This is a genomic window from Pseudomonas sp. GM60, assembly GCF_000282415.1.
In the GTDB taxonomy this organism is placed as follows: domain Bacteria; phylum Pseudomonadota; class Gammaproteobacteria; order Pseudomonadales; family Pseudomonadaceae; genus Aquipseudomonas; species Aquipseudomonas migulae.
This window is the reverse complement of the sequence record NZ_AKJI01000070.1, coordinates 114,418-168,628: the sequence shown is the minus strand read 5'-3', so window position 1 is coordinate 168,628 and position 54,211 is coordinate 114,418. Positions and strand designations below refer to the sequence as shown.

The 54,211-nt window shown below is 59.9% G+C and carries 46 protein-coding genes (1 of these 46 cut by a window edge); 22 read left to right on the top strand and 24 right to left on the bottom strand.

Annotated elements, in window-relative coordinates:
• Window positions 1–180 precede the first annotated feature (180 nt).
• Entirely contained in the window at window positions 181–390 is a 210-nt protein-coding gene (locus PMI32_RS29885) for a PA3496 family putative envelope integrity protein (protein WP_008030742.1), read from the top strand.
• Here the strand turns inward: PMI32_RS29885 and PMI32_RS11495 are convergent.
• Window positions 332–1,294 carry a LysR family transcriptional regulator gene (locus PMI32_RS11495; protein WP_008030740.1) on the bottom strand — a complete coding sequence of 321 codons (963 nt, stop codon included), beginning with the start codon at window positions 1,292–1,294 and terminating at the stop codon, window positions 332–334. The two genes, PMI32_RS29885 and PMI32_RS11495, sit on opposite strands and share 59 nt — an antisense overlap.
• 190 nt (window positions 1,295–1,484) lie before the next feature.
• Here PMI32_RS11495 and PMI32_RS11500 point away from each other — a divergent pair, with 190 nt between their 5' ends.
• Both PMI32_RS11500 and oadA read left to right on the top strand, forming a co-directional pair.
• A complete protein-coding gene (locus PMI32_RS11500) occupies window positions 1,485–2,900 on the top strand; it encodes an acetyl-CoA carboxylase biotin carboxylase subunit (protein WP_008030739.1) in 1,416 nt (471 codons plus the stop codon).
• 11 nt (window positions 2,901–2,911) lie between these two features.
• Window positions 2,912–4,720: a sodium-extruding oxaloacetate decarboxylase subunit alpha gene (oadA, locus tag PMI32_RS11505; protein WP_008030738.1), complete on the top strand. Its 1,809-nt coding sequence runs from the start codon at window positions 2,912–2,914 to the stop codon at window positions 4,718–4,720.
• Window positions 4,721–4,910: 190 nt separating this feature from the next.
• Here the strand turns inward: oadA and PMI32_RS11510 are convergent, their stop codons facing one another.
• From PMI32_RS11510 to PMI32_RS11520, 3 genes are all read right to left on the bottom strand, one after another.
• The gene (locus tag PMI32_RS11510; RefSeq protein ID WP_008030737.1) at window positions 4,911–6,968 is read right to left on the bottom strand and encodes an autotransporter outer membrane beta-barrel domain-containing protein; all 2,058 of its coding nucleotides are present in this window, start codon (window positions 6,966–6,968) and stop codon (window positions 4,911–4,913) included.
• 233 nt (window positions 6,969–7,201) lie between these two features.
• On the bottom strand, window positions 7,202–8,038 hold the full coding sequence (locus tag PMI32_RS11515) for an amino acid ABC transporter permease (RefSeq protein WP_008030736.1): 837 nt from the start codon (window positions 8,036–8,038) through the stop codon (window positions 7,202–7,204).
• Window positions 8,035–8,856, bottom strand: coding sequence for an ABC transporter substrate-binding protein (locus PMI32_RS11520; RefSeq protein ID WP_008030731.1), 822 nt, complete (start codon window positions 8,854–8,856; stop codon window positions 8,035–8,037). Before PMI32_RS11520 ends, PMI32_RS11515 begins: the two co-directional genes overlap by 4 nt.
• A gap of 112 nt (window positions 8,857–8,968) precedes the next feature.
• Here PMI32_RS11520 and PMI32_RS11525 point away from each other — a divergent pair, with 112 nt between their 5' ends.
• A complete protein-coding gene (locus PMI32_RS11525) occupies window positions 8,969–9,868 on the top strand; it encodes a homocysteine S-methyltransferase family protein (protein ID WP_008030729.1) in 900 nt (299 codons plus the stop codon).
• Between the two features lie 119 nt (window positions 9,869–9,987).
• Here PMI32_RS11525 and PMI32_RS11530 read toward each other — a convergent pair whose 3' ends face one another.
• The 3 genes from PMI32_RS11530 to PMI32_RS11540 are packed head-to-tail and all read right to left on the bottom strand — an operon-like array spanning window position 9,988 to window position 11,756.
• Complete coding sequence (locus PMI32_RS11530; protein WP_008030727.1) at window positions 9,988–10,659, bottom strand: GNAT family N-acetyltransferase; 672 nt, start codon at window positions 10,657–10,659, stop codon at window positions 9,988–9,990.
• Between the two features lie 17 nt (window positions 10,660–10,676).
• On the bottom strand, window positions 10,677–11,123 hold the full coding sequence (locus PMI32_RS11535) for a GNAT family N-acetyltransferase (RefSeq protein WP_008030725.1): 447 nt from the start codon (window positions 11,121–11,123) through the stop codon (window positions 10,677–10,679).
• A 9-nt stretch (window positions 11,124–11,132) separates the two neighbouring features.
• A complete protein-coding gene (locus PMI32_RS11540; RefSeq protein WP_008030723.1) occupies window positions 11,133–11,756 on the bottom strand; it encodes an FMN-binding negative transcriptional regulator in 624 nt (207 codons plus the stop codon).
• 90 nt (window positions 11,757–11,846) lie between these two features.
• On the opposite strand from PMI32_RS11540, the gene pdxR reads away from it, so the two are divergent.
• A complete protein-coding gene (gene pdxR, locus PMI32_RS11545; RefSeq protein ID WP_008030722.1) occupies window positions 11,847–13,397 on the top strand; it encodes a MocR-like pyridoxine biosynthesis transcription factor PdxR in 1,551 nt (516 codons plus the stop codon).
• 28 nt (window positions 13,398–13,425) lie between these two features.
• On the opposite strand, the gene PMI32_RS11550 is transcribed toward pdxR, so the two are convergent.
• From PMI32_RS11550 to aspA, 7 genes are all read right to left on the bottom strand, one after another.
• Window positions 13,426–18,012: a DUF4200 domain-containing protein gene (locus tag PMI32_RS11550; RefSeq protein ID WP_008030721.1), complete on the bottom strand. Its 4,587-nt coding sequence runs from the start codon at window positions 18,010–18,012 to the stop codon at window positions 13,426–13,428.
• A gap of 152 nt (window positions 18,013–18,164) precedes the next feature.
• Window positions 18,165–19,265, bottom strand: coding sequence for a polyamine ABC transporter substrate-binding protein (locus PMI32_RS11555; RefSeq protein WP_008030720.1), 1,101 nt, complete (start codon window positions 19,263–19,265; stop codon window positions 18,165–18,167).
• 5 nt (window positions 19,266–19,270) lie between these two features.
• Window positions 19,271–20,308: a histone deacetylase family protein gene (locus PMI32_RS11560; protein ID WP_008030719.1), complete on the bottom strand. Its 1,038-nt coding sequence runs from the start codon at window positions 20,306–20,308 to the stop codon at window positions 19,271–19,273.
• 250 nt (window positions 20,309–20,558) lie between these two features.
• Window positions 20,559–21,551 (bottom strand): AraC family transcriptional regulator, encoded by a 993-nt coding sequence (locus tag PMI32_RS11565; RefSeq protein ID WP_008030718.1) that lies wholly within the window; start codon window positions 21,549–21,551, stop codon window positions 20,559–20,561.
• A gap of 145 nt (window positions 21,552–21,696) precedes the next feature.
• Window positions 21,697–22,701, bottom strand: coding sequence for an asparaginase (locus PMI32_RS11570; RefSeq protein WP_008030717.1), 1,005 nt, complete (start codon window positions 22,699–22,701; stop codon window positions 21,697–21,699).
• Between the two features lie 141 nt (window positions 22,702–22,842).
• On the bottom strand, window positions 22,843–24,294 hold the full coding sequence (locus PMI32_RS11575) for an alanine/glycine:cation symporter family protein (RefSeq protein ID WP_008030716.1): 1,452 nt from the start codon (window positions 24,292–24,294) through the stop codon (window positions 22,843–22,845).
• Between the two features lie 513 nt (window positions 24,295–24,807).
• Window positions 24,808–26,232 carry an aspartate ammonia-lyase gene (aspA, locus tag PMI32_RS11580; RefSeq protein ID WP_008030715.1) on the bottom strand — a complete coding sequence of 475 codons (1,425 nt, stop codon included), beginning with the start codon at window positions 26,230–26,232 and terminating at the stop codon, window positions 24,808–24,810.
• Between the two features lie 180 nt (window positions 26,233–26,412).
• Between aspA and PMI32_RS11585 the strand changes: the two genes are divergently transcribed.
• The 5 genes from PMI32_RS11585 to PMI32_RS11605 all read left to right on the top strand — a co-directional run bounded on the left by PMI32_RS11585 (window position 26,413) and on the right by PMI32_RS11605 (window position 30,194).
• A complete protein-coding gene (locus tag PMI32_RS11585; RefSeq protein ID WP_008030714.1) occupies window positions 26,413–27,330 on the top strand; it encodes a LysR substrate-binding domain-containing protein in 918 nt (305 codons plus the stop codon).
• A 298-nt stretch (window positions 27,331–27,628) separates the two neighbouring features.
• Window positions 27,629–28,120 carry a 5-(carboxyamino)imidazole ribonucleotide mutase gene (gene purE / locus PMI32_RS11590; RefSeq protein ID WP_008030713.1) on the top strand — a complete coding sequence of 164 codons (492 nt, stop codon included), beginning with the start codon at window positions 27,629–27,631 and terminating at the stop codon, window positions 28,118–28,120.
• Between the two features lie 11 nt (window positions 28,121–28,131).
• Window positions 28,132–29,214: a 5-(carboxyamino)imidazole ribonucleotide synthase gene (locus PMI32_RS11595; protein ID WP_008030711.1), complete on the top strand. Its 1,083-nt coding sequence runs from the start codon at window positions 28,132–28,134 to the stop codon at window positions 29,212–29,214.
• A 110-nt stretch (window positions 29,215–29,324) separates the two neighbouring features.
• On the top strand, window positions 29,325–29,570 hold the full coding sequence (locus PMI32_RS11600; protein ID WP_008030708.1) for a GlsB/YeaQ/YmgE family stress response membrane protein: 246 nt from the start codon (window positions 29,325–29,327) through the stop codon (window positions 29,568–29,570).
• Window positions 29,571–29,657: 87 nt separating this feature from the next.
• Window positions 29,658–30,194, top strand: coding sequence for a DUF3299 domain-containing protein (locus tag PMI32_RS11605; protein WP_008030706.1), 537 nt, complete (start codon window positions 29,658–29,660; stop codon window positions 30,192–30,194).
• Between the two features lie 120 nt (window positions 30,195–30,314).
• On the opposite strand, the gene PMI32_RS11610 is transcribed toward PMI32_RS11605, so the two are convergent.
• Together PMI32_RS11610 and PMI32_RS11615 are read right to left on the bottom strand one after the other, a co-directional pair.
• The gene (locus PMI32_RS11610) at window positions 30,315–31,214 is read right to left on the bottom strand and encodes a D-hexose-6-phosphate mutarotase (RefSeq protein ID WP_008030704.1); all 900 of its coding nucleotides are present in this window, start codon (window positions 31,212–31,214) and stop codon (window positions 30,315–30,317) included.
• A gap of 57 nt (window positions 31,215–31,271) precedes the next feature.
• Window positions 31,272–31,676, bottom strand: a complete 405-nt coding sequence (locus tag PMI32_RS11615) for an acyl-CoA thioesterase (RefSeq protein ID WP_007896491.1) — start codon at window positions 31,674–31,676, stop codon at window positions 31,272–31,274.
• Between the two features lie 361 nt (window positions 31,677–32,037).
• On the opposite strand from PMI32_RS11615, the gene PMI32_RS11620 reads away from it, so the two are divergent.
• The 8 genes from PMI32_RS11620 to PMI32_RS11655 all read left to right on the top strand — a co-directional run bounded on the left by PMI32_RS11620 (window position 32,038) and on the right by PMI32_RS11655 (window position 42,836).
• Window positions 32,038–33,336 carry an MFS transporter gene (locus PMI32_RS11620; protein WP_008030702.1) on the top strand — a complete coding sequence of 433 codons (1,299 nt, stop codon included), beginning with the start codon at window positions 32,038–32,040 and terminating at the stop codon, window positions 33,334–33,336.
• 220 nt (window positions 33,337–33,556) lie between these two features.
• Window positions 33,557–34,558, top strand: a complete 1,002-nt coding sequence (locus PMI32_RS11625) for a phosphate ABC transporter substrate-binding protein PstS (protein ID WP_008030701.1) — start codon at window positions 33,557–33,559, stop codon at window positions 34,556–34,558.
• 252 nt (window positions 34,559–34,810) lie between these two features.
• Window positions 34,811–37,093, top strand: a complete 2,283-nt coding sequence (locus PMI32_RS11630; RefSeq protein ID WP_008030700.1) for an ABC transporter permease family protein — start codon at window positions 34,811–34,813, stop codon at window positions 37,091–37,093.
• Window positions 37,094–37,108: 15 nt separating this feature from the next.
• Entirely contained in the window at window positions 37,109–38,779 is a 1,671-nt protein-coding gene (pstA, locus tag PMI32_RS11635; protein WP_008030699.1) for a phosphate ABC transporter permease PstA, read from the top strand.
• Window positions 38,780–38,939: 160 nt separating this feature from the next.
• Window positions 38,940–39,773, top strand: coding sequence for a phosphate ABC transporter ATP-binding protein PstB (gene pstB, locus PMI32_RS11640; protein ID WP_008030698.1), 834 nt, complete (start codon window positions 38,940–38,942; stop codon window positions 39,771–39,773).
• A 71-nt stretch (window positions 39,774–39,844) separates the two neighbouring features.
• On the top strand, window positions 39,845–40,606 hold the full coding sequence (gene phoU / locus PMI32_RS11645; protein WP_008030696.1) for a phosphate signaling complex protein PhoU: 762 nt from the start codon (window positions 39,845–39,847) through the stop codon (window positions 40,604–40,606).
• A 168-nt stretch (window positions 40,607–40,774) separates the two neighbouring features.
• On the top strand, window positions 40,775–41,731 hold the full coding sequence (locus PMI32_RS11650) for a response regulator (protein WP_008030695.1): 957 nt from the start codon (window positions 40,775–40,777) through the stop codon (window positions 41,729–41,731).
• A gap of 208 nt (window positions 41,732–41,939) precedes the next feature.
• Entirely contained in the window at window positions 41,940–42,836 is an 897-nt protein-coding gene (locus tag PMI32_RS11655; protein WP_008030694.1) for a peptidoglycan DD-metalloendopeptidase family protein, read from the top strand.
• 113 nt (window positions 42,837–42,949) lie between these two features.
• Here PMI32_RS11655 and PMI32_RS11660 read toward each other — a convergent pair whose 3' ends face one another.
• From PMI32_RS11660 to phoB, 3 genes are all read right to left on the bottom strand, one after another.
• A complete protein-coding gene (locus tag PMI32_RS11660; protein WP_008030693.1) occupies window positions 42,950–44,290 on the bottom strand; it encodes a hemolysin family protein in 1,341 nt (446 codons plus the stop codon).
• A 123-nt stretch (window positions 44,291–44,413) separates the two neighbouring features.
• Complete coding sequence (phoR, locus tag PMI32_RS11665) at window positions 44,414–45,700, bottom strand: phosphate regulon sensor histidine kinase PhoR (protein ID WP_230427582.1); 1,287 nt, start codon at window positions 45,698–45,700, stop codon at window positions 44,414–44,416.
• 81 nt (window positions 45,701–45,781) lie between these two features.
• Window positions 45,782–46,471 (bottom strand): phosphate regulon transcriptional regulator PhoB, encoded by a 690-nt coding sequence (gene phoB, locus PMI32_RS11670; RefSeq protein ID WP_007896474.1) that lies wholly within the window; start codon window positions 46,469–46,471, stop codon window positions 45,782–45,784.
• Between the two features lie 152 nt (window positions 46,472–46,623).
• Here phoB and PMI32_RS11675 point away from each other — a divergent pair, with 152 nt between their 5' ends.
• Window positions 46,624–47,019, top strand: coding sequence for a COG4315 family predicted lipoprotein (locus tag PMI32_RS11675; RefSeq protein WP_008030691.1), 396 nt, complete (start codon window positions 46,624–46,626; stop codon window positions 47,017–47,019).
• A gap of 122 nt (window positions 47,020–47,141) precedes the next feature.
• Here the strand turns inward: PMI32_RS11675 and ubiA are convergent, their stop codons facing one another.
• Both ubiA and PMI32_RS11685 read right to left on the bottom strand, forming a co-directional pair.
• Window positions 47,142–48,032, bottom strand: a complete 891-nt coding sequence (gene ubiA, locus PMI32_RS11680) for a 4-hydroxybenzoate octaprenyltransferase (RefSeq protein ID WP_008030688.1) — start codon at window positions 48,030–48,032, stop codon at window positions 47,142–47,144.
• A complete protein-coding gene (locus tag PMI32_RS11685) occupies window positions 48,032–48,583 on the bottom strand; it encodes a chorismate--pyruvate lyase family protein (RefSeq protein WP_008030685.1) in 552 nt (183 codons plus the stop codon). Before PMI32_RS11685 ends, ubiA begins: the two co-directional genes overlap by 1 nt.
• A 201-nt stretch (window positions 48,584–48,784) precedes the next feature.
• Here PMI32_RS11685 and PMI32_RS11690 point away from each other — a divergent pair, with 201 nt between their 5' ends.
• From PMI32_RS11690 to PMI32_RS11700, 3 genes are all read left to right on the top strand, one after another.
• Window positions 48,785–48,952 (top strand): rubredoxin, encoded by a 168-nt coding sequence (locus PMI32_RS11690; RefSeq protein WP_007954349.1) that lies wholly within the window; start codon window positions 48,785–48,787, stop codon window positions 48,950–48,952.
• Window positions 48,953–48,972: 20 nt separating this feature from the next.
• Window positions 48,973–50,121, top strand: coding sequence for an NAD(P)/FAD-dependent oxidoreductase (locus tag PMI32_RS11695; protein ID WP_008030684.1), 1,149 nt, complete (start codon window positions 48,973–48,975; stop codon window positions 50,119–50,121).
• A gap of 192 nt (window positions 50,122–50,313) precedes the next feature.
• Window positions 50,314–50,589 (top strand): HU family DNA-binding protein, encoded by a 276-nt coding sequence (locus PMI32_RS11700; RefSeq protein ID WP_003213368.1) that lies wholly within the window; start codon window positions 50,314–50,316, stop codon window positions 50,587–50,589.
• A gap of 381 nt (window positions 50,590–50,970) precedes the next feature.
• On the opposite strand, the gene PMI32_RS11705 is transcribed toward PMI32_RS11700, so the two are convergent.
• From PMI32_RS11705 to tssI, 3 genes are all read right to left on the bottom strand, one after another.
• Window positions 50,971–51,366 (bottom strand): DUF6124 family protein, encoded by a 396-nt coding sequence (locus PMI32_RS11705; RefSeq protein WP_008030683.1) that lies wholly within the window; start codon window positions 51,364–51,366, stop codon window positions 50,971–50,973.
• A gap of 382 nt (window positions 51,367–51,748) precedes the next feature.
• On the bottom strand, window positions 51,749–52,435 hold the full coding sequence (locus PMI32_RS11710) for a DUF2931 family protein (protein WP_008030682.1): 687 nt from the start codon (window positions 52,433–52,435) through the stop codon (window positions 51,749–51,751).
• Window positions 52,428–54,211, bottom strand: the 3' portion of a protein-coding gene (gene tssI / locus PMI32_RS11715) for a type VI secretion system tip protein TssI/VgrG (RefSeq protein ID WP_008030681.1). It continues 1,636 nt past the right edge of the window; the window shows 1,784 of its 3,420 coding nt (coding positions 1,637–3,420); the start codon falls outside the window, past its right edge; the stop codon is at window positions 52,428–52,430. The genes PMI32_RS11710 and tssI overlap by 8 nt, the downstream gene beginning before the upstream one ends.

Genomic DNA, 54,211 nt, shown 5'->3' with positions numbered 1-54,211 from the left:
CCTGCCGTCTTCGCGGGAAAGCCTCGCTCCTACGGGTATGTGTAATTTGTAGGAGCGAGGCTTGCCCGCGAAGGCGTCCTCAAACATGACAACTTTCATCTGCCTGTAACGCGCAAGCCGCCAAACCGTCATCCCTCGCGCCCATCCTGTAACTCCCGTAATCGCCTTGGGAGACTCGAAATGGCCCAGCCCTACGAAGAACGCAACAGCGCCGTCAAAACCCGTCGTCAGCAAGAAGACCAGCGCCGCATGGAATTTCGTCGCGCTATCGAAGATCGCTGCGAGCGCCGTCAGTTGCTGGCCGAGATCGGTGATTTTCCCGAGCTGGAACTCAACTACTGGCAGGCAGCTCCCGCAACTTCCCGTCGAAACGCTCAACCAGGGCGCTGATCTGCACCCGTTCGCTGCGGATAAACGCAAGGAATGCGTGGGCCACCGGCGACAGCCGTTTGGCCTTGGCCTGCACCAGGCACCAGCTGCGAAACAGTGGCAGTTCTTCGACCGGTAACTCGATCAGTCCGCCGGTCGCCAACTCCAGGTTCAGGGCGTGGCGCGTCAACAGCGCGACGCCCAGACCCGCCAGCACACATTCACGCTGGGCTTCAGCCGATGAGACCTCTTGGGTCTGGTTGAAATGCACGCGCTTCTCTTTGAAATACTCTTCGCACGCCAGTCGCGTACCCGAGCCGGGCTCGCGCAATAGCAGCGTGTAGGGTTCGAGGTCCTGCAAGCGCAACGGTCCCATATGGCACAGCGGATGATTCGGCGGCGCCACGGCCACGATTGGATTGTTGAGGAACGGCAGGAACTCCAGCCCCATGTCCTGCGGCACCATGGACATGATCACCAGGTCGTCGCGGTTGTCGGAGAGACGGCGGATCACTTGCCCACGGTTGACCACCGTCAGTTGCAGGTTCACTTCCGGATGCTGGCGCTTGAACGCGGCGAACAGGTGCGGCACGAAATACTTGGCGCTGGATTCCACCGCCAGTTTCAGTTGCCCCTGCAGTGATCCCTGCATGTCCGACAGTTGCATGTCGAGGTTTTCCAGGCGCCCGAAAATATCCCGGCTGGCCCGCTGAAGCGCTTCAGCCGCTTCGGTCATGTAGAGTTTTTTGCCGACGTAATCGAACAAAGGCTGACCAATCAGCTCCTCAAGTTGACGAATCTGCAGGCTCACGGCAGGTTGTGTGAGCGACATTTCGTCCGCCGCACGGCTGTAAGACCGTAAATCACAGACCTCATTGAAGATCTGCAATTGACGCAATGTCATACGCATCAATGACTTACGCATTATCTGAAAGCTCCTGCCGCAGGCTGATGCATCAACTATAAGTCTTTACTTATGCCTGACCCAATAATTAATCATTTTTGTTAATCCCTTGCGGGGGCTAGTGTGGACCTGCGACTGAATTGAAACATTTGGTCACGCGTCGACCTGGTCTAGCAGGTCGTGGGTACCACCGGCTCAAGGGAAACTCCAAGTGATAACAAAGATCCTGATCGCCAACCGTGGTGAGATTGCCGTACGAATCGTGCGAGCCTGCGCCGAGATGGGCATTCGCTCGGTTGCGATCTATTCCGACGCCGACCGCCATGCCTTGCATGTGAAGCGTGCGGATGAAGCCCACAGCATCGGTGCCGAGCCACTGGCCGGTTACCTGAATGCGCGCAAGCTGGTGAATCTGGCGGTAGAAACCGGTTGTGATGCGTTGCATCCCGGCTACGGTTTTCTCTCGGAAAACGCTGAGCTGGCAGATATCTGCGCAGAACGCGGCATCAAGTTCATCGGTCCATCGGCTGAAGTGATTCGCCGCATGGGCGACAAGACTGAAGCCCGTCGCAGCATGATCAAGGCTGGCGTACCCGTCACCCCGGGTACCGAGGGCAACGTCGCGGACATCGCCGAAGCCTTGGTCGAAGGCGACCGCATCGGATATCCGGTGATGCTCAAGGCGACTTCCGGTGGTGGTGGCCGTGGTATCCGCCGCTGCGACAGCCGAGAAGAGCTTGAACAAGCATTCCCTCGGGTCATTTCCGAAGCCACCAAGGCCTTTGGTTCGGCGGAAGTGTTCCTGGAAAAATGCATCGTCAACCCGAAACACATCGAAGCGCAGATCCTCGGCGACAGCTTTGGCAATGTGGTGCACCTGTTCGAGCGTGACTGCTCGATCCAGCGCCGCAACCAGAAGCTCATCGAGATCGCCCCGAGCCCGCAACTGACCCCGGAACAGCGCGCCTACATCGGCGACCTGTCGGTGCGCGCAGCCAAGGCAGTGGGTTACGAGAACGCCGGCACCGTGGAGTTCCTGCTCGCCGAGGGCGAGGTGTACTTCATGGAGATGAACACCCGGGTGCAGGTGGAACACACCATCACCGAAGAAATCACCGGCATCGACATCGTGCGTGAGCAGATCCGCATCGCGTCCGGCCTGCCGCTTTCGGTGAAACAGGAAGACATCCAGCACCGCGGTTTCGCGCTGCAATTCCGGATCAACGCCGAAGACCCGAAAAACAACTTCCTGCCGAGCTTCGGCAAGATCACCCGTTACTACGCACCCGGCGGTCCTGGCGTGCGTACCGATACGGCGATCTACACCGGCTACACCATTCCGCCGTTCTACGACTCCATGTGTCTGAAACTGGTGGTGTGGGCGCTGACCTGGGAAGAGGCAATGGACCGTGGCTTGCGCGCCCTCGACGACATGCGTCTGCAAGGGGTCAAGACCACCGCCGCGTACTACCAGGAAATCCTGCGTAACCCGGAATTCCGTAGCGGCCAGTTCAATACCAGCTTCGTTGAAAGCCACCCTGAACTGACCAATTACTCGATCAAGCGCAAACCCGAAGAGCTGGCCCTGGCCATCGCCGCCGCCATCGCCGCCCACGCAGGCCTGTGAGGAATAGAACAATGAGCAAGCAAATCCACGTTACCGACACAATCCTGCGCGACGCCCACCAATCGCTGCTCGCCACCCGCATGCGCACCGAAGACATGCTGCCGATCTGCGACAAGCTCGACAAAGTCGGCTACTGGTCGCTGGAGTGCTGGGGCGGCGCGACGTTCGACGCCTGCGTACGCTTCCTCAAAGAAGACCCGTGGGAGCGTCTGCGCCAATTGCGCGCGGCGTTGCCTAACACCCGTTTGCAAATGCTCCTGCGTGGCCAGAACCTGCTGGGCTACCGCCATTACAGCGACGACGTGGTCAAGGCCTTCGTCGCCAAGGCGGCGGTCAACGGCATCGACGTGTTCCGCATCTTCGACGCCATGAACGACGTGCGTAACCTGCGCGTGGCCATCGAAGCGGTGAAAGCTGCCGGCAAACACGCCCAAGGCACCATCGCCTACACCACCAGCCCGGTGCACACCATCGAGGCATTCGTGAACCAGGCCAAGCAAATGGAAGCCATGGGTTGCGATTCGGTGGCAATCAAGGACATGGCCGGCCTGCTGACGCCGTACGCGACTGGCGAACTGGTCAAGGCACTGAAAGCCGAGCAGTCGCTGCCAGTGTTCATTCACTCGCACGACACCGCTGGCCTGGCTGCGATGTGCCAGATGAAGGCCATCGAAAACGGTGCCGACCACATCGACACCGCGATCTCCAGCTTCGCCTGGGGCACCAGCCACCCTGGCACCGAGTCGATGGTCGCCGCCCTTAAAGGCAGCGAATTCGACACCGGCCTGAACCTGGAATTGCTGCAAGAGATCGGCCTGTACTTCTACGCCGTGCGCAAGAAGTACCACCAGTTCGAAAGCGAATTCACCGCCGTCGACACCCGCGTGCAAGTCAACCAGGTACCGGGCGGCATGATCTCCAACCTGGCCAACCAGCTCAAAGAGCAGGGCGCGCTGAACCGCATGAGTGAAGTGCTGGCCGAAATCCCGCGCGTTCGTGAAGACCTCGGCTTCCCGCCGCTGGTAACCCCGACCTCGCAGATCGTTGGCACCCAGGCGTTCTTCAACGTGCTGGCCGGTGAGCGCTACAAGACCATCACCAACGAAGTGAAGCTCTACCTGCAAGGCGGCTACGGCAAGGCACCAGGCACCGTAAACGAAAAACTGCGTCGCCAGGCCATCGGCAGCGAAGAAGTGATCGACGTTCGTCCGGCTGACCTGCTCAAGCCGGAAATGACCAAGCTGCGTGCCGAAATCGGCGCCGTGGCCAAGTCTGAAGAAGACGTGCTGACCTACGCGATGTTCCCGGACATCGGCCGCAAATTCCTCGAGGAACGCGCTGCCGGCACCCTCACTCCGGAAGTGCTGTTGCCGATTCCGGAAGCGGGCGGCGTAGCCTCTGTCGGCGGCGAAGGCGTGCCTACCGAGTTCGTCATCGACGTCCACGGCGAAACCTACCGCGTCGACATCACCGGTGTCGGCGTCAAGGCTGAAGGCAAGCGTCACTTCTACCTGTCCATCGACGGCATGCCGGAAGAAGTGGTGTTCGAACCACTCAACGAATTCGTCAGCGGTGGCAGCAGCAAGCGCAAGCAAGCCACTGCGCCGGGCCACGTCAGCACCACCATGCCGGGCAACATCGTCGACGTGCTGGTCAAGGAAGGCGACGTTGTGAAAGCCGGCCAGGCCGTACTGATCACCGAAGCGATGAAGATGGAAACCGAAGTGCAGGCGGCCATCGCCGGCAAAGTCACCGCCATCCACGTGGCCAAGGGCGACCGGGTCAACCCGGGCGAAATCCTGATCGAGATCGAAGGCTGAGTTAACAGCCTCGATACAACGCTTTAAACCTCGGGGGGGCATGTGCTCCCCTTTTTTTTCGCCAGTTATTCAAGGCACCACATGACCCATGTGGGAGCGAGCCTGCTCGCGATTACGGTGTGACATTCAGCCTCTTCATTGGCAGATCCTCCGCTAGCGCGAGCAGGTATGGTGATGTGTCAGTGGTTGATCAGAACGCCATCCGCCACTGACCCATTACGCCATGAGTGCGGCTATCGCTGCCCATTTCACCCGAGAGCCCCACTCCAATCGTGTTACGTGCGGAAAGCCTGAGGTCCACACCCGCATCGACCATCAGTTTGTCCCGATCCTGTGGCGCACTGTAGACGCTGTAGTCGTTGCCACCGGTGACAAGGCGTTGCCTGGTTTCTGTGTAGACCTTGCCATACGTGTGTTTCCAGCCTGCGCTGAAACGCGGCGTTAGTTGCATTCCGTTATCCAGCGTATTGAGCTTCGCCAGACGCAGGCCGAATGTGCTGCTGAAGTTTTCCTCGGATTGATCGTGGACTTTCAGCGAAGCATCGCCTCCTTTCTCAGTGAAACTGTCGCGTTGATAGCGCTGGTACCCAAGACTGGCAAACGGTTCGATGATGACGCTGGCGCGTCCAAGGTTGAAACCCACCTCTGCGAAGGCTTGTTGGGTATTGGCCTCGTAACGGCCCTTGGGTCGATCCTTGAAACCGTAAAATTCGACCCGGCGCGTGCTGCTGCCATCATGGTTGTTGTAAGTCGCGCCCAAGCGCAGGGACATTGGCCCGTTCTGGCGAAGTGCGTAAGCCCCCAAGTGCCAGCTGTCCAGATTGCCGTCCAACTCGCGGCTCTTCTGGCGAGTGCGGGATTGACCGCCCATCAGACCTAGACGCCATTGCTCATCAATTTGCCAGTCGGCACCTATCACCAATCCGTGGGTGGAATGCTGCAGCGGGTCATCGTCGCGATCCAGTTTCCCACTGTGTCCCAGCGCCTGGAGCCAGACTCGGCCATTGGCATCGCTGCCGGCTGCCAGTCGAGGCGCACCATTCTGATTATTGGAAACACTGTTGCTATCGAGCTGGCGCATGGCCGAGAGCAGGGTGGCGCTTATCGGGCCGTCACTGTTCAAGGTCGCCTTGGCGAGGTTGGCGTTGCTGTCGCCGGCCAGAATTTCGAGGGCGTGGGCAGCGGTAGCTCGATCGGATCCGAGCAGGGCGGTGACGGCGGCATTGGTCGTGCTGGAGGTTTTTTGTTCGGTCTGGGTGGCCGTTGGCTCTTCAATGCTGGCACCGAACTGCTTGCCACTTTCCGTATCCGCGATGCTCTCGAAAGATACATCGTTACGTGCGTAGGTCAGGCTGACAATTCTCGGGTCGTCGTAATTCAGTTCAGGTGTCATGAAAACAAGGTTGTTTTCGATGTCGCCGAAACGCCCCACGACGTTGGTCGCCTCAATGAGGGTGTACTGGCTGGTTTGCGGGAAATCACCAGTTGCGGCAATTTTCAGGGTTGCATCGCCAAGGCTCGCCGTGCCATCGACTTTGATCGTCTCGCCTCGGCCATCGGCATTTACTTCATAGGTCAGAACTGCGGTCCTGGACAGTTTCATGTCGCCCGCTACGACAGGTGCGCCGAGTTGTCGATTGACGACAAGCCCGCCGCTTACGTCCAGCCCTCCTACACGGCCCTTGCCACTGAAGGTTCCCGACTCATACACCTCGACGTTTCCGCCGATGCTGCCGTTGTTCACCAATGTGCCTTGAGCGACTGCGCGCCCTTCGATATGTCCGTTATTGGTGAGCGTCGCCTGAGGACGCACTAAGGCACCGATCTGGAAGTCTCCGGAGTCCTTGCCGCCATTCAGGGTCCACGTACCCTGTTTGATATCCAGGCCAGCGAAATCCCGGGTTTCGCCCAATGTGCCCCCTTTGGTGTGATCGAGTCTGATGACGTTGATGCCACCATCGCCGTCCAGTCGCTTGGTCATGCCCCCTCCGGAAAGGACGCTGACCAGATCGTTACGCTCATCCAACTGCAGATTTCGCCACTCCGCGATTTTGTTGATCAAGAGGGGTTGGGTATCGGCAGCTCCGATGAACGCATCGAGTTCCATAATCAAGTCTTCGGACGTTTCGAAAGGTGCGGAAGTTTGATCGGTACTGGTTTGTTGGGCCGCCGCGAATTCAGCGCAGCCCACGGCAAGTGCTATCGAAAATGCGAGGTGTCTGGGTCGGTATTTGTGTTGAACGGGCATCGAGTTCGGCCTCTTTTGACAGGAGGCCAAACTCTAAAAGGGAGGCTATATGTGCCGATGTCAGCTGCGTCCGGCAGCGATGCAGGCGGCGTCGGATGGTTGCGTGGAAAAAGAACAGCCAAATGGGGATGGCCGTATTTATCGGTTTTGCCAAGGCGCTTTTTCTTACAGGAATTCTCAAAGAATGTTAGAGAAGTCAGAAGTGCCCATACCCGAAGACGGTGATTTTTTGCCTAACTACGACTCAAATACGCCTTCCCATAATGCCGCTCCATCCGCGCCTGAATCAGCTCCAACCCAATCGACATCACCCAGTAAATCACCGCGGCCGTCGTCAGCATCTCGATGTAGCGATAGCTCGAGCGCCCATACGACTGCGCCAGAAACATCACCTCCCAAACACCCATCACCGAGATCAGTGACGAGTCTTTGAGCATCGAGATGAATTGATTGGTGGTCGGCGGGATGATGGTGCGCATGGCTTGCGGCAGGGTGACGCGCCAGAAGATCACGGTTTCGCGCATGCCCAGTGCCAGCGAGGCTTCACGCTGGCCGTGGGGGACGCCGAGGATGCCGGCGCGGAAGATTTCGCTGAGGTAGGCGCCGTAGTTCAGCGACAGGGCGATGATCCCGGCGACGACGGCGCCCGGCACGATGCCGAGTTGCGGCAGGCCGAGGTAGATCAGCAGGATCTGGATCAGCAGCGGAGTGCCGCGAAAGAACGAGGCATAGAAACTTGCAATGCCGAAGGCCACGGCGCTTTTCGACAGCCGTGCGAGGGCGGTGATGAAGCCCAGCAGCGACGACGCGACGATTGAGCACAGGCACAAAAACAGGGTCAGCGCCGCGCCTTGCAGAAAGCCGTTCGGCGCCAGGTGCAGGCCGATCAGGTTGGGCAGCTTGTCGAGGATGATCGAGAACTTCAGGTCGAAGCTCAGGAAGAAACTGGCGAACAGACCCAGCATTGCCGCCCAGGTCAGGTACAGCCGCGTGCGAAAACCGAAGATCCGTTGCAGCCGGGACTCAGCCACCGGTTGTGGCGGCTGAGGTGGGTTGGGAAAGGAAGTCATTTGCTGATGTCGGCGCCGATCCATTTTTGCGAGAGTGTGCTCAGGGTGCCGTCCTGTTTCAGTTGCGCGAAGACGTCACGCACCTTGGCGTCCCACTGTGCATCGCCTTTTTCGATGGCCACCGAGTTCGGCTCCGAGTACAGCGGTTCGCCGGCAAGCTTGAAGCGTTTGTCTTCGGTCAGGCGCGGCTGCGCGGTGACCAGGTTGGTGAGGACCGCATCCAGTCGCACGCCAGCGCCCAGTCCCAAGTCCTGGAACGCCACGTTGTCGGTGTCGTACGGGGCGATCTGCACGTTTTCAAACGGGTACTGCAACTGCGTGTCTTCGGCGCCTTCGATCACCAGGTTTTTGTTCAGGTAGCTTTCGTAGCTGGAAGCACTGGTGAGGCCGACTTTCTTGCCGCTCAGGTCCTTGGCGCTGTGGATGCTGTCGTCCTTGGCGTTGACCACGATCACCGCGGGTGAGGCGTAGTACTCGACCGGGAAATCAAAGACTTCGGCGCGGGCCTTGCTCGGGGTCATGGAGCAGATGCAAATGTCGTAGCGTCCGCTCCAGCGGCCGGCAGCGATCACGTCCCAGGAAGGTGTTTCGAGGCGCAATTTGACCCCGAGTTTATTGGCCACGGCTTTGGCCACATCAACGTCGAAACCGTCGAGCTGGTTCTGGTCATTGAGGAACGAGAAGGGCGGATAGCTTTCCATCAGCACGCCGACCAGTTCTTTCTTTTGCTCGATGCGGTCCAGCGTGGCGCCGCCGAAGGCTTGGGTGGAGGCAGCCAGAATCGTCAGGCCCAGGGCCAGTAGTGGTTGAAGTTTCACAGTCGACCCCTAATAAAAAAATGGTTGTTATTAACCGGATGGTGCGTATTAAATAGTTATAAGAACGACTCTGGTAGTGAGTTATTTTCATAAGCATATGAGTAAAAAGCATATGAGCGCAGCAAGCACAGTGATTCTGGATGGCGGCATGGGTCGTGAGTTGCAACGCCGGGGTGCGCCATTCAGACAGCCTGAATGGTCGGCGCTGGCCTTGAGCGAAGCGCCGCAGGCCGTGGAGGCGGTGCATGCGGCTTATATCGAAAGCGGCGCGAACGTGATCACCAGCAACAGCTATGCGGTGGTGCCTTTTCACATTGGCGAAGAACGTTTTGCGGCTGAGGGTCGAGCCCTCGCGGCGTTGGCCGGGGAGTTGGCCAGGCGTGCGGTGGACGCTGCGGGCAAACCGGTGCGTGTGGCGGGTTCATTGCCGCCGTTGTTCGGTTCCTATCGTCCGGATTTGTTCGATGCAGCTCGGGTGACGGAATTGCTCGCGCCGCTGGTCGAGGGGCTGGCCCCGCATGTCGACCTGTGGCTGGCGGAAACCCAAAGCTCGATTGTGGAAGCGCGAGCGATTCACGCGGGTCTGCCGAAGGACGGCAAGCCGTTCTGGCTGTCGTTTACCTTGAAGGATGAGGACACGGACGAAGTCCCGCGTTTGCGTTCCGGCGAACCTGTGGCCGAAGCCGCTGCGGTGGCTGTGGAGCTGGGCGTCGAGACGTTGCTGTTCAACTGCAGCCAGCCGGAAGTGATCGGTGCGGCGATTGATGCGGCGCGGGAAACTTTCGAGCGTCTGGGGGTGAAGATTCACATCGGCGCGTACGCCAATGCCTTCCCACCGCAACCGAAAGAGGCGACGGCCAATGACGGTCTGGACCCGTTGCGCGACGATCTGGACCCGCCGGGCTACCTGCATTGGGCGGCGGACTGGAAAGAGCGCGGTGCCAGCCATTTGGGTGGGTGCTGCGGGATTGGGCCGGAGCATATTGCGGTGCTTGCCCAGAAATTGGCGTGATGCCCATCGCTAGCAAGCCAGCTCCTACAAGATTTCGGTGGATCACGATGTTGTGATCAACGCATAACCCCTGTAGGAGCTGGCTTGCTAGCGATGGCGTCCGTCCAGGCGCCGCTGATTTACCCGCGACACTCCGCTAACGTTTTCACCTGCCCCGACCCCGTCTGATTCTCATCACTCAACCACCGCTCAAACCCCGCCCCAACCACCGGCCATTCCGAATCCAGAATCGAATACCAGGCCGTATCCCGGTTCTGCCCCTTCACCACCATGTGCTGGCGGAACACCCCTTCAAAACTGAACCCCAACCGCTCCGCCGCGTACTTGGAACGCGCGTTGCCGTTATTGCATTTCCACTCCAGACGCCGGTAACCAAGGGCGAACGACTCTTTCGCCAGCAGATACACCGCCTCGGTACTTTTCGGCGAACGCTGCATCGGCGCACCGAAGGTGACGTGGCCGATTTCAATACGGCCCTGAGACGGAACGATCGACATCAAACTGAGAATGCCTTGCACATCGCCGCTGGCACGGTCGATCACGCTGAAGAAATACGGGTCGCTGTTGGCCGCGTGATTGTTCAGCCAGTCGTTGAAAACGCTGCGCTCCGGGAAAGGACCGTAAGGCAAGTAATCCCAGAGTTTCGGGTCGGCGCCCGGGCCTTGCAGGGCTTTGAACAAACCGTCGCCATGGCGCGCCGGGTCGAGTTTTTCCAGGCGGATGAAGCGCCCTTCGATGGTTTGCACCGTTGGCGCCGGGACGCCTTTCCAGTCTGCGAGTGAAGTCGTCATGTCGTTCTCCTTGAACCTTAAAGGGCTTTGCGGAACTGGATGAAACCAGGGCGCTCGGCGATGCGCTCGTAGAGCTGGATCGCGGTGGCGTTGGTTTCGTGGGTCAACCAGTGGACCTTGCAGCAACCGTCCGCTTTGGCGGTCGCGTAGACAAATTCGATCAGTTTGCGGCCGACGCCGGTGCCGCGGGTTTCGGGTGTTACCAACAGGTCTTGCAGGTAGCAGGAGTTTTCGATGCTCCAGTTCGACCGATGGTAGATGAAGTTCACCATGCCGACCGCTTTGCCGTCGCTCCACGCCAATGCCGAATGAGTCGGTTCATTCGAGTCGAGCAGGCGTTGCCATGTGCTGTCCGTGACCGCCTCAGGCAGTTCGGTGTTGTAGAAGCGCAGGTAGGCTTGCCACAACGGCAGCCACGCAGCGTGATCATCGGCGGTGACCTGGCGGATTTCAATCTGACTCATGTTCAATCCTTAGCGCATCAAGTGGGCGAGGGCCTGGTCGTGCACGTCGGGGCTGGCGGCGAGCCCCTCGCGCACACCGGCGATGTCTGCGGTGCTGCGGTTCTGGCTGAGTTTGCGTTTGCCTTCCAGGCGCTGGATCGGCAGGGCAAACCCGACGATGGCCTTGAGCATGCCGTCGATGTAGTCGGCGGGTGCATCGGCAACCTTCCATGGTTGGGCGCGACCGGCTTCATGGCGATCGGTCAACGTACTGACCAGGTTGAGCAGGCGGTCGGCGTCGGTGAAAACCTCTGCGGTGCCGTAAGCGTGTACGGCGACGTAGTTCCAGGTCGGTACGACTTTGCCGTGCTCGGCTTTGCTCGGATAAAAGCCCGGGCTGATGTACGCGTCGGCACCGGCGAAAATGACCAGCGCTTCGGCACCGTTTTGCAGTGCCTTCCATTGCGGATTGGCCCGGGCGAAGTGACCGTACAGGGTGCCATTCGGACCTTGCTCAGGGCTGAACAACAACGGCAGGTGACTGGCTTGCAAGCCTTGCTCGTCGTGGGTGATCACCACGGCCAGGCGCGTGTCGAGTATCTGCTGCTGCAGTTTATGCAAATCTTTGATGGCAAAGCCGCTGGGGTTGTACATGGAAAAATTCCTTGGCGAATGCGTCCATCCTAGGCAGGCTATTGGTCTGTTGTAAGAGCCATTAACGACCAATTTCATAGGTCCATTGTCATGAGCGAAGCGCCGCTTTCCCTGTCGTTCAACCCCGCCGGTATCGAACTTGACCGCCGTCAGGGGCTTAGTCGTCAGCTCTATCAGGCCTTGCGCCTGCGGGTGCTCGACGGGCGATTGGCCAGCGGCACTCGATTGCCGGCCAGCCGGGACTTGGCGGCGGCGTTGGCAATTTCCCGCAACAGCGTGGTTCGCGCCTACGATCAGCTCTACGCAGAGGGCTTTATCGAGGGGCGTGTCGGGGACGGGACTTACGTCGCGCAATTGCCTCAAGCGCCGTTGCCCACGAAAAAACTATCCACAAAAGTATCCACAGGGTTGCCAACAGGGTTACCCACAGCCTTATCCACAAATTGGCTGGATTTACCTGTGGTTTCATCCAGTAAAGTTATCCACAGCGGAGCGCTGGGACGCGTTGAAAAGAACCATTTGGCCACGCCGCCCAGCGGTCCGCCTCGGGCTTTTCGGGTGGGCGTGCCGGCGTTTGACCTGTTTCCCTTCGAGGTGTGGGCCAAGCTGAATGCGGCTTTCTGGCGTAAACCGGATTTGCAGCAGCTGTGTTATGGCGATCCGGCGGGCGATGCGCGCTTACGCGGCCTGATCGCCGCTTATTTGCGCAGTTCGCGGGGGATGCAGTGCACGGCTGAGCAAATAGTGATCACCAGCGGCGCACAGCAGGGGATTAGCCTTTGTGCACAGCTGCTGGTGGAGCCGGGCGACGGCGTGGCGATTGAAAATCCGGGGTATCGGGCGGCAGGTCATGCGTTCGCCGTGGCCGGGGCGAAATTGCATGGGGTGGCGGTGGACGGCGAGGGCATCGACTGCACCGAACTGGCCCGGCTCAGCGATTGTCGACTGGCCTATGTCACGCCTTCGCATCAATACCCGACCGGCGTGGTAATGAGCCTGGCGCGGCGTCTTGAATTACTCGCTTGGGCGGAGCGCAACCAAGGCTGGATCGTCGAGGACGACTACGATGGCGAATACCGTTACAGCGGCGCACCCCTGGCGCCGTTGGCGGCACTCGATCGGCAGGGCCGGGTCTTGTACGTCGGGACTTTTGGCAAAGTCGCATTCCCGGCGTTGCGCCTGGGTTATCTGGTGTTGCCGCCGGCACTGGTGCAGGCGTTTTCTCAACGTCGAGCGGTGGACGTCCGGCATTCCGAAGTCAGCACCCAGGCGGTGATGGCCGAGTTCATGGCCGCCGGGCATTTCCAGCGCCACATCCGCCGCATGCGCCGTGCTGCCCTGAGTCGTCGCAATACGTTGCTGGCGGGCTGGCCGCAGAACATCCCCGGCATCGGCAGCCTGCCAAGTGTCGCGGCAGGGTTGCATCTGACGGTGGCGGTCGACTCACAGGCGCGCGAGTACGAGCTGATAGAAAAAGCCGCCAGCGTCGATGTCGAGATCAATGCGCTGAGCAGCTATTGGTTGCCGGACTCGCAGAAACCGGTGGACCAGCGTGCCGGGCTGGTCCTGGGTTTCGCGGCCGTGCCCGAGGCGGCCATCAGCACCGCACTCGGGCGGCTGGAAAAGGTCTGGCGGCGTTAAGCAGTCACGGCTCACCCCGACGCAAGACTTACGATTTTGAGGCCGATGGCAGTACCTTCGCGAAAAACAGTGCAGTCGCCAGTTGCGGGCTGATTTCGCTGCGATAGATCGCAATCGCGTGGAGATCGTCATTTGCACTGCGCGCTTCGGATGCGCCGCCCAGCAGCCGTTGCTGCACGGTTTTCAGATGCGCCGCCGTGAACGTCTGGACAGGCGACGCGGGCTGCGCGTAGTGAAAGTGTGCATACCACAGAACGTTTTTGCTGGTGTGGTCACGGACTTCATATTCCTCGAGGTAGTCTTTTTTTCGGCTTTTGAGCAAGCGTCGGCCGGGGTTCCTGACGATGTCGACCTGACCTTCGCTTTGCAGCCACTGGACCCGCTCTGCCGTCGGCGGCTGTAGTTTTGTCATGCTGATTCGCGTTGTGCGTCCCTGACTGTAGAGGCGGGTTGCTCCGTCATTCAGCTGCTTGACCAGTGTCACGGCAGACCCCGGACCGTCATCGGTGGCGTTGCTGGAAATCAGTGCTTCGTCGATTGCCTTGGCGACCTCCTGCAGCCGATGGGCTTGTTGATGGAACATTTCCTCTATTTCCACGGGAATTCGCCGCGCTCCCTTCGAATGGGCGTCTGTTCGGCGGATGAACGCCTCCTGCCCGTCCAGCATTGCCTGACCTTGAACAATGCTTGTACCCAAATCAGGTTGGACGACGGCAGGGGAAACCGGTTTCGCGGCCACTCGTTCAACCCACACTCCTGGGGTTTTCTCATGAAAGGTCGAGATGACTTTGCCTGTCAGTGTCGAGGTTACGTCGACCAGTTCTGATCCGTCCGCCACGGCATCGGCGCGTATTTGGCCGACCACCGTGCCGTTGTAACGGGTCTTGATGATGCGTTTGACAGGAGCGGTCGGCAGACGGGAAGGGCCAGGTTGCGGTTCGAGCGCCTGGCGCTCGCGCAGCAGGCTCGCCAGGTGCTTCACGGTGCGCTGTTGAAACGCGTCGATACGTTGGCGCATCAGGTCGAGCGCGGGTTGCAGGAACTGACCGGGGAACTCGCCGGGCAGATCGATGATGCGCTGATCGGTGACCGTGAGTTGCTCCACCAGATCACTGAGTCCTTCGATTCGCTCCGGCAAGCGCAACACGTCTTCGTCAGCGGCCAGATCCAGTGAAGCCTGAATGGCGAGCGCTGCGTTTTCGACAACGCTCTCCAGCGCCGGGCGTGCTTCATGCGTGAGCGCAACCGAGGGGGCGAGGCACAACTCCTGGGCCAGTGTGATCTGGAACAGTTTGAGGTCCTGTAAATCGAACGTCGGCATGTTGGCCTTGACGTCGCGGATCACTTCCACGGCTTCTTTGCCGAGCAGGTTCAGTTGCTCGAAGCGCGATTGCGCGAATTCGATTTTGTTGATGTAGCCCTCGGTCAGATCGCTCATGTGTTGAAAGGTCTGTCGGGCGGCCTGCGTGTTTTCCGTTGGTTGTGTGTCGAGAAGATTGAGGGAGAGCCGCATTTGATTGTCGAAAACAGGACGCTGGTGGTCGAACCATTTCTCCAGCAGCGATAGTTGGAAATCCAGGCGGCTGATCATCGCTTTTCGGAAATTGGGAATGGCTTCGCGAGCATTGAACGCTTTCATCTGTTCAATGTTGGCGCTGATGAATGACATCTGCGCGTCGAGCATTTCAAGGTACAAGCGGCGATGGGTGGCGGTGGCGCTCGGAGCCTTCGCGTTTTTTTCAGCGTCCTTGAGTTCTGTTTCCCGGCTTTTGACCTGGCTTTCGAACGCGATCATTTGCTGTTTCAGTTCAGCCTGGCGCTGCTTGTTTTGCTGTTCCAGCCGTTGCTTTTCCTTGCCCCCGCCCCGCAGTCTCAGCCGTGTATCGATAAACCATTCGCCGCTGGCGTTCTTGATCAGCAACGGCCCGGTGCGCGGGGGGGACTGGCGTGAGTCAATGATCTGCACGTCGTTATTGTCGTTGAGGGTGACTTCGAACCATCGCTGGCCGACCTTCGCATACCATTTTCCGTTAAGTGAATTGAGGTGTTGGTGAGGGCCGGCCGCGCTGGAGGCGACGGCCATTCCCTTGGGTTCGGCAATGGCCAGCTCATCCAGCAAGGTGCCCAACGCTACAGGCGGCAGCGTGGCGACGGCGTGCAAAGACGTCTCATGGTCGCGAGGCAGTTGATTAAGGTCGGGCAGGCGAGTGACCGTGATTTTCTGCGCAGGCTTGAGGGGCGGTGTGACCGGTGACGGCTCGAGTTTCTCGGCCAACCGCGAGACCGGTTTATGGCGAGCCGCAGCCCGATGAGCCAGTACCATGCCGAGCGTCAACAGCAAATCGGTCACGGCAGACCAGGCGAGCTGACTGTCTTCGCTTTCTGCGGCATCGGTGATTCCCTGCAAGTCGTCCATGATCTGCCAGATCCACGCGGCAACCCCGGCAGTGCGCCCGAGGAAGGGCAAGGCAACGTTGAATAGCATCCATGCACCGTGCTTGAGCGTTTCCCAGCGAGCTTGCGCATTGGACACCGATTGGCGGTCAGCCAAGGTGATCATGGCGTTGGCATTGGCTTTGAACAGCGGCGCCAGTGAATCATCATCAAGGGCTGCCGCACTGAGCGACACCGCGCCCATCTTGCCCAGCGCCGAGGTGGGATCGACCAGCAGTTGGGTCAGGGTCCAGACCGAAGGCAACTCACCGGAAAACACGTACTGGGAATAGTTGAAGCGTACGTCGTCGGCCAGCCACGCGAGGACCGATTGGCGAAGGGGTTTTTCGTGCTTGATCGCGTACAGCAGATTGGCTTCGTTCGGGTACTGCGTCAGCGAAGGCATGAGCAATGGCCGATAGAGCAGACACGGTCCCTGATTAGCGGATCGCGGACCGATGACGAACATATTGGCAACTTCGTCGCCCTTGCTGTCGGCGCTATCACCGGAGATGAACGCCAATGGGCGAATGACAATCTCCTGCCCATTCACCCGGCGGTCGGCCGCGCTTGGCTGCAGAGCTGCGTTGACGAATTGGTAGCCTTGTTCATCAATGCCGGCTTCGCCGCGCATCTTGTGTTGCAGCGCCTGCAAGGGCAACTGGGTGCGCAGATGACGCGTGTAGAGCGTTTGTCGGCGCAACGATTCTCGCGAGTCATCCAGCAACTTGCGCTTGATCAGCGCCGGGTAAACCGCGCCGATATCGACCTGGGTCACGAGTTTTTCCAGGTAGGCGGGTGTCATCCAGGCGGGCACAGGGTCGCCGTTTTTGTACTGCACCGTCTTGTTGCCCAACGGAACGGCAATCAGGTTTTGCAGTGCCAATTCGATCAGCGACAACGTAACGGTCTGCGTCTTGCCGGGGACCACGACAGCGCCCAGCACGATGACGCTGGTGATGCTGATTTGCACGTCCTTCAGATTCAGGTCCGCTGCCGTTGGATGATCCTTGATCATCTGCTCTCGCAGGGTTTGCAGGGTAAATTCCGGCAGTGAAGCGATGCCTTCGTCGAAGGTTTTTCCCGCGTCCTGTTCCCGCAACTGCGCCAGGTCCATCAGGTGTCGGCTGTAACGGGTCAGGTCCGCTGACGATGCGTTGCTCAGCCAGCCTGTCAGTAACCCCTGAACCTGGTTGAAGCGCGACGAAGGCAGGGCTTCAAACTCAGTGAAGCTCTTCGCCGCCGCGCTGATTTGCGGTGAAAGCCTGGTTGGCGTAGTGCTCTGGAATGTATTGAAGGCACCGATGGCTTCGGCTTCGAGTGCGATCAGTGCACACGCCTGTTGATGAAAGAAATTGCCCTCGGGTTCATACAGGCGCCATTGCAGCGTCTGCCCGGTGCTTGACGCCCCAGGGTTTGCAAACAAGGTTTCGCCCAGTGCCGCAACAGAGTCGTAACGCCTGAACCCTTCGGTAATCGAGTGTGTCAGCACCTGGGTTCGACTGCCCGACGTGCCCACAAACACCGCGATATCCAGAACCCGCAGATGTTTGCTCTGCGCGCTTTCAACGTGTTCGGTATCGATCAGGCAGGCCTTGGTCAGGTACTTGTCCTGTGAGCGCCGTGTGGTCCGATCCGGATGAGTGAACACGGCAAGGGCCATTGCTTTTTGATCGGCATCCCAATCGGTGGCCTCGTCGAGGTTCCAGATGTCCTGCAGCGCCTGCGAGAGCTGATGCCAGCGTGGGGTCGAAGGGCTTGTCTGCTGATTCCAGTAATCCAGTTGCTGTTGCTGGTAGGCGATGAACAGCTGCGGTGCGAGCGTATTAATCAGTGAACCGATGGCCGTGATGTTCACGGGCAGTTGAGCCGGCGGTGCAACGCCCGGTTGCAGGGTCAGGAAATGCTCGCCATCGATGAACGTCACCGTCGAACCCGACAACCCGAGCCGTACCAATACGTCGGTGAGCGATTCATACAGGTCATTGCCCGGCACGACCTCGCTGCCGGTATTGAGCCAGGTCGGAGTGACGACCGTGGCGAGCGTCGGATCAATCTTCAAGTGCGGGTAGAGCGCGTTGAGTGCAGGCGCCAATGCAGTCGCTGCAACCTCTCTGATCGAGGGGCCGGTGACCAGTTGGGTCAGTACATTTTCTGCACTCGGGGAAAGGGTATCGGACATGGTCGTCTCCTGATTGAGGGTGCGCTGTTGTTGATTGCGCAGCGCTGGATCAGGGGACGGTATCGGGCGGGCTCAGGTGTCTGGCGGTACATAAATATCGCAGGCAAAAAAAGACCCGCATCACGGCGGGTCTTCGTTTTTCAGGAAGGGCTTCAGGTCCCCGACTTGATTTTGGTCCAGGCCCGCGTGCGCGCACGTTCGGCATCACGCGGCAGCGGTTGCAGGGTGTAAAGCGTGGCCATGGCCGTTTCGGTCGGGTACAGGTTCGGGTTGTTGCGGATCGCCGGGTCGACCAGTTCCGTGGCGTCCTTGTTCGGGTTCGGGTAACCGACGAAGTCACTGACCGGCGCGATCACCTGCGGTTGCAGCAGGTAGTTGATGAAGGTGTAGGCGTCCTCGGTGTTCTTCGCGCCCTTCGGAATCGCGAGCATGTCGAACCAGATCGGCGCACCTTCTTTCGGCAGGCGCATGTCGACGGTCACCCCGTTCTTTGCCTCCTTGGCGCGGTTGGCCGCCTGGGAGAAGCTGCCGGAATAACCGACCGCGACGCAGATCTCACCGTTGGCAATGTCGGCCATGTACTTGGAGGAGTGGAAGTACGTGACGTACGGCCGGATCTTCATCAACAGCGCTTCAGCCTTTTCGTAGTCCGCCGGCTTCTTGCTGTTGGGGTCCAGGCCGAGGTGTTGCAGGGCCAGCGGCAGGATCTCCGACGGCGAATCGAGCAGGGCGACGCCGCACTGCTTGAGCTTGCTGATGTTCTCTTCCTTGAAGATCAGGTCCCAGCTATCAACCGGCGCGTCGGCGCCCAGGGCGGCTTTGACTTTGTCCGGGTTGAAGCCGATCAGGATGGTCCCGTACATGTACGGCACGGCGAATTTGTTGCCGGGGTCGTTGGCTTCGATCAGCTTCATCAGCTTGGGATCGAGGTGGTTCCAGTTCGGCAGTTTGCTGCGGTCCAGCGGTTGGAAAACACCGGCCTCGATCTGCTTGGCGAGGAACACGTTGGACGGCACCACCGCGTCGTAACCGGAGTTGCCGGTCAGCAGCTTGGCTTCCAGCGCTTCGTTGGTGTCGAAAATGTCGTAGATCAGCTTGGTCTGGGTGTTCTGCGCCTTGAAGTCTTCCAGCGCTTTGGGGGTGATGTAATCGAACCAGTTGTAGACGCGCAACGTGCGCTCTTCGGCGTGAGCGGCTCCGCTGAGCACCGTGGCGCAGAGCGCGGGCACGATGAAACGCTTGAGTGTGTTCATTGTTGTTATTTCCCTTGGGCGCTTTCAAAACCTTCAAGAACGTTCACGGCATTGATGCCGATTTCTTCGACCGCGTAACCGCCTTCCATCACGAACAGGGTCGGCACGCCCAGCTTGGCGATGCGCTCGCCCATCGCCAGGTAATCCGGGCTGTCGAGCTTGAACTGGGAGATTGGATCGTCCTTGAACGTATCGACGCCCAGGGACACGACGACGATCTCGGCGCCGTACTTTTCGATCTCTTTGCAGGCTTGTTCCAGCGCGGCGCTCCAGACATCCCAACCGCTGCCGGCGGGCAACGGGTAGTTGAAGTTGAAGCCTTCGCCCGCGCCTTCGCCGAGTTCGTCTTCATAACCGAGGAAGAACGGAAACTCGGCTTCCGGATGGCCGTGGATCGAGGTGAACAGCACGTCGCTGCGCTCATAGAAAATCGATTGGGTGCCGTTGCCGTGGTGGTAATCGACGTCGAGGATCGCGACTTTCTTGTGGCCCCGATCGAGGAACGCCTGAGCGGCGATGGCGGCGTTGTTGAGGTAGCAATAACCGCCCATCAAGTCACTGGCGGCATGGTGTCCCGGTGGACGGCACAAAGCGAAGGCACTGCGCGCGCCACGCTGGATTTCCGCCTGGGCGGTGAGCGCCACTTGGGCTGCGCTGTACGCGGCTTGCCAGGTGCCAGCGGTGATCGGGGCGCCGCCGTCGAAGCTGTAATAACCCAGTTCGCCGTGCAGGCTGGTGGGTTTGATGCGGCGCAAGGTACGCGCCGGCCAGGTGTAAGGCAGCAAGTCGCCGTCGGTGTTGAACTCGGTCCAGCGTGCCCAGGCGCCTTTGAAGAAGTCGAGGTAGTCGCGGCTGTGAATGCGTGCGATCGGGTCGAGGCCGAAATCCTTCGGCGCTTCTACCGGGCCGAGCTTCTGGTTTTGCACCCGTGACAGCACATGGTCGGCGCGCGAGGGCATTTCGAAGCAGGGCTTGAGTTGCCCGTCTATCAATTCACAACGGCCGTGGTGCAGGTGGTGATCGTCCGAGTAGATCGTCAGCATTTCTTGTTCTCCGCAGGCTGATTCGGTTGAACACAGTCTTGCGGCGGATGGCGATTCGGAGAACGGCAGGAAAGGCCAAAAGGGGACCGATGTGGCCAAAATAGTTGACCGAAATTCGCCCCTTTTCGACACCGCAACGCCCCCAAATGACGCATTGACCCTGTAGGAGCGAGGCTTGCCCGCGAAGCTCTTGGCGTACCTGAGGACGCCTTCGCGGGCAAGCCTCGCTCCTACAAGGGGATGGTGTCGGTCAGGGGCGGAACTGGCTGGGCGCCACGCCGCTCCAGCGCACAAAGGCATGGCGGAAGCTCGCGGTCTCGCTGAAACCCAGCACTTCGGCAATCCGGTAGATCGGCATCTGGTCTTCGCAGAGCAGTTGCTTGGCCTGCTCGAATCGCAGCTCATCCAGCAACTCCTGATAACTGCACCCCAGGTCCTTGAGGTGCCGACGCAATGTCCGCGCCGAGCAATTCATCTGCTCGGCCAATCCTTCGAGCCCCGGTGCGGCATTCAATTGCGCGCTGAGCAACTGGCGAATCCGCCCCAGCCACGCCTGACGCCCGGTGAACTCGAGGTTCTGCTTGCGGCAGCGTTCGGCCATGGCCTGATGGGTGATGACATCCGCGAGCGGCAGGGGTTGGTCGAGCCAGCGCTTGTCGAAAGCAAAGGCGTTGTCCCGCGCTTCGAAGTGCAGCGGGCAGTTGAAGTGTGCGGCGTAGGTTGCTTGATAGTCCGGCGCAGCATGTTCGAAGCGCGCGGCGATCAACGGCAGCGGGTGACCGAGCAGGTCGTCGCAGGTGACTTTCAATGACACCAGGCAGAACTCGGCATTGAACACCGCCATTGCCGGGCTCTCCCGGTAGTCGGCGGCGACGAACCAGATGCGTTCGCCGTCGTCCTCCAGGCTCAGCTCGAAAAGTGTTCCCAACAGCGCCGGAAAACGTATCGCCAGACGCAAAGCGTCACCGAAGGTGGCACTGGTGAGCAGCGCATAACCGAGCATCCCGTAGCAGGAAACATGCATGCGCCGACCCAGCTCCAGGCCGATGTCACGCTTGAGCGCGACCGCGTTGGCGCAGACCTGCATTTCCTGGTTGGTGGTGATGCGCGTGTCGGCACGGTTCAAGTCCGCTGCGCTGATACCGCTGCCCGCGAGCAAGGCGTCGCTGGACAGGCCTTCGGCCTTGAAGGCGTTGAGCACCAGAGAGACAGCGTTGAGGGTGGTGAGGTGGGAGTGCAGCATGAGCGGCTTCCAGCCTTGGGATGGCTGGAACGCAGCAAATTACATGCCGAGCACTTGTAGGAGCCGGCTTGCTGGCGATCCAGTCGACGCGGTTTTCCTGGCACACCGCGTTGCATGAATCGCCAGCAAGCCGGCTCCTACAAGGTCAGGTGAGTTCGCCGCAGAGGTCGAGTTCGACGAGGCGGCGCACTTCAGTGGTGTCCAGACCAGCACCCAGCAACCCATGCAACTTGCCGAACGCTGCCTCACGGGTCATGCCGCCACCGGACAATACACCGACACCACGCAAGCGGCTGCCGGCCTCGTAAACGTCCAACTCAACGCCACCTTCATGGCACTGCGTCACTGCAACTACCACCACGCCGTTGTCCCGTGCCCGCGAAAGCGCAGCGAGAAACTCGGGGTTGTCGCTCGGCCCGGTGCCGCTGCCGTAGCACTCCAGCACCAGGCCCTGAATGCCGCTGTTCAGCACGCCATCCAGTTGCTCGGCGCCAATGCCGGGGAACAGCGGCAATACAGCGACTTTCGCCAGTTGCTTGCTCTGGTTGTAGTTCAACGCTGCGGGCAGTGACGGGGCCTTCGCTCCGCCGCCTTGACGCTCCAGGCGCTTGAACGGATGCCGACCAAAACTGCGCACCTTCGCGCAGCGGGTTGGCGCCAGCAGCTCGCCGTGGAAGTACAGATGCACACCCGGCGCCAGACCTTGGCCCAAAGCAACCAGGGCACCGCCGAGGTTTTCCCAGGCATCGCTGTCGGTCACGCCGGCCGGCAACATCGAACCGGTGAAGCACACCCGCGCATTCAGACCAAGCAATTGAAAGCTCATGGCCGCCGCGCTGTAGGCGAGGGTGTCGGTGCCGTGCAGGATCAACACGCTGTCGCAGCCCTGAACGTCGACGGCATCGACCACTGCTTCACGCAGTTGCTGCCAATAGGTCGGGGACATGTTGGCGCTGTCGATCAGCGGCGACATCTCGCGAAAGCGCCACTGCGGCACCACCAGCTCAGGCTGGCTGTGCAGGTATTCACGCATCCGCGCTTCAAAACCGGAGGCCGGAGCCAGGCCGTGTTCGCTGGCTTGCATGCCGATGGTGCCGCCGGTGTAGAGCACCATGACGTGCTGGGCGGCAGGGTAGGTCGAGGAATTCATGGAGATGCTCCGAGAACGATGAGTTCCTCTGTGGGAGTGAGCCTGCTCGCGATAGCGGTCTATCAGCCAGCATTAATGTCGCCTGACACGCCCTCATCGCGAGCGGGCTCACTCCTACAGGGTTTTTCGCACTTTAACCGATCAGCGTTGCGCTGCGGGTATGCCTTGCGCTTCAGCTTCAGCCTTGGTGGCAGCAGCTGGCGGGTTGGCTGGCCAGGCGTTCAGGTCCAGGTCCAGGTCCGGGAACTTGCTCGAATCGAACACTGGGGTCTTGATGCCGGCAGCGCGCTGGTCATCGTAGTCACGCAGGATGCGCATGCCGACCTTGAACAGCAGGAACAGCGCGATCAGGTTGACGAACGCGAGCAGGGTCATGGTGATGTCGGCAAACGCGAACACCGTGCCGAGGTTCTCGATCGCACCCCAGAAAATCAACACCAGTACCAGCGCGCGGTAGCCGATCAGCGCCTTGCGGTTTTCACCGATCAGGAAGCGCAGGTTGCTCTCGCCCAGGTAGTAGTTGTAGAGAATCGAGGTGAACACGAACAGCGCCAGTGCCACGGAGATGAACATCCGGCCCCAGTCACCGACCACGGCGGCCAGAGAGTTCTGGGTCAGGGCAATGCCGTCGCCTTCGAAGCCCGGGGTGTAGAAACCCGAGAGCAGGATCAGCAACGCGGTGCAGGTGCAGATTACAAAGGTATCGAGGAACACGCTGAACGCCTGAACCACGCCTTGTGACACCGGGTGTTCAACCGACGCCACGGCCGCTACGTTCGGTGCACTGCCCAGGCCTGCTTCGTTGGCGAACACGCCACGCTTCACGCCCATGACGATCGCGCTGCCGATCAGGCCGCCGAACGCCTGGTCCAGACCGAACGCGCTTTTGACGATGGTCATCAGCATCGCCGGTACGTGGTCGAATTGCAGCACGATCACGTAGATGGTCACGCCGATGTACACCAGGGTTTTCACCGGCACCAGCAGGTCAGCGACCTTGGCGATGCGCTTGATCCCGCCGATGAACACCAGGCCCAGCAACACCGCCAGGGCCAGACCGGTCCAGGTGGTGTCGAAGCCGAACGCGTTGTTCAGCGAGTGAGTCACGGCGTGGGATTGCAGGCCGTTGAAGGCAAACCCGAAGGTGATCAGCAGCAGGAACGCCATGATCATGCCCAACCAGCGTTTCTGCAGACCGTGCTGGATGTAATAGGACGGGCCGCCACGGTAAGTGCCGTCGGCGTCGGCGCGTTTGTAGAGCTGGCCGAGGGAGCATTCGAAGAAGCTGCTGGACATGCCGACCAGTGCGGTCACCCACATCCAGAACACCGCACCTGGCCCGCCGAGGGTCACGGCAATGCCGACACCGGCGATGTTGCCCGCACCGACGCGGCCGGCGAGGCTGAGCATCAGGGCCTGGAAGGAGCTGAGTTGACCGGCGCTGCTTTTGAGGCTGTCGCGGAACACCGCGAACATGTGGAAGAAGTGACGCAATTGAACGAAACGCGAGCGGATCGTGAAGTAGCTACCGAGCCCGACAATGAGCACGATCAGTACTTTCCCTGAGAGGAAGTCGTTAATGACTTCGAGCATGGATTATTCCTCGCTGTTTTTTTTGTGTAGGCAAATGCTGGACGGTCGGAAACATCGCGTTACACCGCTGTGCGCACGGCACAACAGGCGAGGCGAAGGTTCGTCCCGATTTCATATTGCGGGTTTGTTATTAGTTCGGGTTTCGCATGGGTTTGGGCCTCGTTACCGACGACCGCTCACGCGAAGAGGGGCGGCACTATACCGATGACAGTACCGTCCGTCTGCACGATTGTGGTGCATCCAGTGAAACGAAGCCTTTGAAACACCCGACGTTACCGGCGCCGGGCTCTTGTAGGAGCGAGCCTGCTCGCGAAAAACGCAAGGACACCACAGGGCATCAGATGAACCGCGTTATCGTTAACGATCTTCGCGAGCAGGCTCGCTCCTACAAATTCTGAGTTGTTGCAAAAGAGTTAAAAAAAAGGGCCTGGGGAGTAAATCCCCAAGCCCTCAAAAGGTGAGAGGTGTCTAGTCCCTCGACCTGGTGAGCGGTGCTACAAGTAACGCGTCGGTTCAGGCTTTAAGCGGAACCAGACGCGGAGCAATCATGTTTTCCGGGCGCAGGATGTCGGCGAGCATTTCTTCGTCGAGCAAGCCTTCTTCGCGCACCAGTTCCAGCACGCCGCGGCCGCTTTCAAGGGCGATACGGGCGATGCGGGTGGCGTTTTTGTAGCCGATGTACGGGTTCAGTGCGGTGACCAGCCCGATCGAGTGTTCGACCAGTTCACGGCAGCGCGCTTCGTTGGCAGTGATGCCGACGATGCAGTGCTCGCGCAGCATGTCCATGGCGCGTTGCAGCAGGCGGATCGAGTCGAGGATCTTGAAAGCGATCAGCGGCTCCATCACGTTCAGTTGCAGTTGGCCGCCTTCGGCTGCCATGGTCAGCGCCAGATCGTTACCGATGACCTGGAACGCAACCTGGTTCACGGCTTCCGGGATCACCGGGTTGACCTTGCCTGGCATGATCGAGCTGCCTGGCTGACGCGCCGGCAGGTTGATCTCGTTGATGCCGGTGCGTGGGCCGCTGGACAGCAGGCGCAGGTCGTTGCAGATCTTCGACAGCTTGACCGCGGTACGCTTGAGCATGCCGGAGAACAGCACGAAGGCGCCCATGTCGGAGGTGGCTTCGATCAGGTCGGCGGCTGGTACCAGCGGTTGACCGCTGATCAGCGCCAGACGCTGTACGGCCAGAGCCTGATAGCGCGGGTCGGCGTTGATGCCGGTGCCGATCGCGGTGCCGCCCAGGTTCACTTCGGTCAGCAGTTCCGGGGCCAGCGTCTTCAGACGGGCCAGGTCTTCGCCCATCGTGGTGGCGAAAGCACGGAACTCTTGACCCAGGGTCATCGGCACGGCGTCTTGCAGCTGGGTACGACCCATCTTCAGGACGTGGTTGAATTCTTGACCCTTGGCCGCGAACGCCTGAATCAGGCTGTCGAGGCTGGCCAGCAGAGCGTCGTGACCCAGCAGCAGACCCAGGCGGATCGCGGTCGGGTAGGCGTCGTTGGTCGACTGCGCCATGTTCACGTCGTCGTTCGGGTGCAGGTACTGGTATTCGCCTTTCTGGTGACCCATGGCCTCCAGCGCGATGTTGGCGATGACTTCGTTGGCATTCATGTTGGTCGAAGTGCCAGCGCCGCCTTGAATCATGTCCACCACGAACTCTTCGTGGAAGTCGCCGCGGATCAAACGTGCACAGGCTTCGCTGATGGCAGCGTGCTTGGCTTCGCTCAGGTGACCCAACTCACGGTTGGCGTCAGCAGCGGCCTGTTTAACCATGGCCAGGCCGACAACCAGTTTCGGGTAGTGCGAAATCGGAACGCCCGAAAGGCGGAAGTTATTCACCGCTCGCAGGGTCTGGATACCGTAATACGCTTGAGCCGGTACTTCGAGAGCGCCAAGCAGGTCATTTTCTGTGCGGAATGATGCAGCGGAGGACATGATAGAAATCATCTCAATATGGACCCGGTCTGTGCCGGAACACCGCAAATGCTAGGCTTGTAGAGAATTTTCGGCCAATGCTGTTAAACACTGGCCTATGCATATTCGGCATAATGCCCGTGTGACGCCGTGTCTGCGGCGAACGTGTGACCTAAATTGGTGCGTGTCCGGGAGGACTTGATGAATCTGGAAAGCAAATGGCTTGAGGACTTTAGTGCTCTGGCCGCCACCCGCAGCTTCTCCCAGGCTGCCGAACGCCGCTTCGTGACGCAGCCGGCGTTCAGCCGACGGATCCGCAGCCTTGAGGCCGCGCTGGGGCTGCAACTGGTCAATCGTTCGCGCACGCCGATCGAGCTGACGGCGGCGGGGCAGTTGTTCCTCGTCACCGCGCGGACCGTGGTCGAACAGCTCGGCGAAGTGCTGCGCCATCTTCATCACCTGGAAGGCGGGCAGGGCGAAGTGATGCAAGTCGCGGCGGCTCACTCGTTGGCTTTGGGTTTCTTTCCGCGCTGGATCGCGCAATTGCGTAATGAAGGGCTGAACATCGCCACGCGGTTGGTGGCGACCAACGTTGGCGACGCGGTGCATGCCTTGCGCGAAGGCGGTTGCGATTTGATGTTGGCCTTCTACGACCCGGACGCCGCGATGCAGATGGACCCGGAAATTTTCCCGTCGCTGCACCTTGGACACACGGAAATGTTGCCGGTGTGCGCAGCAGATGCCGACGGCAAGCCGCTGTTCGATCTGGAAGGCGAAGCCAGCGTTCCGTTGCTCGCCTACAGCGCCGGCGCCTTTCTCGGCCGTTCGGTGAACGGCTTGCTGCGCCAGCGTGCGCTGCGGTTTACCACGGTGTATGAAACCGCTATGGCCGACAGCCTGAAAAGCATGGCGCTGGAAGGGTTGGGCATCGCCTGGGTGCCGCAACTGAGTGTGCGTGCCGAACTGGCGCGCGGTGAGCTGGTGGTCTGCGGTGGCCCGCAATGGCATGTGCCGCTGGAAATTCGCCTGTACCGCTGCGCACTGGTGCGCAAGGCCAACGTGCGGTTGTTGTGGCGCAAACTCGAAGGCGGCGCCGCCCAGACCCCCACCGGACTGTAGGAGCCGGCTTGCCGGCGATCCAGACAACGCGGTGTGTCAGTAAAAACCGCGTCGCATTGATCGCCAGCAAGCTGGCTCCTACAAGGGATTGGGGATTGACCTTCGAGTCAATAAAACCGGGGTTTTGCGCTGTATGACAGATGGTCGCATCGGGGGCTGTTTATCTGCTTCATTGAGGTATACTGCGCGGCCTTCGGCCGGTTCGTCCGGCCATTTTTCGTACAATCAAGCCACGCATTTTGCGTGGCTTGTTGTTTTTTGACGCGCCTGCGGGCGCCCAGAGAGAAGAGGCACGACGATGAGTGCACTGGTTGGCGTGATCATGGGCTCCAAGTCCGATTGGTCCACCCTTAGCCACACCGCCGATATGCTGGAAAAGCTCGGCATCCCTTACGAGGTGAAAGTGGTCTCTGCCCACCGCACCCCGGACCTGCTGTTCCAGTACGCCGAAGAGGCCGAGGCGCGTGGCATCGAGGTGATCATCGCCGGTGCCGGTGGCGCGGCCCACTTGCCAGGCATGTGTGCGGCCAAGACCCACCTGCCGGTGCTGGGCGTGCCGGTGCAGTCGGCGATGCTCTCGGGCGTCGATTCGCTGCTGTCTATCGTGCAAATGCCAGCAGGCATTCCGGTTGCCACTTTGGCCATCGGCAAGGCCGGCGCGATCAACGCCGCGCTGCTGTCGGCGAGCATCCTCGGCGCCAAGCACCCGCAGTTCCACGAAGTGCTGAAGACTTTCCGCGCTGAGCAGACAGACAGCGTCCTGGACAATCCAGACCCACGCATCGCCTGAGGTTGTTGACGATGAAGATCGGTGTAATCGGTGGCGGCCAGTTGGGTCGCATGTTGGCGCTGGCGGGCACTCCGCTGGGCATGAATTTCGCTTTCCTGGACCCCGCGCCGGATGCTTGCGCAGCCGCGTTGGGCGAACACCTGCGGGCCGATTACGGCGATCAGGATCACCTGCGCCAACTGGCCGATGAAGTCGATCTGGTGACCTTCGAGTTCGAGAGCGTCCCGGCTGAAACCGTGGCGTTCCTGTCGCAATTCGTTCCGGTCTACCCGAGCGCCGAAGCCCTGCGCATCGCCCGTGACCGCTGGTTCGAGAAGAGCATGTTCAAGGACCTGGGGATTCCGACCCCGGCGTTCGCCGACATCCAGTCGCAAGCCGATCTGGACGCCGCCGTGGCCTCCATCGGTCTGCCGGCCGTGCTGAAAACCCGCACTCTGGGTTACGACGGCAAGGGCCAGAAAGTCCTGCGCACCGCTGAAGACGTGGTGGGTACCTTCGCTGAGCTGGGCAGCGTTGCCTGCCTGCTGGAAGGCTTCGTGCCGTTCACCGGCGAAGTGTCGCTGATCGCCGTGCGCGCCCGCGATGGCGAAACGAAGTTCTACCCGCTGGTTCACAACACCCACGACAGCGGCATCCTCAAGCTGTCCGTGGCCAGCACCGACCACCCGCTGCAAGCCTTGGCCGAAGATTACTCCAGCCGTGTGCTCAAGCAGTTGAACTACGTTGGCGTGATGGCGTTCGAGTTCTTTGAAGTCGACGGTGGCCTCAAGGCCAACGAGATCGCCCCGCGCGTGCACAACTCCGGGCACTGGACCACTGAAGGCGCCGAGTGCAGCCAGTTCGAAAACCACCTGCGCGCCGTAGCCGGCCTGCCGTTGGGTTCGACCGCCAAGGTCGGCGAGAGCGCGATGCTCAACTTCATCGGTAAAGTGCCGGACACCGAGAAGGTCCTGGCCATCGCCGATTGCCATCTGCATCACTACGGCAAGGCGTTCAAGGTCGGCCGCAAGGTCGGTCACGCCAACCTGCGTTGCGCGGACCGCGAGACGCTGGCGGCACAGATCCTCAAGGTCGAAGCCCTCATCGCCGAATAAATAGTTTCATGTGGCAGCGGCGGAACCATTCAGGGGCCGCCGTTCTCTCATGGCAGGATGCCAAAGTCTGACTAGGCTTTCGCATAGCCATTCAATCAGAGGGAAATGCCATGGGAATTATCGGAACCATCTTTATCGGCTTGATCGTTGGCCTGCTGGCGCGGTTCCTGAAACCGGGCGATGACAGCATGGGCTGGATCATGACCATCCTGCTCGGTATCGGCGGTTCGCTGGCGGCCACTTACGGCGGTCAGGCCCTGGGCATCTACCAGGCCGGTCAAGGCGCGGGCTTCATCGGTGCGCTGGTCGGTGCCGTGGTGTTGCTGGTGATCTACGGCTTGATCAAAAAGAACTGATTCAGGCGACAAAGTCCTCTCGGCTGCGCAGTCCGAGAGGACTAGAATGCTCGGCGACTTATCGTCCTTCCTTTACCGAGCACCTCCATGCGCCGTCTTCTATTGACTGTCCTTTTACTGGGTTCGGGCCTTGCCCATGCCGGCGAACTGCCGGAAACCGACTGGCTCGAACTGATGCCCAAGTCGGACCAGAAAGCCCTCGAGGCCATGCCCGAAATCGATCACAACTCCCCCGAAGCCAATGGCACCTTTACCGAAAAGGGTGGCATGAAGCAGAGCAAGGGCTTGCCGGCGGTGATGTACTCGACCAAGACCGTGGCGTCGATGAACGACAAGAACATCCGCATCGGCGGTTATCCGGTGCCGCTGGAGTCTGACGCCAAGGGCCGCAGCACGCTGTTCTTCCTCGTACCGTATCCGGGCGCCTGCATCCACGTGCCGCCACCGCCGCCTAACCAGTTGGTGCTGGTGCGTTATCCGAAAGGGTTGAAGCTCAATGATATCTACACGCCGCTGTGGGTGACCGGCACGTTGAAGATCGAGAAGGTCAACAACGACCTGGCTGATGCAGCGTATGCGCTGGATGCGGCGCAAGTGCGGGTGGTAAAGGAATCGGATTTGTAGGCGGTCAAAACTGTGGGAGCGAGCCTGCTCGCGAAAGCGGTGTGTCAGTTAACATCAATGGTGTCTGACACGACGCATTCGCGAGCAGGCTCGCTCCCACATTTGGTTTTGCGGTGTTGCTTATAGCGGTGCGCTGGCGATGCTTACGCCGAGGGTATGACTCGCACCCGGTGCCAACGTCACCACATCATCCATTACATTCGCCGTCTCGATGCACAGCATCCGTTGCCAGCCATCATCGGCCATGTCGCTGAACGCCGCCGCGCGATCAATCCACGGGTTCCAGATCACCGCCGAGCGTGAACCGCTGCTGGTCAGCTCGATACGCCGTTCCCAGGCCGGGTCGACAATGCTCAGCTTCGCCGGGGTATTGAGGTAGATGCGATCGGTCTCGCCGGCAAAACGCAGGTCGCTGGTCTGAGTCTTGGTTTTCCAGTCTTCCAGCGTCTCGATGTACTTCAAGCCATCCAGCCCATCAACATGCACATTGCGCACATCGCTGACCGCGAAATAGCTGTGCAGCGCCTGGCTGATCGTGACTTTTTCCGAGCCCTGGTTGTGGCTGGTCAGGCTGATGTGCAGTTGCTCATCCAGACGAATGCTCAACTTCAAATCCACCTGATGCGGCCAGCCGGGGAAGCCGCCATCGGGGTAGGGCAGGACGAATTCAACCTTCAGGCTTTCACCTTCGGTTTCGATGCCGCCCAGTTCCCAGTCCATCGCCCGTACAAAACCGTGGGCACTCGGCGGTTCGTTGCTGACGCGCATCGCCTGAACGCTTTGCGGGTTGCGCGCAAGGTTGCCGAACCATGGCCAGCACACCGGCACGCCGGCGCGGATGTTCTTGCCGGTCTTGAACACAGCCTCATCGTTGAGCCAGATCAGCGGCGGTTGGCCGGCCAATTGATAACTGAGGATGTGCGCACCTTGCTGGGCGACCAGCAATTCGGCCTGACCGTGGCGGATGCGCCAGCAGTTCAGTTCATCCAGCTTCACGGCTTCAACGTTGGGCGTGCTCATGGGGCAATTCTCGATCAGGAACAATGACTGCAATGGACCGCAAAACGCTCGCCGTGTTTAACGTGCGCGTGGCGGAACCGAACGAGTGCGACCGCTGCCGTCGATGGCCACGAACACAAACACGGCTTCAGTCACTTTACGCCACTCGCTGGACAGTGGGTCGTCGCTCCAGACCTCGACCATCATCTGAATCGAGCTGCGGCCGATTTCCAGCGCCTGGGTATAGAAGGAGAGCTGAGCGCCCACCGCCACCGGAACCAGGAACGCCATACGGTCGATCGCCACGGTCGCCACGCGTCCGCCCGCGACTTTGCTGGCCATTGCGGTGCCGGCCAAATCCATCTGCGCCACCAGCCAGCCGCCGAAAATATCGCCGAAACCGTTGGTTTCACGCGGAAGCGCGGTGATTTGCAGGGCCAGGTCGCCTTGCGGGATTGGATCTTCTTGTTCGAGCTCTATCATTCCGGGGGTGCCTCTGACCCGTGACTCTTCATTGGTACTTCAGGTGAATAGCCGTCTCAGAAAAAACGATTCAGCCCCGAACATACTACGTTCGTCACGTTTTTCGTAAGGCGCCTAAAGGGAAACTCTGCGAAATCGACTGGTAGGCCAGCAGCGTCTTCGCACAGCAACCCTTTCAAACTGTTGCAAGATCCCGAGTATATCGGTCGGTAGACTCCGAGACGACCGTCCGGTTCTCATTTTGACCGTCAAATACGCACCTCTATGTGCTTTTTCGAACAATTTGCTATCGTGCCGGACCTGCCCAAGCCTCCGCCAGCGTTGTTGAGGTTGCAGATCCGACTATAAGAGAAGCCTTGCCATGACCACAGCGCCCTCGAGCATCGCGCAGCCGACCCAGCCCGCACGTCCGTTGACCCGCAATGACTACAAGACTTTATCGCTGTCCGCCCTTGGCGGTGCGCTGGAGTTCTACGACTTCATCATCTTCGTGTTTTTCGCCACGGTGGTCGGCAAGCTGTTCTTCCCGGCCGACATGCCCGAGTGGCTGCGCCTGATGCAGACCTTCGGCATCTTCGCCGCCGGTTACCTGGCGCGTCCGCTGGGCGGCATTGTGATGGCGCACTTCGGCGACCTGCTGGGTCGCAAGAAGATGTTCACCCTGAGTATTTTCATGATGGCGGTGCCGACCCTGATCATGGGTTTGCTGCCAACGTACGCGCAAATCGGCATGTGGGCACCGATCCTGTTGCTGCTGATGCGCGTGATTCAGGGCGCAGCGATTGGCGGTGAAGTGCCCGGCGCGTGGGTCTTCGTTTCCGAACACGTGCCGCAGCGGCACATCGGCTACGCCTGCGGCACCCTGACGAGCGGTCTGACGGCGGGGATCCTTCTGGGTTCGCTGGTCGCCACCGCGATCAACAGCATTTACACCCCGGTGGAAGTGTCCGATTACGCCTGGCGGATCCCGTTCCTGCTCGGTGGCGTGTTTGGCCTGTTCTCGGTTTACCTGCGCCGCTGGCTGCACGAAACCCCTGTTTTCGCTGAGCTGCAACTGCGCAAGGCCCTGGCCGAAGAAGTGCCGCTGCGTGCCGTATTGCGCGACCATCGCGGCGCGATCGCGATTTCCATGCTGCTGACCTGGTTGCTGTCCGCCGGCATCATCGTGGTCATCCTGATGACCCCGACCGTGCTGCAGACGGTTTACCACTTCGCACCGACCACCGCGTTGCAGGCCAACAGCCTGGCGATTGTGTTCCTGAGCCTGGGTTGTGTGGCTTCCGGCGCATTGGCTGACCGCTTCGGCGCGGGCCGGGTGTTCGTGTTCGGCAGTGCCGCGCTGCTGATCAGTTCGTGGACCTTCTATCACAGCCTGTTCAACCACCCGGACTGGCTGTTCCCGATGTATTCCCTGACCGGTCTGTTGGTCGGCACCATTGGTGCGGTGCCGTACGTGATGGTCAAAGCCTTTCCAGCAGTGGTGCGCTTCAGCGGGCTGTCGTTCTCCTACAACCTGGCCTATGCGATTTTCGGTGGCCTGACGCCGATGGTGGTGACGTTGCTGCTGAAGGAAAGCCCGATGGGGCCTGCGTATTACGTGGCGATCATTTGTGGCGTCGGGATTGTGGTTGGCGGTTATCTCTGGAAGAAGGGTCGCTAGTACAGGCCCCATCGCCGGCAAGCCGGCTCCTACAGTTGATCGTTGTCGTTACACAACCCTTGTAGGAGCCGGCTTGCCGGCGATGAACGATAACGCGGAATCACTTTGAAACACGGAATACTGGCCTTTCATCCAATTGTCATATTTCAGCCATAGAGTGTTCACACGGCCTGCTGATACTTGGCCCCGACTAACACACTCTATCTGCTAGGAGTAAGGCATGAAACTGAAGCGTTTGATGGCGGCAATGACTTTTGTCGCTGCTGGCGTTGCGACTGCCAACGCGTTCGCCGCTGTTGACCCTGCTATCCCGAGCTACACCAAGACCACTGGTGTGTCGGGCAACCTGTCCAGCGTCGGCTCCGATACCCTGGCCAACCTCATGACCCTGTGGGCTGAGAACTACAAAAAAGAATACCCGAACGTAAACATCCAGATTCAGGCCGCTGGCTCCGCCACTGCGCCACCTGCGCTGACTGAAGGCACCTCCAACCTGGGCCCGATGAGCCGCAAGATGAAGGACACCGAACTGGCTGCCTTCGAGCAGAAGTACGGCTACAAGCCAACCGCTATCCCGGTTGCCGTGGACGCCCTGGCCGTCTTCGTTCACAAAGACAACCCTATCCAGCACCTGACCATGGAACAAGTCGACGCGATCTTCTCGTCCACTCGTCTGTGCGGCGCTAAAACCGACGTGAAAACCTGGGGTGACCTGGGTGTGACCGGCGACCTGGCCAACAAGCCGGTTCAACTGTTCGGTCGTAACTCGGTATCCGGCACCTACGGCTACTTCAAAGAAGAAGCCCTGTGCAAAGGCGACTACAAGCCAAACGTCAACGAACAACCAGGTTCGGCTTCGGTCGTGCAGTCGATCAGCTCCTCGCTGAACGGCATCGGTTACTCGGGCATCGGCTACAAGACCGCTAGCGTGAAGACTGTGGCCCTGGCCAAGAAAGGCAGCCAGGACTTCATCGAAGACACCGAAGAAAACGCCCTGAACGGCAAATACCCGCTGTCGCGTTTCCTCTACGTTTACGTCAACAAAGCCCCGAACAAGCCTCTGGCCCCGCTGGAAGCCGAGTTCGTGAAACTGGTTCTGTCCAAACAGGGCCAGGAAGTTGTAGTGAAAGACGGCTACATCCCACTGCCGGCCAAAGTTGCTGCAAAAGCACTGGCTGACCTGGGTCTTGCGGAAGGCGGCGCTGAAGTCGCAAAAAAGTAAAACCTTAGGTCCGGGTTGATCCCGGACCTGTAGGAGCAAAGCTTGCTCGCGAACGCGGTGGGTCAGTCGACATTGATACTGAATGTGACGCCCATTCGCGGGCAAGCCTCGCTCCTACAAGGCTCAGGGTTGCCATTTCCGGCGACCCGGCCTCCCCAAATTTTTGATCCACTGCCAGTTCCCGCTGGCGGCGGATTTGTTGCGTCACTGCATTGTCATCTTTCTGTCATACAGGATCGCTAGGGTGTGCGCATGAATGATCTGGCCAATTCCACCATGACTACAAATCCCCCCAAGCGAATTGATTTCAATACGCCTGAGTTGCAACGCAAGCGCCGCATCCGCGCGCTCAAAGATCGCCTGACCCGCTGGTACGTCCTCGTTGGCGGCCTTGCCGTTCTCGGCGCGATCACGCTGATCTTCTTCTTCCTTGCCTATGTCGTCCTGCCCCTGTTCCAGGGTGCCGACCTGACCGCCAAGGAATCCATCACGCCCGCCTGGATGCAGGACGCCGGCAAGCCGTTGATGATCTCCCTGGAAGAGCAGAACCAGGTCGCCATGCGGGTTTCCGACAAAGGGCAGGCACTGTTTTTCGACATCGACAGTGGCGCTGAACTCAAGCGCGTCGATCTGCCGGTTCCGGCCGGCGCTACCGTGACCTCCATCGGCGAAGACCAACCGGGCCATCCATTGGTGGCGGTTGGCTTCTCCAATGGCCAGGCGCTGGTGTTCCGTCACACCTATAAAGTCAGCTACCCGGACGGCAAGAAGACCATCTCGCCGGCCGTCGAATATCCATACGGCGAAACCCCGATTGCGCTGAACGAGGCGGGCGGTGCGCTGGAGCATGTCAGCCTCAATGCCACCGATTCGACCCTGATGCTGGTCGGTTCCACCGGTTCGCAACTCAATGTCCTGTCGCTGACCAGCGAAGAGAACATGATGACCGGCGAAATCACCAACGAGCAGAAACGCATTGATCTGCCGCAGATGACCGAGCCGGTGAAGAACATCTTCGTCGACCCGCGTCAGCAGTGGCTGTATGTGATTAACGGTCGTGCGCAAGCCGACGTGTTCAGCCTGCGCGACAAGAGCCTCAACGGTCGCTACAAGCTGCTCGAAAACGGCGAAGCCGAGATCACCGCCAGCACCCAACTGGTGGGCGGTATCTCGCTGATCCTCGGCGACTCCAAAGGTGGCCTGGCCCAGTGGTTCATGGCTCGCGACCCGGATGGCGAACTGCGCCTGAAGCAGATCCGCACCTTCCAGATGGGCACCACGCCAATCGTTGAAATCACTGCCGAAGAGCGTCGCAAAGGCTTCATCGCCCTCGACGCATCCGGCAAGCTCGGCGTATTCCACAGCACCGCGCACCGCACCTTGCTGGTGGATCAGGTCGTGGAAGGCCAGGGCCTGTTCGGTCTGTCGCCACGGGCCAACCGCGTGATCGTGGAAGCCGGCGGCAAGATTCAACCGCTGCTGCTCGACAACCCGCACCCGGAAGTGTCGTGGAGCGCGCTGTGGAGCAAGGTCTGGTACGAGAACTACGACGAGCCTAAATACGTCTGGCAATCGACCGCCGCCAACACCGATTTCGAACCGAAGCTGAGTTTGTCTCCGCTGACCTTCGGCACCCTGAAAGCCGCGTTCTACGCCATGCTGCTGGCCGCGCCACTGGCCGTCGCTGCGGCGATCTACACCGCGTACTTCATGGCCCCGGGCATGCGCCGCAAGGTCAAGCCGGTGATCGAGCTGATGGAAGCGATGCCGACGGTGATCCTCGGTTTCTTCGCCGGTCTGTTCCTCGCACCGTATGTAGAAGGGCATTTGCCGGGCATCTTCAGCCTGCTGATGCTCTTGCCGATCGGCATTCTGGTGGCCGGCTTCGTCTTCAGCCGCCTGCCTGAATCGATCCGCCTGAAAGTGCCGGACGGTTGGGAAAGCGCGATTCTGATCCCGGTGATCCTGTTCGTGGGCTGGCTCTCGCTGTACATGAGCCCGTTCATGGAGAACTGGTTCTTCGGCGGCGACATGCGCATGTGGATCTCCCACGACCTGGGCATCACCTACGACCAGCGCAACGCACTGGTGGTCGGGCTGGCCATGGGCTTCGCGGTGATCCCGAACATCTACTCCATCGCCGAAGACGCCGTGTTCAGCGTGCCGCGTGGCCTGACCCTCGGTTCCCTGGCCCTCGGTGCCACGCCGTGGCAGACCATGACCCGCGTGGTAATCCTCACCGCCAGCCCGGGCATCTTCTCGGCGCTGATGATCGGCATGGGCCGCGCGGTCGGTGAAACCATGATCGTGCTGATGGCCACCGGTAACACCCCGGTCATGGAAATGAACCTGTTCGAAGGTCTGCGAACGCTGGCCGCCAACGTCGCAGTGGAAATGCCCGAATCGGAAGTCGGCGGCAGCCACTACCGCGTGCTGTTCCTCTCGGCGCTGGTGCTGCTGTTGTTCACCTTCGTCATGAACACCCTCGCAGAACTGATTCGTCAGCGTCTGCGCAAGAAATACTCGTCGCTTTAAGAAAGGTAGAAGTCTGTGAAACAGAACTCCCTGAATGGATGGTTCAAGAGCGGCGCCCCCGGCGTCTGGATCAGCGGTGGCGCGGTGTCCATCGCGGTCATCATGACCATTGGCCTGCTGGCGGTGATTGCCGTGCGCGGTCTGGGTCACTTCTGGCCGGCGGATTTGATTCACGCCAGCTACGACGTGCCGGGCCAGGCCAATCACCTGGTCATCGGCGAAGTGGTACAGAAAGAAGAAGTGCCGCGTGCGCGCCTGAAAAGCGCCGGGCTGCCGGTGCCTGACGAAGGCCCGGAGTTCATGACCCGCGAGCTGATCAAGGTCGGCAACCGTGACTTGAACGGCAACGACTTCACCTGGATCGTCGGCGAGTGGCTGACCAACCAGAAGACGCCACCTGAGCTGATGGCCATCGAGCGTCGTGAGTGGGGCAACTTCTACGGCTACCTGGTCAACGTCAAACAGGATGGCAAGGTCATCGCCGAAGGCGAAGCCGCGTGGCCTGAGTTGCAGGCCCGTGTGGCCCGCGTCAACCAGCTCGCCTCTCAGCTCAAGACCCTGGAAAAAGTCGACATCGGCGCGATCAACTCAGGCCTCGAACGCATCCGTCTGCACGGTCGCAAACTGGAACTGGCCGGTAAGCTCGATGCCACCGCGCAAGCGGACATGGAATCCGAGCGCGCCGAGCTGAACGCACGTTATCAGGACATCGAAGCACGCCTGAACGACCTGCACGCCCAGTTCAATCGCGACAGCCTGACGGCCCGCGACGCCAACGGCAAAGAGATTGAAATCGGCATCGGCAAAGTGGTTCACGCCTATCAGCCGAACGCCATGGGCACGATGACCAAGATCGGTTTCTACTTCAGCAAGGTCTGGGAATTCCTCAGCGACGACCCGCGTGAAGCGAACACCGAGGGCGGGATTTTCCCGGCCATCTTCGGCACCGTGATGATGACCCTGATCATGGCGATGATCGTGACCCCGTTCGGCGTACTGGCGGCGGTTTACCTGCGTGAATACGCCAAGCAGAACACGCTGACGCGGATTATCCGCATCGCCGTGAACAACCTGGCGGGCGTTCCGGCGATCGTTTATGGCGTGTTCGGTCTGGGCTTCTTCGTTTACGTGCTGGGCGGCTCGGTCGACCGGTTGTTCTTCCCAGAAGCGCTGCCGGCACCGACCTTCGGTACGCCGGGTCTGCTCTGGGCTTCGTTGACCCTGGCGCTGCTGGCGGTGCCGGTGGTGATCGTAGCCACCGAAGAAGGCCTGGCGCGGATTCCTCGCACCGTGCGTGAAGGCTCGTTGGCCCTCGGCGCGACCAAGGCGGAAACCCTGTGGAAGATCGTGCTGCCGATGGCCAGCCCGGCAATGATGACTGGCATGATCCTCGCCGTGGCTCGCGCCGCCGGTGAAGTGGCGCCGCTGATGCTGGTGGGTGTGGTGAAACTGGCGCCGTCGCTGCCGCTGGATGGCAACTACCCGTACCTGCACCTTGACCAGAAGATCATGCACTTGGGCTTCCATATTTATGACGTCGGCTTCCAGAGCCCGAACGTCGAAGCCGCACGACCGCTGGTGTACGCCACCGCGTTGCTGCTGGTGCTGGTGATCGCGACATTGAACCTGTCGGCCGTTTATATCCGTAACCACCTGCGCGAGAAATACAAAGCGCTGGATAGCTAATCAACTGTAGGAGCCGGCTTGCTGGCGATGGCATCACCGCGGTGAGACTGCGGGACCGAGTTGCCTGCATCGCCAGCAAGCCGGCTCCTACAAAAGAATTGTGTAACCGCAGGCCCGGCCTGCGGCCCCGAACCGAATTTGTCAGCACAGGGAGCTTCCCATGCAGCACGAAACACATACCCACGGCATCAACATGTCTGCCCTGGGCCGCGACAAACAGAGCCTGAGCCTTGCGCAGGAAACCGTGGCCATTGAAGTGCCGGGCCTGAGCCTGTTCTACGGCGACAAACAAGCGCTGTACGACGTCAGCATGAACATTCCGAAACAGCGCGTGACCGCCTTCATCGGCCCGTCCGGCTGCGGCAAGTCCACGCTGCTGCGCACCTTCAACCGCATGAACGACCTGGTTGACGGCTGCCGCGTAGAAGGTGAAATCAACCTCTACGGCAACAACATCTACCGCAAGGGCGAAGACGTGGCCGAGCTGCGTCGTCGTGTCGGCATGGTGTTCCAGAAGCCGAACCCGTTCCCGAAAACCATTTACGAAAACGTGGTTTACGGTCTGCGCATCCAGGGCATCAACAAAAAGCGCGTCCTCGACGAAGCCGTCGAGTGGGCGTTGAAAGGCGCGGCACTGTGGGACGAAGTCAAAGACCGTCTGCATGAATCGGCACTCGGCCTCTCCGGTGGTCAACAGCAACGTCTGGTGATCGCGCGCACCATCGCCGTGGAACCGGAAGTGCTGCTGCTCGACGAACCGTGCTCGGCACTCGACCCGATCTCGACGCTGAAAGTCGAAGAGCTGATCTACGAACTGAAATCGAAATTCACCATCGTCATCGTGACCCACAACATGCAACAGGCCGCGCGGGTTTCCGACTACACGGCGTTCATGTACATGGGCAAACTGGTGGAATTCGGCGACACCGACACCCTGTTCACCAATCCGGCGAAGAAGCAGACCGAAGACTACATCACTGGTCGCTACGGCTAGGAAGCTGTTGTTGCTCACTGAACTGACGCTGCGGTCCACCGCACCTTACCGGACGCTCCAAGGACGCCAACATGATTAGCAAAGAAGGCCTTACCCATCACATCTCCCAGCAGTTCAACGCTGAGCTCGAGGAAGTGCGCAGCCACCTCCTGGCCATGGGCGGGCTGGTCGAGAAACAGGTCAACGACGCGGTCACCGCGCTGATCGAGGCCGACTCTGGCCTGGCCCAGCAAGTGCGCGAGATCGACGACCAGATCAACCAGATGGAACGCAACATCGACGAAGAATGCCTGCGCATTCTGGCCCGTCGTCAGCCGGCCGCGTCCGACTTGCGTCTGATCATCAGCATCTCCAAGTCGGTGATCGACCTTGAGCGCATCGGTGACGAAGCAACCAAGATCGCCCGTCGCGCCATCCAGTTGTGTGAAGAAGGCGAAGCCCCGCGCGGCTACGTCGAGGTGCGCCACATCGGCGACCAGGTGCGCAACATGGTTCGCGATGCACTGGACGCGTTTGCCCGTTTCGACGCCGACCTGGCGTTGTCGGTGGCGCAGTACGACAAGATCATCGACCGCGAATACAAGACCGCCCTGCGTGAGCTCGCCACCTACATGATGGAAGACCCGCGCTCTATCTCGCGGGTCTTGAGCATCATCTGGGTGCTGCGTTCGCTGGAGCGCATCGGCGACCACGCGCGCAATATTTCCGAGCTGGTGATTTATCTGGTGCGCGGCACCGACGTGCGTCACCTGGGCCTCAAGCGCATGAAAGAAGAAGTTGAAGGCACAAGTGGTGAAACCGCTAATGTTCCGGGCAAAGTTGACGATAAGTAAGATTGCCCAAGTAAAGCGCCCGGCCTTTTGGCCGGGCGTTTTTGTTTACGGGTTTGTGAATTTGAATGCAGCACCCGCGAACGAAAAGTCCCGGCGTGACTGAAGGTTTATGGCGATGTGCCATCAGTAAAGCGGTATGCTTGCCGGGATTTTTTAAAGGGGTGATGGATGAGTAAGGTCAGTGTATTGGTCGTGGATGATGCGTCGTTCATTCGTGACCTGGTGAAGAAGTGCCTGCGCAACTACTTCCCGGGGATCCGGATCGAAGACGCGGTCAACGGCAAGAAGGCTCAGGCCTTGCTGGCGCGGGAAGCGTTCGATCTGGTCCTGTGCGACTGGGAAATGCCGGAAATGTCCGGCCTGGAACTGCTGACCTGGTGCCGCGAGCAGGACAACCTCAAGACCATGCCCTTCGTCATGGTGACCAGCCGTGGCGACAAAGAGAACGTCGTCCAGGCAATTCAGGCCGGTGTATCCGGCTACGTCAGCAAGCCGTTCACCAACGAACAACTGCTGACCAAGGTCAAGCAGGCGCTGAACAAGGTCGGCAAGCTCGACACCTTGATGAACAGCGCGCCGACCAAAATGAACTCGGCGTTCGGCAATGATTCCTTGAGCGCGTTGACCGGCGGCAAGCCTGCCATAGCCAGCGTTGCACCTGCTGCTGCACCGATTGCCCGACCTGCCGCCGCTGCACCAGCGCCAGCACCCGCGGCGGCTGCCCCGTCCCGTGGCCTGCTCAACAGCCCGCCGGTAAAGGCGCCGGCGGCGTCTGCAGCGCCTACCGGTGGTCGTGGCCAAGGCCAATTGCGCCTGCCCAATGGCATTCAGCAATGCGTGATCAAGGCGTTGAGCCTCAAGGAAGCGCTGCTGGTGGTCAAACGCAGCGAAGCCCTGCCGCAAGTGCTCGACAGCGCCGTGCTCGATCTGGAGCAGGGCGACAACGCTGAAGTCGCCCGCCTGAACGGTTACCTGCACGCCATCGTCGCCCACGAGCAGAAACCCGACAGCGAATGGCTGCAACTGACGTTCCGCTTTGTCGACCAGGATGCGCAGAAACTGGATTACATCTCCCGTTTGATAGCACGTGGTACGGCGCAGAAGCATTTCGTTCCAGGCGCTTAAGTCTCACGTCGTCCGATAGTCCGCCTTCGCGAGCAAGCCCGCTCCCACATTGGAATGCATTCCCCTGTGGGAGCGGGCTTGCTCGCGAAGGGGCCATCACATACACCGCACATCTGCGCAACAGCCCATTTTGAAACATCTGCCGACTACCCGGGTCCATTGCAGCTGCTAGGCTCATCCCCAGGCCTTACTCGACAGAATCCTGCCCATGCTCGCGCGCCTGCTGTTTTGCTGTGGTCTGTTCATGGCGTCCTCTACGGCCATGGCCATGACCATCTACAAATCCACCGATGCCAATGGCGTGGTCTCCTACAGCGACCGCCCCACGAAAGGCTCCAAGGTGTTCACTTTTCGTGATCGCATGGTCGAGCACCTTGAGCGTCAGGTGTACCTCGTCATCACCAAGAAAAACGGCGTGGACAGTGTGTACGTGCGCAACGACCTGTACGCGCCGGTACAGATCGAGTTGAGTTTCGCCGGGCTACAGAACGTCAGCGGTGCGCCGAGCCGGCCGATTCGCCGGGTCATGCCGGCGCGCAGCAGCATTCGTCTGGCGCTGCTCACGGCGACGCGGGCTGAAAGGCCGCTCGCGTACACCCCCAGATTTGAATACTTCCTGGGTGATCCCTCAGGCGCCGCCATGGCCTATCGATACCCGTTCCCCTGGCGCGGTGGGCCGTTTCGGCTGAGCCAGGGCGCCAATGGCCAATACAGCCACTTCGGCCCCAAGAATCGCTACGCCATGGATATCGCGATGCCTGAGGGCACGCCGATCATTGCCGCGCGGGGCGGGGTAGTGGTGAAAACCGAGAATGCCCAGACCGGGCGCGGCAACGATCCGTCAGGCAATTTCGTGCGGGTGCTGCACGATGACGGGACGATGGGCGTGTACTTGCACCTCAAGCGGGGTTCGGTGAGTGTTCGCGAGGGGCAGCGGGTGTCGGTGGGCAGTCCGCTGGCGCTGTCGGGCAACACCGGCAACAGCAGCGGGCCGCACCTGCATTTCGTGGTGCAGCGCAATACGGGGATGGGGCTGGTGTCGATTCCGTACCAGTTCAATCAACCGGTGGGGGCATTGCCCAACTTTGCGTTGGGCAAACAATGATGCGTTGCCTGGACTGACGCCTTCGCGAGCAGGCTCGCTCCCACATTGGAATGCGTTTCCCTGTGGGAGCGAGCCTGCTCGCGATGGGATCGATGCGGTTCCGGATCAGCCGATCAATCCAGCATCAACACCTTGGCCAAAATAATCTTCGGCCCTTTCATCTTCTTGATGATGATCCGCAAACCTTCAACTTCCAGCACCTCTTCCTCTTCCGGCACCCGTTTCAGGGATTCATACACCAGACCGGCGAGGGTTTCGGCTTCGACGTGGTCCAGGTCAATGCCCAGCAGGCGCTCGACCTTGAACAGTGGCGTATCACCGCGAACCAGCAACTTGCCCGGCTGATACGCGAGGATCCCGCGCTCGGCCTTGCGGTGTTCGTCCTGAATGTCGCCGACCAGCACTTCCAGCACGTCTTCCATGGTCAGGTAACCGATGACATTGCCATCGGCCTCTTCGACCAGTGCGAAGTGCGAGCCGCCTTTGCGGAACTGTTCCAGCAACTGCGACAGCGGCATATGGCGCGACACGCGTTCCAGCGGTCGGGTCAGCTCAGCCAGGTTGAACGACTCGGGAATGTGGTCCAGCGCGGCCAGTTCCAGCAGCAGGTCCTTGATGTGCAGCAGGCCGACGAACTCCTGACGATCGCTGTCGTACACCGGATAACGGCTGAACTTGTGGCGACGGAACATCGCCAGGATTTCCTTGAGCGGCGCGTTGAACTCCAGCGTCACCAGGTCTTCGCGGGAGTTGGCCCAGTCGACCACTTCCAGCTCGCCCATTTCCACCGCCGAGGCCAATACGCGCATGCCTTGGTCGCTCGGGTCCTGGCCACGGCTGGAGTGCAGGATCAGTTTCAGTTCTTCACGGCTGTAATGGTGCTCGTGATGGGGGCCGGGTTCACCCTGGCCAGCAATGCGCAGGATGGTGTTGGCGCTGGCGTTGAGCAGGTAAATCGCCGGGTACATCGCCCAATAGAACAGGTACAGCGGCACGGCCGTCCACAGCGACAGCAATTCGGGTTTGCGGATGGCCCAGGATTTCGGCGCCAGTTCACCCACCACGATGTGCAGGTACGAGATGACAAAGAACGCGGCGAAGAACGACACGGCCTTGATCACTTCGGCCGACTGCACGCCGACGGCTTCCAGCAGCGGTTCGAGGATGTGCGCGAACGCCGGTTCACCGACCCAGCCAAGGCCGAGGGAGGCGAGGGTGATACCCAATTGGCAGGCCGACAGGTAGGCATCGAGCTGACTGTGAACGGTGCGCAGGATGTGCCCGCGCCAGCCGTTTTTATCAGCGATGGCCTCGACCCGGGTCGAGCGCAGTTTGACCATGGCAAATTCCGCCGCAACGAAAAATCCGTTGAGCAACACCAGGATCAGAGCAAAAAGAATCATGCCGAAGTCGGCAAAGAGTGTTGCGAGGGTCAAGCCAGGGGAAGGGTCCATGATGGAGTTTTGCGGGTTCCGTGTATTCGAAAAGGGGGTCAATGCGGTGCCTGAAGGGCAGGCACAAGTCAGCCAATGTAGCGGCTGACCGGGTGCTTGCCTAGTGGCGAATGCTGGCCGGTATCAGTCGGCCGTGCTGATGACCCGGGATTTGGTGACCTGGGCTGGCGCGAAATGGCAGGTAAACGTACTGCCGTGGCCCGGCACGCTGCTGATTTCCATCCGTGCGCGGTGGCGCAGCAGCACATGTTTGACGATTGCCAGCCCAAGCCCGGTGCCGCCGGTGTTGGAGTTGCGGCTGGAATCGACGCGGTAGAACCGTTCGGTCAGGCGCGGCAGGTGTTTGCTGTCGATACCGATGCCGGAGTCCTGCACGCTCAGGTGCGCGCCTTGCTCGTCAGCCCACCAGCGAATGCGGATATTGCCTTCGGCCGGGGTGTATTTCACCGCGTTGAACACCAGGTTGGAAAACGCACTGCGCAATTCGGCTTCGCTGCCCTTGAGCAGAATCGTCGGATCGGCTTCCAGGGTGATGCGCTGGTTTTTCTGCCCGGACAGTTGCTGAGCGTCGCCCTTGATCGATTGCAGCAAGCCATCGATGGCCACGGGCTGGTTGTCCGACGGGTAATCGGTGGCTTCCAGCTTGGCCAGCAGCAGCAAGTCGTTGAGCAACGTCTGCATGCGCCCGCCTTGCTGCTGCATTTGCTGCAGGGCACGGGTCCAGCGCGGGTTCACGTCATCGACGTTGTCCAGCAGGGTTTCCAGATACCCGCAGATCACCGTCAGCGGCGTGCGCAGTTCGTGGGAAACGTTGGCGATAAAGTCTTTGCGCATCTGTTCCAGCTGATGGATGCGCGTCACGTCGCGCACCAGCATCAAGTGTTCGTTGTTGCCGTAGCGGGTGATGTACAGCTGAATGCGCAGTCGATCGTTGATCGGCGAGGGGATTTCCAGCGGCTCGGCGTAGCTGTCCTGCTCGAAGTATTCCTTGAAGCGCGGATGGCGCACCAGGTTGGTCACCGGCTGGCCACTGTCCTGCGGCGTCTTGAGACCGAGCAGGGTTTCCGCGGCGCGGTTCCACCATTCGAGGTTGCCGTCGGTGTCGAGCATGATCACCGCGTCTTTCAGCGCGGCGGTGGATTCCTGGACCCGGTCGATCACCGCTTGCAGGCGTCCGCGCACGCGTTGGTCGCGGCGTTGCAGGTGATAGATGCTGTCGAACACTTCGCCCCACAGGCCATAGCCATCGGGCGGCGCTTCATCGGGTTTGTGCAGGCGCAGCCACTCGTGCAGACGCAGCAATTGCTTGAGGGTCCAGGCCAGGTAAAGGCCCAGGCCCGCAGCGAGGCTCCAGCCGTAGTAGCCGGTAATCAGGCCGATCACCAGGCAGGCGGTGACCAGTAGCAGCATGTGGCGAATCAGGGTGCCATGCCAGTTTTGGTTCACTTGAACGCGCGTCCTTGTCAGCTTGTCGGGCGGGAAAGGGCTGAATCAGGCTTTGGTGGAAAACCGGTAGCCGGTGCCGCGCACGGTTTGTACCAGATTTTCGTAGGCATCACCGAGGGCTTTGCGCAGGCGACGGATGTGCACGTCTACGGTGCGTTCCTCTACATACACATTGCCGCCCCAGACCTGATCCAGCAACTGGCCACGGGTGTAGGCGCGTTCCTGGTGGGTCATGAAGAATTGCAGCAAGCGGTATTCGGTCGGGCCCATCTCGGCGGGTTTGCCGTCGATGGTCACGCGGTGGCTGATCGGGTCCAGCAGCAGGCCGCCGACTTCAATCGGCGCTTCGCCATCGGTTGGGCCGGCGCGGCGCAGCACGGCTTTGAGGCGCGCAACCAGCTCGCGTGGGGAAAACGGTTTGGTGATGTAGTCGTCGGCGCCGACTTCCAGGCCCTGGATCTTGTTGTCCTCTTCGCCCTTGGCGGTGAGCATGATGATCGGGATGTCCCCGGTCAGCTCATCGCGCTTGAGGCGGCGGGCCAGTTCGATACCGGAGGTGCCGGGCAGCATCCAGTCGAGCAGGATCAGGTCCGGTTTGCGGTCGACGATGATCGCGTGGGCCTGTTGCGAATTTTCGGCCTCCAGGCAGTCATAGCCGGCCATTTCCAACGCAACGGCGATCATTTCGCGAATGGGCGCTTCGTCGTCGACGATCAGAATGCTCCTGCCAACCATGCCTTTAATCCTCTTGTCATTTAACTGTCTTGCGCCGCATTAGATAACGGAATTATTGCAGTCGTGTGACAGTATTTTAGTCGCCCGGCGATTGTCATGATCCTGATCTATTCTCTAAGTCCGAACCCTGACAACCACCAAAGAAGGTTTCCATGACTCAATACACGCAATCCCTTAAAGCCCTGATGCTGGCAGCTGCCCTGTCTTTGCCGGCAATGGCCTTCGCGGCTGAGCCTGTGATGATGAAAGACGGTGTGATGGCGGACCACAAGGGCATGACGTTGTACACGTTCGACAAGGACACCACCGCCGGCAAGTCTGTGTGCACTGGTGAGTGTGCGGAATACTGGCCAGCGTTCAAGGCGGAAGCGGGCGCCAAGGCCGAAGGTGACTGGACAATCGTCAAGCGTGACGATGGCACGATGCAGTGGGCCTACAAGGGCAAACCGCTGTACTACTTCAAGAAGGACGCGAAACCGGGAGACAAGGCCGGTGACAAAATGAAGGACGTCTGGCACGTCATCACCAACTCCGGACCGAAGATGTAAACACCCTCTGTAGGAGCTGGCTTGCCAGCGATGGACGTAAACGTTGATGCGTGTTGTCTGGATAAACGCGTCGCCTTCACGTTCATCGCGAGCAGGCTCGCTCCCACAGTTTCATGTGTGGTTCACCGCACCGCGTAATCCAAAACAATCCCCACAAAAATCGCCAACCCCGCCCAATGGTTGTGCAAAAACGCCTTGAAGCAGCGCATCCGGTCCTTGCCACGGGTGTACCAGAACTCCCACGCAAAACAGCTCGCCGCCGCCAGCAATCCCAGGTGGAACCAGCCACCCAGCTCAAACTTCGACCCGGCCAGCAACAGGCAACCCAACGCCAACCCCTGCAGGGTCAGAATGATCACCCGGTCCGCCTCGCCAAACAGAATCGCGGTGGATTTCACCCCGATCTTCAAGTCGTCGTCGCGATCAGTCATCGCGTAATAGGTGTCATAACCCACCGTCCACAGCAGGTTGGCGATCCACAGCAACCACGCCGCCGCGGGCAGTTCGCCGGTTTCGGCGGTGAACGCCATCGGCATCCCCCAGGAAAACGCCGCGCCCAGCACCACTTGCGGGTAATAGGTGTAGCGCTTCATGAACGGGTAAGTGAAGGCCAGCGCCAAACCGCCGAACGACAACCACACCGTCGCCGCATTGGTGCACAACACCAGTAGGAAACTCACGCCCATCAGCAATGCAAAGAACACCAGCGCTTCTTTGGAGCTGATCTTGCCGCTCGGCAGCGGGCGCTGTTCGGTGCGTTTCACATGGCCATCGACCTTGCGGTCCGCCCAGTCGTTGATCACGCAACCGCCGGCGCGGGTCAGCACCACGCCGAGCACGAAGATCACCACGTTGGCCAGCGACGGCGAACCTTTACCGGCAATCCACAGCGCCCACAGCGTCGGCCACAGCAGCAGGTAAATGCCGATGGGTTTGTCCATGCGCGTCAGCTGAATGAAATCCCAGGCCCGAGGGTTCAAGCGGTTCAGGGACTTGAGCAGGCTCTGGTACATCAGCAGTTCTCCGGATGGGCGCGGGTGGCGTGCCACAAGGTCGGCAGGAAAATCTCGGCCACCAGCACGCTCAAGGCGCCACGGTCGAAGCGCGAACGACGGCCCCACAATTCAGGTGCCCGGCACTCCACCGGCAGCCACTCCCGAGGATAGTGACAAACCTCGATGGCGCGACGCTGAAACGCCTGATCGCAAAACAGCAACTCGCCCAGCGAGCGGCTGCCCAACTCGTCCATGTGCAACCCGTCGCCCTGCAACGCGCTGCGTGCCGCCACACTGCGGGCGAACACCCAGGCTTCACCGTGGCCGCGCAGATACACCTCGCGCACCCAGCCTTCACTGTCTTCGGCCAGGTCCAGTGCCGCACATTCGTCCGCGCGCAGCGGTTGCCAGCCTTCGAACAACGGCGTGACGCTGAAGCGGTCATTCGACAGACGGGTCAGCCGTCGGGTCAGCGAACCTTCGTCGAACAACCAGTCGAGGGTAGACGTGTCGGGGAGCGGCGAAAGTCGACTTTGGGGAAGCCAGAAAGGAGGTTTTGAGTGCGGCACAGTGAGTCATTATTGGCAGCAAATGAGGCGGCGAGCTTACCATGTCGGTCGGTGATTTTGATTGATCCAGCACGCCGTTGCGTCGAACAGGCTTGCATCTGCCGGGCCCGATCAGTACAAAACGCCCTGAGCCGGACGGCAGCGCTGCAACCATCGACCGTTCGCGCCGGCAATAAGCCTGAATCCTGAGGATGTACCTGAATGAAAAAGTGGCAATGTGTGGTCTGCGGCCTGATCTACAACGAAGCCGACGGCTGGCCGGATGACGGCATTGCGCCGGGCACCCTGTGGCAAGACGTGCCGGAAGACTGGCTGTGCCCGGACTGCGGCGTCGGCAAGATGGATTTCGAAATGATCGAAATCAACTAAGACATTTAGAGGAGTAAGGAATGAACGCACCTGTCGTGATCGTCGGCACCGGGCTGGCTGGCTACAACCTCGCCCGGGAGTTTCGCAAACTCGATAGCGAAACCCCGCTGCTGCTGATTACCGCCGATGACGGGCGCTCCTACTCCAAGCCGATGCTCTCCACGGGCTTCGGCAAGAACAAAGACGCCGACGGCCTGAGCATGGCCGAACCCGGCGCCATGGCCGAACAGCTGAAGGCCGAAGTGCGCACCCACACGCGCATCAGCGGCATCGATCCTGGCCACAAACGCCTGTGGATCGGCGAAGAATCAGTGATCTACCGCGACCTGATCCTGGCCTGGGGCGCCGAAACCGTGCGCGTGCCTATTGAAGGCGATGCGGCGGACGCCGTGTTCCCGATCAACGACCTCGAAGACTACGCGCGCTTCCGTGCGGCAGCGGCCGGCAAACGTCGGGTGCTGTTGCTCGGTGCCGGCCTGATCGGCTGTGAATTCGCCAACGACCTGATCCTTGGCGGTTACGAGGTGCAACTGGTTGCACCGTGCGAACAGGTCATGCCGACCCTGTTGCACCCGGCGGCAGCCGCTGCGGTCCAGGCCGGGCTGGAAAGCCTCGGCGCACGTTTCCACCTCGGGCCGGTGCTCAATCGATTGCAGCGTGTTGAAGAGGGTTTGGAAGCGCATCTGTCGGATGGTCAGGTCATCCCGTGCGACGTGGTGGTCTCCGCCATCGGCCTGCGTCCGCGCATCGACCTGGCGGCCGCCGCCGGTGTGCAGGTCAATCGCGGCGTGGTGGTCGATCGCCACCTGAAAACTTCTCACACCAACATCTACGCCTTGGGCGACTGCGCTGAAGTCGACGGGCTGAATCTGCTGTACGTGATGCCCCTCATGAGCTGTGCGAGAGCGCTGGCACAAACCCTCGCCGGCAACCCGACAGCCGTGAGCTACGGCGCGATGCCGATCACCGTCAAAACGCCGGTTTGCCCGTTGGTGGTTTCGCCGCCACCACGGGGTTTGGAGGGCGTCTGGACCGTCGAAGGGCAGGGCGCTGACATCAAGGTTTTATGCCGCGATGCCGCCGGAAAACTGCTCGGTTATGCCCTGACAGGCGCGGCGGTGATGGAAAAACTCGCACTGAACAAAGAACTTCCACCGCTGCTGGCGTAAATACCGGTCGTTCTGTCGGAATCACCCCGCTTTTGCCCCCACAAACGTCGCGCCGAGACTGGCGCGGCTCTTCCGTGCGTGCCATTCTCACTCCCGTCTGCCGCAGAGTAGAGCACCTGCGGCGCTTTGGGCGCTGTTCCAACGAGAACAGCACGGACATAACAACAAAAAACCGTCAAAGGGGCTTCACTAATGCGTAAACCAGAACTCGCCGCCGCCATCGCGGAAAAAGCAGATCTCACCAAAGAACAGGCCAACCGCGTTCTCAACGCCGTTCTCGAAGAAATCACCGGCGCCCTGCACCGCAAGGACAGCGTGACGCTGGTCGGCTTCGGCACCTTCCTGCAACGCCACCGCGGCGCCCGCACCGGCAAAAACCCGCAAACCGGTGAGCCCGTCAAAATCAAGGCCAGCAACACCGTTGCGTTCAAACCGGGCAAATCGTTGAAAGACAGCGTTAATCCGTAACACGCACCGACGCCCGCATAGCGGGTGAGCGGAACAAAAAATGGGCACGCCAACCAGGTTGGGTGCCCATTTTTTTATGGCTGACGGGGTGCCCTTTGTAGGAGCCGGCTTGCTGGCGATAGCGCCCGATCAACCAACATCAACGTCGCCTGACACACCGCCATCGCCAGCAAGCTGGCTCCTACAGATCTGCGTGCCGGGCGAATTCCCCACTTCCCCCGCAGCAATTCAGCGACAAGGGCCTCCCCATCTTTTCAGCAGACAACACTCACTGTAGGAGCCGGCTTGCCGGCGATAGCGCCCTATCAACCAACATCAATGTCGCCTGACACACCGCCATCGCCAGCAAGCCGGCTCCTACAGGTATACGTGCGTGACGAATCAAACGGTCCGACTTTGTTGCTTGGCAAAAACCGCCGCCATCTCGGGCTCATCCAGATGATCCAGCGCACGCTCCACCAACAGATGCACCCCGTCGGCCATGCGGCTAAGCGCCAGGGCTACGGAGCGGCGTGAGCCGTCCACATCGTCGGCGAGGTCGGCGGCGATGGCGCTGATGGACAGCAGGTCTTCCGAGGCGTTGGCGAGGAGGGCTTCGGTGTTGATGCCGGGGCAGACGCTAAAGAGTTGGCCGTTACGCTTTGGTGGTTTGGGTTCGGTTGGCGGGAAGTGATGGTCGAGGGCGCGTTCGGCGGCTTCGTTGAGTTTGTTTGAGTCGGGGCTTTCGTATGGGGAAACCGGATCGGTTTCCGGTGGGTTTGGTGTGACCTTGAACATGGTTACTTTCCTTTAGTAGGGCCGTGACCATTTCGCGACTAAACGAAAAGGAGGCGGCTGTGCGCAAGTTAGTCGACCGGTAAAGTCACCAAAACCCGGCGCGCCCAAGGGCGCCATGCGCACAGCCACCATCAAGTGCAGGCAAACACCTGACTGGATGACACTTGTGCAACCGTAGATGACTAGCCGGGCGACTAAACCCGATCACTGATGAGCAGTGACACGAATCAAGTTACCGACCGCCCCCAAGGCGCACAAGCCGGCGGATTCTGGCGTAGCCGTAGGCAACGACGCAAGGTGTTGTAGCTTGCAGGACGTAACCTTGAGGCGTTTTAAACAAGCGCTCTCTGGCGATGTTTAATCATTGCGATCTTGATGTTCCTTACCAACTTCCATAGGGGATTCCGAACTTTTCGATATAGGCTTTTGACTCTTCTGAAAGCGGCCGATGTTTTCCATTGGACGTTCCCCCGTAGGGGCCTTTGGGACTGATCGTGCCTTGGACTCGAGTGACTTCGGTCGATTTAAGACAAGGCCCACCTAACCACACCTTGGCGATTCCTCCCGGCGCCAGGCCGATAGTCAAAAACTTTCGGTAATCGGTTTTCCATTTGCCTACCGCGCCGCAATAAGCTCTTTCACCCTTGAGCATGGTGTTCCGCGCAGATTCGGGGATTTCGATGTAGGCCCCGTAGGTCTGCGGTTCTGCCATGGACTGCCAGCGCACATAGACCAAACGAGGCAGGTCAGCCCCGGTAACATACCGGCCTTTTCCTCCAGGATCTTCTCGCCATCCCGCTGGCTTACCTCTGAACTCGGACGGTACGCCTTTGCTCATGGCCCGTGGATACCCCATAGCCGGTATACCGCTGCCCGCGCGAAGGAACACGCGCTCATTGATATCAACGACACCGGCCGTTTCGATCCAGACTTCCATATAGTCAGGCGAAAAAAAATCTAGGCTCCATGCGTCATAAGGTAATGATCTGCTCTCGACAGAGGCACATCCTCCCAACAACACAAATAGCAACGCAAAGCCGGACTTAAGCAAGGGTGAGCACCTATGCATTGGGATGCACCACGCGTTTATAGTTTTCGGCGGGGCGATCGATAAACACGATGTTCAGGTCACTATTGTTCCAGCCTTTGGCTGCGTTCCATTTCGCAGACAGATGGATATAGCGGCGGTACAGCAGCTCCTCTTCGTCGAGGCTCAGGCTCGTGCGGCGAGTTTCGCCTAACGCATAAGCCATCAATTTTTCGGCAATCGGTTTCAGCTCTGTTGGTAATGCGTACGTCTGATCCTCTTCGTCAATGACCTTGAACGGGACGTCGTGCCTGGCCCCCAACTCGCGCATGATTCGCAGGTAAACCAACGCCAAATCGTTGCGCACAATCCGCTCGCTGTGGACCGCCGCATAGACATTCTTCGAATTGGATCTGTCGCCTTTTGCGTTGCTGATCATCTCCACCGCCCAAGTTTTCACCTCCAATGTCAGCCCATACAGATTGAGTTGATCCTGAAGGCGACCTAGCTCTTGCTGAGCCCAACGATAGGCGGTTGACGCTGTGGAAGGCACGTAAAGTTCCATGTCGCGGCTGCAGCGCGGCTTGCTAAGCAAAACTCGCTCAATGACGTTGGGTATATACCCTCCACCCAAGTCGGAGTGGACGCCGGGCAGCTCGATATCAGCAGCGCCGGCGCTGTTGAGTGAAAAGTTATGGCGGCGCTCGTCCCGCGACACTAAATGCACGACCTTTTTTGCCACATCGGGTGCCAAGTACAAATTGACCCCGGGGTTATTGGCGTCGTGGACGCTAAAGTCGCCGTCAGCCACGCTGCCTACTGCAGCAGCGGTGTCGAAAATGCCGATAAAGTTGATGGAGGCATCGGTGTTGGCGCGCCAGGAAAACTCCTCGGTAAACAACGTAGCATTGGCGGGTAGCTGCGCCGCCAATGGACTCTTCTCTCCTTTCTGTACTTCATTGGCAAAATGCCGCGCAGCTGCGGCACCGCGACTGAAACCGAAGATATCGAACTCGACACGTTCAACCTTTCGATCAGGATTGGATCGCTTGAACTGTTCAACCCTTTCGAGAATAAGCGTTGGACTCTGCGCAACCCGCGCTGATACACCGTGTTCACCCACGCCGGTTGCTAGTGAAAAAAGTGAATCCTGTTCGCCACTGCTAGTACCGATGCCATCCAGATAAACGGGGATGTACCCGATGGTTTCTTCAACAGCCAATAACCGCTTACTGTCATCGGTGTACAGCTCATGCAACTTCGCCACATTACTCGTGTCATTCCCATAGCTGTTATCCGGTGTATTCCCCTTGCCGTCATAACCCCTCGCCTGACAAAACTGCAGAATATCCTCAGCCTCCTCCAGCAGATTCACATCCCGCGCATAACACCCGGCAACCATTTCACTGTTGGACCGATTATTCCCAGTCCCATCAAAAAACACCCCAATACGTAAAGTAATTCCTTCTTCTTCAACCTCTTCTTCCTCCTCATCCAGCTCATCCGACTCATTCTCTTCCGACGACGGGGGCTCAGGCACAACCGCCGCCAACAACCCCGCCACCGTCCCAGGCAACAACGCATGCGCCGCCATCCCCGTTCCCGGCGAACCACCGACCTCAATCTCGCTACTGCTGAACACCCCACCCGCATCGATCACGACATGGTGACCGCCCGCCTTCAACGTAATGCTGGCGCCCGCGTCCAGCACCAGATGGGCGCCAGCCTTGATATGAACGTGCTCACCGGCCTCAACCACCCACGCTTCGCCAATCTGGTTGTGGCTACTTCCGGCAATTTGCAGATAGTCATTGGCCT

What these genes read in the sequence shown, in the direction of transcription:
- PMI32_RS11660 (WP_008030693.1), bottom strand. Translation starts at nt 44,290, where the DNA reads ATGGACCCTTCCCCTGGCTTGACCCTCGCAACACTCTTTGCCGACTTC.
- phoU (WP_008030696.1), top strand. Translation starts at nt 39,845, where the DNA reads ATGATTAGCAAAGAAGGCCTTACCCATCACATCTCCCAGCAGTTCAAC.
- PMI32_RS11650 (WP_008030695.1), top strand. Translation starts at nt 40,775, where the DNA reads ATGAGTAAGGTCAGTGTATTGGTCGTGGATGATGCGTCGTTCATTCGT.
- PMI32_RS11700 (WP_003213368.1), top strand. Translation starts at nt 50,314, where the DNA reads ATGCGTAAACCAGAACTCGCCGCCGCCATCGCGGAAAAAGCAGATCTC.
- PMI32_RS11565 (WP_008030718.1), bottom strand. Translation starts at nt 21,551, where the DNA reads ATGCTGCACTCCCACCTCACCACCCTCAACGCTGTCTCTCTGGTGCTC.
- PMI32_RS11560 (WP_008030719.1), bottom strand. Translation starts at nt 20,308, where the DNA reads ATGCTGACGATCTACTCGGACGATCACCACCTGCACCACGGCCGTTGT.
- PMI32_RS11690 (WP_007954349.1), top strand. Translation starts at nt 48,785, where the DNA reads ATGAAAAAGTGGCAATGTGTGGTCTGCGGCCTGATCTACAACGAAGCC.
- PMI32_RS11655 (WP_008030694.1), top strand. Translation starts at nt 41,940, where the DNA reads ATGCTCGCGCGCCTGCTGTTTTGCTGTGGTCTGTTCATGGCGTCCTCT.
- PMI32_RS11675 (WP_008030691.1), top strand. Translation starts at nt 46,624, where the DNA reads ATGACTCAATACACGCAATCCCTTAAAGCCCTGATGCTGGCAGCTGCC.
- PMI32_RS11570 (WP_008030717.1), bottom strand. Translation starts at nt 22,701, where the DNA reads ATGAATTCCTCGACCTACCCTGCCGCCCAGCACGTCATGGTGCTCTAC.
- oadA (WP_008030738.1), top strand. Translation starts at nt 2,912, where the DNA reads ATGAGCAAGCAAATCCACGTTACCGACACAATCCTGCGCGACGCCCAC.
- PMI32_RS11540 (WP_008030723.1), bottom strand. Translation starts at nt 11,756, where the DNA reads ATGTACAACCCCAGCGGCTTTGCCATCAAAGATTTGCATAAACTGCAG.
- PMI32_RS11495 (WP_008030740.1), bottom strand. Translation starts at nt 1,294, where the DNA reads ATGCGTAAGTCATTGATGCGTATGACATTGCGTCAATTGCAGATCTTC.
- PMI32_RS11710 (WP_008030682.1), bottom strand. Translation starts at nt 52,435, where the DNA reads ATGCATAGGTGCTCACCCTTGCTTAAGTCCGGCTTTGCGTTGCTATTT.
- phoB (WP_007896474.1), bottom strand. Translation starts at nt 46,471, where the DNA reads ATGGTTGGCAGGAGCATTCTGATCGTCGACGACGAAGCGCCCATTCGC.
- PMI32_RS11625 (WP_008030701.1), top strand. Translation starts at nt 33,557, where the DNA reads ATGAAACTGAAGCGTTTGATGGCGGCAATGACTTTTGTCGCTGCTGGC.
- PMI32_RS11600 (WP_008030708.1), top strand. Translation starts at nt 29,325, where the DNA reads ATGGGAATTATCGGAACCATCTTTATCGGCTTGATCGTTGGCCTGCTG.
- PMI32_RS11535 (WP_008030725.1), bottom strand. Translation starts at nt 11,123, where the DNA reads ATGAGTCAGATTGAAATCCGCCAGGTCACCGCCGATGATCACGCTGCG.
- PMI32_RS29885 (WP_008030742.1), top strand. Translation starts at nt 181, where the DNA reads ATGGCCCAGCCCTACGAAGAACGCAACAGCGCCGTCAAAACCCGTCGT.
- PMI32_RS11610 (WP_008030704.1), bottom strand. Translation starts at nt 31,214, where the DNA reads ATGAGCACGCCCAACGTTGAAGCCGTGAAGCTGGATGAACTGAACTGC.
- PMI32_RS11555 (WP_008030720.1), bottom strand. Translation starts at nt 19,265, where the DNA reads ATGAACACACTCAAGCGTTTCATCGTGCCCGCGCTCTGCGCCACGGTG.
- PMI32_RS11510 (WP_008030737.1), bottom strand. Translation starts at nt 6,968, where the DNA reads ATGCCCGTTCAACACAAATACCGACCCAGACACCTCGCATTTTCGATA.
- PMI32_RS11595 (WP_008030711.1), top strand. Translation starts at nt 28,132, where the DNA reads ATGAAGATCGGTGTAATCGGTGGCGGCCAGTTGGGTCGCATGTTGGCG.
- PMI32_RS11620 (WP_008030702.1), top strand. Translation starts at nt 32,038, where the DNA reads ATGACCACAGCGCCCTCGAGCATCGCGCAGCCGACCCAGCCCGCACGT.
- PMI32_RS11525 (WP_008030729.1), top strand. Translation starts at nt 8,969, where the DNA reads ATGAGCGCAGCAAGCACAGTGATTCTGGATGGCGGCATGGGTCGTGAG.
- PMI32_RS11695 (WP_008030684.1), top strand. Translation starts at nt 48,973, where the DNA reads ATGAACGCACCTGTCGTGATCGTCGGCACCGGGCTGGCTGGCTACAAC.
- PMI32_RS11575 (WP_008030716.1), bottom strand. Translation starts at nt 24,294, where the DNA reads ATGCTCGAAGTCATTAACGACTTCCTCTCAGGGAAAGTACTGATCGTG.
- PMI32_RS11605 (WP_008030706.1), top strand. Translation starts at nt 29,658, where the DNA reads ATGCGCCGTCTTCTATTGACTGTCCTTTTACTGGGTTCGGGCCTTGCC.
- PMI32_RS11530 (WP_008030727.1), bottom strand. Translation starts at nt 10,659, where the DNA reads ATGACGACTTCACTCGCAGACTGGAAAGGCGTCCCGGCGCCAACGGTG.
- pdxR (WP_008030722.1), top strand. Translation starts at nt 11,847, where the DNA reads ATGAGCGAAGCGCCGCTTTCCCTGTCGTTCAACCCCGCCGGTATCGAA.
- PMI32_RS11585 (WP_008030714.1), top strand. Translation starts at nt 26,413, where the DNA reads ATGAATCTGGAAAGCAAATGGCTTGAGGACTTTAGTGCTCTGGCCGCC.
- purE (WP_008030713.1), top strand. Translation starts at nt 27,629, where the DNA reads ATGAGTGCACTGGTTGGCGTGATCATGGGCTCCAAGTCCGATTGGTCC.
- PMI32_RS11705 (WP_008030683.1), bottom strand. Translation starts at nt 51,366, where the DNA reads ATGTTCAAGGTCACACCAAACCCACCGGAAACCGATCCGGTTTCCCCA.
- PMI32_RS11550 (WP_008030721.1), bottom strand. Translation starts at nt 18,012, where the DNA reads ATGTCCGATACCCTTTCCCCGAGTGCAGAAAATGTACTGACCCAACTG.
- phoR (WP_230427582.1), bottom strand. Translation starts at nt 45,700, where the DNA reads ATGCTGCTACTGGTCACCGCCTGCCTGGTGATCGGCCTGATTACCGGC.
- PMI32_RS11615 (WP_007896491.1), bottom strand. Translation starts at nt 31,676, where the DNA reads ATGATAGAGCTCGAACAAGAAGATCCAATCCCGCAAGGCGACCTGGCC.
- PMI32_RS11515 (WP_008030736.1), bottom strand. Translation starts at nt 8,038, where the DNA reads ATGACTTCCTTTCCCAACCCACCTCAGCCGCCACAACCGGTGGCTGAG.
- aspA (WP_008030715.1), bottom strand. Translation starts at nt 26,232, where the DNA reads ATGTCCTCCGCTGCATCATTCCGCACAGAAAATGACCTGCTTGGCGCT.
- ubiA (WP_008030688.1), bottom strand. Translation starts at nt 48,032, where the DNA reads ATGTACCAGAGCCTGCTCAAGTCCCTGAACCGCTTGAACCCTCGGGCC.
- PMI32_RS11630 (WP_008030700.1), top strand. Translation starts at nt 34,811, where the DNA reads ATGAATGATCTGGCCAATTCCACCATGACTACAAATCCCCCCAAGCGA.
- pstB (WP_008030698.1), top strand. Translation starts at nt 38,940, where the DNA reads ATGCAGCACGAAACACATACCCACGGCATCAACATGTCTGCCCTGGGC.